Annotated in this window: 48 protein-coding genes and 2 pseudogenes (1 of these 50 only partly in view); 20 read left to right on the top strand and 30 right to left on the bottom strand. The window is 62.8% G+C overall.

Annotation, left to right across the window (positions count from 1 at the left end):
* The 4 genes from AB3X89_RS14715 to AB3X89_RS14700 form a co-directional block, all read left to right on the top strand.
* Window positions 1-344, top strand: a 344-nt coding sequence (locus AB3X89_RS14715) for a tyrosine-protein kinase family protein (RefSeq protein WP_368583947.1), incomplete at its 5' end; no start/stop codon positions are given.
* A gap of 69 nt (window positions 345-413) precedes the next feature.
* On the top strand, window positions 414-1,652 hold the full coding sequence (locus AB3X89_RS14710; RefSeq protein WP_368583946.1) for a lipopolysaccharide biosynthesis protein: 1,239 nt from the start codon (window positions 414-416) through the stop codon (window positions 1,650-1,652).
* A gap of 33 nt (window positions 1,653-1,685) precedes the next feature.
* Window positions 1,686-2,834, top strand: a complete 1,149-nt coding sequence (locus tag AB3X89_RS14705; protein WP_368583945.1) for a hypothetical protein — start codon at window positions 1,686-1,688, stop codon at window positions 2,832-2,834.
* Between the two features lie 383 nt (window positions 2,835-3,217).
* On the top strand, window positions 3,218-5,374 hold the full coding sequence (locus AB3X89_RS14700; RefSeq protein WP_368583944.1) for a TonB-dependent siderophore receptor: 2,157 nt from the start codon (window positions 3,218-3,220) through the stop codon (window positions 5,372-5,374).
* A 21-nt stretch (window positions 5,375-5,395) separates the two neighbouring features.
* On the opposite strand, the gene AB3X89_RS14695 is transcribed toward AB3X89_RS14700, so the two are convergent.
* The 5 genes from AB3X89_RS14695 to AB3X89_RS14675 all read right to left on the bottom strand — a co-directional run bounded on the left by AB3X89_RS14695 (window position 5,396) and on the right by AB3X89_RS14675 (window position 9,950).
* Window positions 5,396-6,223, bottom strand: a complete 828-nt coding sequence (locus AB3X89_RS14695; protein WP_368583943.1) for an ATP-binding cassette domain-containing protein — start codon at window positions 6,221-6,223, stop codon at window positions 5,396-5,398.
* Window positions 6,223-7,233, bottom strand: coding sequence for an ABC transporter permease (locus AB3X89_RS14690; protein WP_368583942.1), 1,011 nt, complete (start codon window positions 7,231-7,233; stop codon window positions 6,223-6,225). Before AB3X89_RS14690 ends, AB3X89_RS14695 begins: the two co-directional genes overlap by 1 nt.
* Window positions 7,233-8,342 (bottom strand): sugar ABC transporter substrate-binding protein, encoded by a 1,110-nt coding sequence (locus tag AB3X89_RS14685; protein ID WP_368583941.1) that lies wholly within the window; start codon window positions 8,340-8,342, stop codon window positions 7,233-7,235. Before AB3X89_RS14685 ends, AB3X89_RS14690 begins: the two co-directional genes overlap by 1 nt.
* Before the next feature lie 387 nt (window positions 8,343-8,729).
* Window positions 8,730-9,356, bottom strand: a complete 627-nt coding sequence (locus tag AB3X89_RS14680) for a uracil-DNA glycosylase family protein (protein ID WP_368583940.1) — start codon at window positions 9,354-9,356, stop codon at window positions 8,730-8,732.
* Window positions 9,357-9,401: 45 nt separating this feature from the next.
* Window positions 9,402-9,950, bottom strand: coding sequence for a DUF488 family protein (locus AB3X89_RS14675; protein WP_368583939.1), 549 nt, complete (start codon window positions 9,948-9,950; stop codon window positions 9,402-9,404).
* Between the two features lie 240 nt (window positions 9,951-10,190).
* Here AB3X89_RS14675 and AB3X89_RS14670 point away from each other — a divergent pair, with 240 nt between their 5' ends.
* Window positions 10,191-11,591, top strand: coding sequence for an MFS transporter (locus AB3X89_RS14670; RefSeq protein WP_368583938.1), 1,401 nt, complete (start codon window positions 10,191-10,193; stop codon window positions 11,589-11,591).
* Between the two features lie 33 nt (window positions 11,592-11,624).
* Here the strand turns inward: AB3X89_RS14670 and AB3X89_RS14665 are convergent, their stop codons facing one another.
* The gene (locus tag AB3X89_RS14665; RefSeq protein WP_368583937.1) at window positions 11,625-12,590 is read right to left on the bottom strand and encodes a sulfonate ABC transporter substrate-binding protein; all 966 of its coding nucleotides are present in this window, start codon (window positions 12,588-12,590) and stop codon (window positions 11,625-11,627) included.
* A 93-nt stretch (window positions 12,591-12,683) separates the two neighbouring features.
* On the bottom strand, window positions 12,684-13,511 hold the full coding sequence (locus tag AB3X89_RS14660; RefSeq protein ID WP_368583936.1) for a MetQ/NlpA family ABC transporter substrate-binding protein: 828 nt from the start codon (window positions 13,509-13,511) through the stop codon (window positions 12,684-12,686).
* Window positions 13,512-13,743: 232 nt separating this feature from the next.
* On the opposite strand from AB3X89_RS14660, the gene AB3X89_RS14655 reads away from it, so the two are divergent.
* The 3 genes and pseudogenes from AB3X89_RS14655 to AB3X89_RS14645 all read left to right on the top strand — a co-directional run bounded on the left by AB3X89_RS14655 (window position 13,744) and on the right by AB3X89_RS14645 (window position 16,006).
* Window positions 13,744-13,944, top strand: a complete 201-nt coding sequence (locus AB3X89_RS14655) for a hypothetical protein (RefSeq protein ID WP_368583935.1) — start codon at window positions 13,744-13,746, stop codon at window positions 13,942-13,944.
* Between the two features lie 155 nt (window positions 13,945-14,099).
* Window positions 14,100-15,390: pseudogene (gene soxC, locus AB3X89_RS14650) on the top strand (sulfite dehydrogenase).
* A complete protein-coding gene (locus AB3X89_RS14645; RefSeq protein WP_368583934.1) occupies window positions 15,383-16,006 on the top strand; it encodes a c-type cytochrome in 624 nt (207 codons plus the stop codon). Before soxC ends, AB3X89_RS14645 begins: the two are co-directional and overlap by 8 nt.
* A 40-nt stretch (window positions 16,007-16,046) precedes the next feature.
* On the opposite strand, the gene AB3X89_RS14640 is transcribed toward AB3X89_RS14645, so the two are convergent.
* From AB3X89_RS14640 to AB3X89_RS14615, 6 genes are all read right to left on the bottom strand, one after another.
* Window positions 16,047-16,487 carry a MarR family winged helix-turn-helix transcriptional regulator gene (locus tag AB3X89_RS14640; RefSeq protein WP_013094239.1) on the bottom strand — a complete coding sequence of 147 codons (441 nt, stop codon included), beginning with the start codon at window positions 16,485-16,487 and terminating at the stop codon, window positions 16,047-16,049.
* A gap of 27 nt (window positions 16,488-16,514) precedes the next feature.
* Window positions 16,515-18,410, bottom strand: a complete 1,896-nt coding sequence (locus AB3X89_RS14635) for an FAD-binding monooxygenase (protein WP_368583933.1) — start codon at window positions 18,408-18,410, stop codon at window positions 16,515-16,517.
* A gap of 128 nt (window positions 18,411-18,538) precedes the next feature.
* Entirely contained in the window at window positions 18,539-18,748 is a 210-nt protein-coding gene (locus AB3X89_RS14630; protein WP_368583932.1) for a hypothetical protein, read from the bottom strand.
* A 16-nt stretch (window positions 18,749-18,764) separates the two neighbouring features.
* Window positions 18,765-20,600, bottom strand: coding sequence for an extracellular solute-binding protein (locus AB3X89_RS14625; protein ID WP_368583952.1), 1,836 nt, complete (start codon window positions 20,598-20,600; stop codon window positions 18,765-18,767).
* A 330-nt stretch (window positions 20,601-20,930) separates the two neighbouring features.
* Window positions 20,931-22,256 carry an MFS transporter gene (locus AB3X89_RS14620; RefSeq protein ID WP_368583931.1) on the bottom strand — a complete coding sequence of 442 codons (1,326 nt, stop codon included), beginning with the start codon at window positions 22,254-22,256 and terminating at the stop codon, window positions 20,931-20,933.
* Window positions 22,257-22,381: 125 nt separating this feature from the next.
* Window positions 22,382-23,341 carry an MBL fold metallo-hydrolase gene (locus AB3X89_RS14615; RefSeq protein ID WP_368583930.1) on the bottom strand — a complete coding sequence of 320 codons (960 nt, stop codon included), beginning with the start codon at window positions 23,339-23,341 and terminating at the stop codon, window positions 22,382-22,384.
* A gap of 203 nt (window positions 23,342-23,544) precedes the next feature.
* Here AB3X89_RS14615 and AB3X89_RS14610 point away from each other — a divergent pair, with 203 nt between their 5' ends.
* Both AB3X89_RS14610 and AB3X89_RS14605 read left to right on the top strand, forming a co-directional pair.
* On the top strand, window positions 23,545-24,348 hold the full coding sequence (locus AB3X89_RS14610; protein ID WP_368583929.1) for an IclR family transcriptional regulator: 804 nt from the start codon (window positions 23,545-23,547) through the stop codon (window positions 24,346-24,348).
* A 5-nt stretch (window positions 24,349-24,353) separates the two neighbouring features.
* Window positions 24,354-25,208 (top strand): IclR family transcriptional regulator, encoded by an 855-nt coding sequence (locus tag AB3X89_RS14605; protein WP_368583928.1) that lies wholly within the window; start codon window positions 24,354-24,356, stop codon window positions 25,206-25,208.
* Window positions 25,209-25,215: 7 nt separating this feature from the next.
* Here the strand turns inward: AB3X89_RS14605 and AB3X89_RS14600 are convergent, their stop codons facing one another.
* From AB3X89_RS14600 to AB3X89_RS14590, 3 genes are all read right to left on the bottom strand, one after another.
* Entirely contained in the window at window positions 25,216-25,407 is a 192-nt protein-coding gene (locus AB3X89_RS14600) for a DUF2783 domain-containing protein (RefSeq protein WP_013094246.1), read from the bottom strand.
* Between the two features lie 5 nt (window positions 25,408-25,412).
* Entirely contained in the window at window positions 25,413-27,098 is a 1,686-nt protein-coding gene (locus tag AB3X89_RS14595; RefSeq protein ID WP_368583927.1) for an FAD-dependent oxidoreductase, read from the bottom strand.
* A gap of 461 nt (window positions 27,099-27,559) precedes the next feature.
* Window positions 27,560-27,919, bottom strand: a complete 360-nt coding sequence (locus AB3X89_RS14590; RefSeq protein ID WP_368583926.1) for a hypothetical protein — start codon at window positions 27,917-27,919, stop codon at window positions 27,560-27,562.
* A gap of 334 nt (window positions 27,920-28,253) precedes the next feature.
* Between AB3X89_RS14590 and AB3X89_RS14585 the strand changes: the two are divergent.
* Together AB3X89_RS14585 and AB3X89_RS14580 are read left to right on the top strand one after the other, a co-directional pair.
* Window positions 28,254-29,243 (top strand): annotated as a pseudogene (locus AB3X89_RS14585) (quinone oxidoreductase).
* Window positions 29,244-29,346: 103 nt separating this feature from the next.
* Window positions 29,347-30,468 carry a lyase gene (locus tag AB3X89_RS14580; RefSeq protein WP_368583925.1) on the top strand — a complete coding sequence of 374 codons (1,122 nt, stop codon included), beginning with the start codon at window positions 29,347-29,349 and terminating at the stop codon, window positions 30,466-30,468.
* 73 nt (window positions 30,469-30,541) lie between these two features.
* On the opposite strand, the gene AB3X89_RS14575 is transcribed toward AB3X89_RS14580, so the two are convergent.
* From AB3X89_RS14575 to AB3X89_RS14565, 3 genes are all read right to left on the bottom strand, one after another.
* Window positions 30,542-30,961: a DUF1810 domain-containing protein gene (locus AB3X89_RS14575; RefSeq protein ID WP_368583924.1), complete on the bottom strand. Its 420-nt coding sequence runs from the start codon at window positions 30,959-30,961 to the stop codon at window positions 30,542-30,544.
* Window positions 30,962-31,660: 699 nt separating this feature from the next.
* Window positions 31,661-32,404 carry an acetoacetyl-CoA reductase gene (gene phbB / locus AB3X89_RS14570; RefSeq protein ID WP_368583923.1) on the bottom strand — a complete coding sequence of 248 codons (744 nt, stop codon included), beginning with the start codon at window positions 32,402-32,404 and terminating at the stop codon, window positions 31,661-31,663.
* Window positions 32,405-33,287: 883 nt separating this feature from the next.
* Window positions 33,288-34,487, bottom strand: coding sequence for an NnrS family protein (locus AB3X89_RS14565; RefSeq protein ID WP_368583922.1), 1,200 nt, complete (start codon window positions 34,485-34,487; stop codon window positions 33,288-33,290).
* A gap of 281 nt (window positions 34,488-34,768) precedes the next feature.
* Between AB3X89_RS14565 and AB3X89_RS14560 the strand changes: the two genes are divergently transcribed.
* The 4 genes from AB3X89_RS14560 (at window position 34,769) to AB3X89_RS14545 (ending at window position 38,608) form a co-directional block, all read left to right on the top strand.
* The gene (locus AB3X89_RS14560) at window positions 34,769-35,239 is read left to right on the top strand and encodes a ribonuclease (protein ID WP_368583921.1); all 471 of its coding nucleotides are present in this window, start codon (window positions 34,769-34,771) and stop codon (window positions 35,237-35,239) included.
* 379 nt (window positions 35,240-35,618) lie between these two features.
* Complete coding sequence (locus AB3X89_RS14555) at window positions 35,619-36,968, top strand: NAD(P)/FAD-dependent oxidoreductase (protein WP_368583920.1); 1,350 nt, start codon at window positions 35,619-35,621, stop codon at window positions 36,966-36,968.
* A gap of 88 nt (window positions 36,969-37,056) precedes the next feature.
* Window positions 37,057-37,254, top strand: coding sequence for a hypothetical protein (locus tag AB3X89_RS14550; protein WP_368583919.1), 198 nt, complete (start codon window positions 37,057-37,059; stop codon window positions 37,252-37,254).
* Window positions 37,255-37,507: 253 nt separating this feature from the next.
* Window positions 37,508-38,608 (top strand): NADH:flavin oxidoreductase/NADH oxidase, encoded by a 1,101-nt coding sequence (locus AB3X89_RS14545; protein ID WP_368583918.1) that lies wholly within the window; start codon window positions 37,508-37,510, stop codon window positions 38,606-38,608.
* Window positions 38,609-38,673: 65 nt separating this feature from the next.
* Here AB3X89_RS14545 and AB3X89_RS14540 read toward each other — a convergent pair whose 3' ends face one another.
* Complete coding sequence (locus AB3X89_RS14540) at window positions 38,674-39,264, bottom strand: LysE family translocator (RefSeq protein ID WP_368583917.1); 591 nt, start codon at window positions 39,262-39,264, stop codon at window positions 38,674-38,676.
* A 101-nt stretch (window positions 39,265-39,365) separates the two neighbouring features.
* Between AB3X89_RS14540 and AB3X89_RS14535 the strand changes: the two genes are divergently transcribed.
* On the top strand, window positions 39,366-40,256 hold the full coding sequence (locus AB3X89_RS14535; RefSeq protein WP_368583915.1) for a LysR substrate-binding domain-containing protein: 891 nt from the start codon (window positions 39,366-39,368) through the stop codon (window positions 40,254-40,256).
* Between the two features lie 33 nt (window positions 40,257-40,289).
* Here AB3X89_RS14535 and AB3X89_RS14530 read toward each other — a convergent pair whose 3' ends face one another.
* Window positions 40,290-41,180 (bottom strand): LysR family transcriptional regulator, encoded by an 891-nt coding sequence (locus tag AB3X89_RS14530; RefSeq protein WP_368583914.1) that lies wholly within the window; start codon window positions 41,178-41,180, stop codon window positions 40,290-40,292.
* Window positions 41,181-41,299: 119 nt separating this feature from the next.
* On the opposite strand from AB3X89_RS14530, the gene AB3X89_RS14525 reads away from it, so the two are divergent.
* Both AB3X89_RS14525 and AB3X89_RS14520 read left to right on the top strand, forming a co-directional pair.
* Window positions 41,300-42,040, top strand: coding sequence for an SDR family NAD(P)-dependent oxidoreductase (locus AB3X89_RS14525; protein WP_368583951.1), 741 nt, complete (start codon window positions 41,300-41,302; stop codon window positions 42,038-42,040).
* Window positions 42,015-42,410 (top strand): NAD(P)-binding domain-containing protein, encoded by a 396-nt coding sequence (locus AB3X89_RS14520; RefSeq protein WP_368583913.1) that lies wholly within the window; start codon window positions 42,015-42,017, stop codon window positions 42,408-42,410. The genes AB3X89_RS14525 and AB3X89_RS14520 overlap by 26 nt, the downstream gene beginning before the upstream one ends.
* A gap of 26 nt (window positions 42,411-42,436) precedes the next feature.
* Here AB3X89_RS14520 and AB3X89_RS14515 read toward each other — a convergent pair whose 3' ends face one another.
* Window positions 42,437-43,186, bottom strand: a complete 750-nt coding sequence (locus AB3X89_RS14515; RefSeq protein WP_368583912.1) for an SDR family oxidoreductase — start codon at window positions 43,184-43,186, stop codon at window positions 42,437-42,439.
* A 99-nt stretch (window positions 43,187-43,285) separates the two neighbouring features.
* Between AB3X89_RS14515 and AB3X89_RS14510 the strand changes: the two genes are divergently transcribed.
* On the top strand, window positions 43,286-44,203 hold the full coding sequence (locus AB3X89_RS14510) for a cupin domain-containing protein (RefSeq protein ID WP_368583911.1): 918 nt from the start codon (window positions 43,286-43,288) through the stop codon (window positions 44,201-44,203).
* Between the two features lie 30 nt (window positions 44,204-44,233).
* Here the strand turns inward: AB3X89_RS14510 and AB3X89_RS14505 are convergent, their stop codons facing one another.
* From AB3X89_RS14505 to AB3X89_RS14470, 8 genes are all read right to left on the bottom strand, one after another.
* Window positions 44,234-45,877, bottom strand: a complete 1,644-nt coding sequence (locus tag AB3X89_RS14505; protein WP_368583910.1) for a Na/Pi cotransporter family protein — start codon at window positions 45,875-45,877, stop codon at window positions 44,234-44,236.
* A gap of 93 nt (window positions 45,878-45,970) precedes the next feature.
* Window positions 45,971-46,771 (bottom strand): ABC transporter permease subunit, encoded by an 801-nt coding sequence (locus AB3X89_RS14500; protein ID WP_368583909.1) that lies wholly within the window; start codon window positions 46,769-46,771, stop codon window positions 45,971-45,973.
* Complete coding sequence (locus AB3X89_RS14495; RefSeq protein ID WP_368583908.1) at window positions 46,755-47,639, bottom strand: 2-aminoethylphosphonate ABC transporter permease subunit; 885 nt, start codon at window positions 47,637-47,639, stop codon at window positions 46,755-46,757. The genes AB3X89_RS14500 and AB3X89_RS14495 overlap by 17 nt, the downstream gene beginning before the upstream one ends.
* Window positions 47,632-48,807, bottom strand: a complete 1,176-nt coding sequence (locus tag AB3X89_RS14490) for an ABC transporter ATP-binding protein (RefSeq protein WP_368583907.1) — start codon at window positions 48,805-48,807, stop codon at window positions 47,632-47,634. The genes AB3X89_RS14495 and AB3X89_RS14490 overlap by 8 nt, the downstream gene beginning before the upstream one ends.
* Window positions 48,808-48,829: 22 nt before the next feature.
* Window positions 48,830-49,861, bottom strand: a complete 1,032-nt coding sequence (locus AB3X89_RS14485) for a 2-aminoethylphosphonate ABC transporter substrate-binding protein (protein ID WP_368583906.1) — start codon at window positions 49,859-49,861, stop codon at window positions 48,830-48,832.
* 61 nt (window positions 49,862-49,922) lie between these two features.
* Entirely contained in the window at window positions 49,923-51,371 is a 1,449-nt protein-coding gene (gene phnY / locus AB3X89_RS14480) for a phosphonoacetaldehyde dehydrogenase (protein WP_368583905.1), read from the bottom strand.
* 80 nt (window positions 51,372-51,451) lie between these two features.
* Window positions 51,452-52,723, bottom strand: a complete 1,272-nt coding sequence (phnA, locus tag AB3X89_RS14475; RefSeq protein ID WP_368583904.1) for a phosphonoacetate hydrolase — start codon at window positions 52,721-52,723, stop codon at window positions 51,452-51,454.
* A gap of 11 nt (window positions 52,724-52,734) precedes the next feature.
* Window positions 52,735-53,783 carry the 3' portion of a 2-aminoethylphosphonate--pyruvate transaminase gene (locus AB3X89_RS14470; RefSeq protein WP_368583903.1) on the bottom strand. Its footprint extends 109 nt past the window's final position, so only the last 1,049 of its 1,158 coding nucleotides appear in the window; its start codon lies off the right edge, out of view — the gene reads right to left on this strand; the stop codon is at window positions 52,735-52,737.

Raw genomic sequence — 53,783 nt, 5'->3', positions numbered from 1 at the left:
AGCTGCTGGTGAGCGAGCGCATGCAGCAGTTCCTCGCGAAGACGAGCGACTACGACATCGTGCTGATCGACACACCGCCCGTGCTGGCCGTATCCGACGCGACCGCGCTCGCGGATAGCTGCGGCACTGTGTTGCTGGTGACGCGCTTCGAGACGACTTCCATTGCGCAGGTGCAGGAGGCGACCAAACAACTCAAGCAGGCGAATGCCCGGGTGAAGGGTGTGATCTTCAACGGGATCGATACGGACGTCTATCGTTACAGTCTGGGCGCGCGCGCCGGCCTCTATCGCAATGCTTCCTATCTCGACGCATTGCCGGCCAGCGGAAAGACGCAGAAAGGCTAGCTTTCAAGCGACCACCATCGTCGTGTAGAGCGAAGAAAAAATTCATCCGGACTTCGACGTAGATAAATTGTGAATATCAAACATTCGATCGTAAGTGTCGCTGGCGTGGTGCTGAGTCAGGCGCTCAATTTCGTTTCAATTCTATTGATCGGGAAGTTTTGCGGACCGACGGCTCTGGGGTACTTCAGCCAACTCATGGCAGGTGGTCTTTTTATCGGGTCGGTGATCGGCTTGCGTCTGGAGGTCGCATGCATGGCGGCGGACAAGGCGCAAGCCGTGCGCGCAATGACGAGTTCCAGCGCGGTCGCCATCATGATCGGCGTGGCACTGGTGGTGGCCACCGCAGCCGCCGGTCACACGGAATACATACCGGTTATCGGTTTGGCACTTGGCGTGTTCCTGCAACAGGCATTGTGCGGAGCGCTCACCACCGAACGAAAGTACACGCAGATCGCGACGATCCGATTCTTTCCCAATGCCGCGTTCGCCGTCTACTTTGTCGGCATGGTGATGTTTTCCAAAGGCGAGGTGAGCGGCACCACCGTATTCAACATCTATAGCTGGATTTTTCTGGCCTCGTCCGTTGTGCCGGCCGCGATCTGCCTTTATTCGGGCCGCCAGATGATCCCAGTGTCCTTCCTTAAGTTCTCCACGCTTCAGATCCAATATGCAAAATTCGGTATTCCGACCACTACGCTGAATTCATTCGTGATCTATGCGTCCGCGATCCTGATGCCGATGATCTTCGATCATCGTGACGCCGGCATCTTTGCGCTGGCGTATCGCGTGGGTTACTTCCCTGCATCTCTTTTGTCGCAAAGTCTGGGCGCCGTCTTCCGCCGCGATCTGATCGATTATTTCGACGGCCACAGAAAAGACGGAGTGAATCCGTCGAAGCAGTTCTTTACTATGCTGACGTTGATCAGCATTTCTCTGGTGGCGGCGTGCTATGCAGGCCTTAGCCTCATTATCCACGTGAAGATGGGCGACGAATGGGAACCGTCGATGTCGGTGTACCTGATCTTTATTCCCTATTTCATCACGATGGCGATCTATGGCTCGATGGCTCAGATATTCATTGTTGCGAACCGGTTGAAGATCGACATGGTGATTCAAATGGTCAACGCCGTATCGATTTTCCTGATCTTTGCGACGGCTCATTTCCTCGGCGTCGGTTTCATCGAATCGCTTGTTCTGCTCAGTGTCTGTGGAACGCTTGTGGCAAGCGTGGGTACTTACCAGGCGCTCAAGATCGGCAAGGGACCGGACGCCTATCTGAATCGACAACCTAGCTTTGAAGCGCCGTGACAGGCGAGTCGCTCAATCGTTCAGGGAAAGAGAATGCGCATTGTAAAACTCCCCGGCATCATCGGCAGGAATGCGAGTCCAGGCGTCTCGGCGGCGGTCTGGTTCATTCTATTCATCGCGCTGTATGCGATCTCCGCGTTTCACGATAGCACCTTGCCGGCGCGGTTTCTTTTTGACGAACTGGTGATCTTCGACCGGATGAAGACCGTCACGGCTTTCAAGGCGTTTGGCGACTCATTCGACAATCTCGCGTGGTTTTTCAACTTTTTCGGCCTCCAGAGTTTCTCTATTTCGTTGGTGGGCTTTCTCGCGTCGACTATCGGCATGTTTTTCGCCATCTGGAGGTCTGGTGTCACTTCGCTGAAGCCGACCGAGTTCTTTCTGGTCGCCTTCTGGCTCGTCAACCAGACTGTCTACATCGGCGTTCCGTCAAAAGAAGTGGTTATTTCGATTCTGGTTCTGTTGTTGCTGTTTTACAACTCATCGCGCGCGATATTGGCTTTGTTTGTAGTCCTGGCGACGCTGGTGGCCGTGTACTTCAGGTCGTACTGGGCTATTACACTGGTCGCGACCGTGTTTCTTTATTTGGCGCCAAACGGCTTCAGAAAGCCGATTTCATTGATCCTTTTCGCACTTGCTATGTTTGTGATTGTGGCGTTCGTGTTCCAGAAGGCCTATGGCGAATCACTGGATTTCGCGAGGCAGAATGCCAATGAGTGGCGGGATCCTGAGGAAGTGGGGTCGATGATCGTGCAGTTCATTCCGGGCAGCAGTATGTTCGTCGGCGTGGCAAACGTGGCCATCACACTGGCGACGTTCGTTTTGCCGGTGCGGTTGATCACGTCGGGTTCTCCGCTGCAAATGCTGGGCGGCATTGGCGTGTTTTTTACCTTTGCGGCCGTGTTCTTGCGATATCGCTCCGCCGCGACGCTATTTCCGGTGGGCCGATTCGAGACGCTGTGTTTTTGTTTTCTGGTTAGTTTCCTGTCAACGCAAGCTATCTTCGAGCCGGACTACGGATCATTCCTGCGACATCTTTCGCCGGTGTCGCCGTTGATCATGCTTCTCGTCCTGCGGCTCTCATTGGAAGGACACTTGACTGTATCGGCTGAGAGTGCCGCGCTAGTGAACGACGACATCCATCACCGGTCCGCATTGTCGAGGCATCGCAGCGCCTCCTGATTCGCTATGACGGGCCGCGTACAGCGTGGCCACGGAAGGCCAGCGCGCTCGATTACTAACCTCCGCGGATTCCGGCGGAACGCTCGCCGGACTCGTCGACTTCGATAGATTCCCAGAAAGAAACCCTCCCTTCTGTGGGGCTTCATCGGCCCACACCTGTTAGAGCCGTGCATCCCACGCGGGGCGGCACTTCTGTGGCGCCGTCACCACCGCAAGCGATTCGAATCCCACCGTAAAGCTTTCAAAAGGCAAAAGCCTTTGCTACCATCGCGTCTCATGAATGCGAATCAATCGCATTTACAACCGACAGAGGCGCTTGCTTGCTGGTAGACATGAAGAATCAAAAAACCACACGTCCAACAAGGCTCACACTCCATCGTCACATGCAGATTGCGGTTTGGCTGGCCTTTGCCGGCGCCGCGCAATCCGCTTTCGCGCAAAGCGCCTCCAGCGGGGAAGAAGCCGCGACGCCGGCCAGTAGCCCAACTGCCACGGCGACGGCCGCTAGCGGCGGCGATCAGGCGCTACCGGCCGTCAACGTCAGCGCGGCCGCCCAGACGGATTCGCCGATGCACTTGCGCACGCCCGTGTCGGTCGGTGCGCTGGGTACGCGCTCGCAGCTCGACACGCCGTTCTCGACCACGGTCGTGACCGGCGAGGAACTCGCCGACCGTCAGGCGAACAAGCTCGGCGACGTGTTCGCGGTCGACGCATCGGTCACCGACAGCACCAATGCTTACAGCGCGTGGGCCACGTACATCTCGATTCGCGGCCTGCCGATCGATTGGCAGAACGGCTTTCGCATCAACGGCAATCCGTTCATCTCGTACGGCATCACGATGCCTTATGAAAACCTCGAACGCGTCGAACTGCTGAAGGGCCTTGGCGGTTTCATGTACGGTTTCGTGCAGCCGGGCGGGGTCGTCAACTACGTGACGAAGAAGCCGGCGGATCAGCCGGTGACGAGCGTGTCGGCCGGCTACCGGATGGACAGCGTGTTCAGCCAGCACGTCGATCTCAGCCGGCGCTTCGGTCCGGACGACATGTTCGGCGCGCGCGTCAACTACACGCACGAGGCCGGCAAGACCTACAACGCGGGTGACATCAATCGCAATTCGCTGGCGGTGTCGCTCGACGGCCGCCTCACGCGCGACGTCGACGTCTACTTCGACGCGATCTATCAGCAAAGCCGCTCGAGCGGCCAGACCCCCGCGATCTACACGGGCAGCCTTACGGGCACGAGCCTGCCCGCGCCGGTCAGCGGCGGCACCAACCTGCTCGGCGGCACCGATCAGCATCTGAACACGAACCTGCAGTTGTACACGGCGGGCGTCAGGTATCAGATCGCGCCGAACTGGTCGTTCAACACGTCGGCGAGCTACAGCAAGTCGTCGCGCGACCGCAACGAAAGCACGCTGACGCTGCTGAACCAGGCGGGCGACTACACCGACAGCCGCTGGAACGGCGACGAAGGCCACCAGGACATCTACTGGCAGGGCGTATTCGAAGGCACGGTGAAGACCGGCCTCTTCACGCATCAACTGGCGCTCGGCGCGTCGTGGCAGTACCAGACGAACGACTACAGCGCCGTTTCGAATTACTTCACGCTGGGCAACGGCAACCTGTATCAGCCAAACCCGTGGCGCTTTTATTCGGGCGCCGGGCTCGACAAATATCGTGCGAACGAGATCACGCAGAAGGCGCTGTTCGCGAGCGACACGATCCAGCTGACGGATCGCTGGTCGCTGCTCGCGGGCCTGCGCTACACGAACTTCGATCAGCAGTCGTACCACATCAACGGTTCGCTGTCGTCTTCGTACGGGCAGAACGGCGTGCTGACGCCGACCGTCGCGCTGATGTACAAACTGGAGCCGCACACCACGCTCTACGCGAGCTACGTGGAGTCGCTCGAGCAGGGCGCGATGGTGGCCGACATCTACGCGAACGCCGGCGCGCTGCTGCGTCCACTGCGCTCGCGTCAGTACGAGGTCGGCATCAAGAGCGAGCATGAGCGCTGGGCGGCGACGGCCGCGCTGTTCCGCATCGAACGCGGAGCCGCGTACGCGAACAGCCAGAATGTCTACGTGCAGGACGGCAACTCAATCTACCAGGGTCTCGAAGCGGGCAGCAGTGTGCGCCTCGGCCGCAACTGGCAGGTGACCGGCAACCTGATGCTGCTCGACACCTGGTACGCGAAGGGACAGGCCTTCAACGGCAACCGGGTGGCCGGAGCGCCGCTGTTCGTCGCCGCCGGCCACGTGACCTACGACGTGCCCGCCGTGCCGGGCCTGCAGCTCGGCGCGGACGCGAAGTTCACCAGCAGCACGAAGGTGCGTCCAGCAGGCGCCCTGCAGACGAGCGGCTACATGATCGTGAACGTCGGAGCGAACTATTTGAGGCGAATCGGTGGGCACGACGTGACGCTGCGTGCGGCGATCGACAACATCACCAATCGCCGCTACTGGATGTTCCAGTACACGGACTACATCGCGCCGGGCGATCCGCGCATGGTCAGCGTGAACGCGAAGATCGATTTCTGATACTGACCAACTTCAACGGGCTCACTGCGCGCCGGCGCGCATGGCCCGGTATTCCCGCTGCACGATGTCCATCAGTTCCGCCACCGAAGTCAGCGCGCTCTGTTGCTCGTAGGTCACGCGGCCTCGCTGCATCAACATGATGCGATCCGCGATATCGAGCGTCTGCGCATAGTTGTGCATGATCATGATGATCGACAGGCCGCCTTTTTCCTTCAGGCGCATCAGCAGGTCGATGATGAGCCCCGCCTCGCGCGCGCCCATCGCGGCGAGCGGCTCGTCGAGCAACAGGATCTTCGCGTTCGAATGCACCGCGCGCGCCACGGCGATCGCCTGGCGCTGGCCGCCCGACAGACGCTCCACGGGCAAATCCACCGAAGGCACGTGCACGCCGATATCGTCGAGACATTGCGCCGCGCGCTCGCGCATCTGCTTGTGATCGAGCAGCCTGAACGGTCCGCGCCGCACGATTTCGCGGTTCAGGAACATGTTGTGGTAAATGCTCAGCGAATTCGCGAGCGCGAGATCCTGATACACGCATTCGATGCCGAGCGAACGCGCATGATCGACCGAGCGCAACAGCGTCTCCTCGCCGTCGATGTGGAGCGTGCCGCTCGTCTGCTGATGAAAGCCAGTGAGAATTTTCACGAGCGTGGACTTGCCCGCGCCGTTGTCGCCGAGGATGCCGAGGATCTCGCCCTTGCCGAGCGTGAGCGAGACGCCGTCGAGCGCCGTCACCGCGCCGAAGCGTTTGACGAGATTGTCGCCGCGCAGCGCGAGCGGCGTATTCGCCGCGCCGAGCGCAGCCGAGGTGGCATTCACCCCTGCAGAGGAGGTTTGCGATTGGTCCATCAGCGTCCACCCTTGCGGCGAATGCGCCCGACGTGGATGTTGAAGATCATCGCCGCCAGAATCGCGGCGCCAAGAATGATGTTGAACGTAAACGCGTTGATGCCGATCAGCGTAAAGCCGTCGTTGAGAATGCCGAGCACCGCTGCGCCGATGAGGCCGCCCACGATGGTGCCCGAGCCGCCCGTCAGCGGCGTGCCGCCGATCACGGCCGCGGCCACGGCAAGGAACATAATCTGGTTGCCGCCCGCCTGCGGGTCGATCGAGGTAATGCGAAAGGCTTCGAGCATGCCGGTGAAGCCCGCCAGCACCGCGGCGAGAATGAAGTTGCCGAGGCGCAGCCGCTTCACATGAATGCCGGCCTCGCTCGCGCCGAGCGGATTCGCACCCGCGGCCTGCGTGTGCAGGCCCCAGCGTGTATGCCGCAACAGCACGTGCATCGCGAACGCGATCACGAGGGTCCAGATGATCTCGCTGTAGCCCCACGCGCCCATGACCGCGGCGAACGCGGGCGAGCCCGGCGTGGGGGCGGGCGTGCCGCGCGAGATCGTGAGCGTGATGCCGTTGATCAGAAAGAGCGTACCGAGCGTCGTGACGAAAGAGGGCAGTCGCAGCCACACCGTCACCGCCCCGTTCACGAAGCCGACCATTCCCGCCGCCACGAGCCCCGCGATTACGGCGAGCCACATCGGCGCGCCCGCGTCATTCGCGAACACCATCATGAATGGCGCGAACGCGAACACCATGCCCGCCGACAGATCGATGTCGCCGCCGATCATCAACATGATTTCGCCGAACGCGATGATCGCCACTGGTGCGATGAACTGCGACAGGTTGACGAGGCTCGCGTTGGTGAGCAGGAAATCGTGGTTCGCGAATTCGAAGTAGGCGACCAGCAGCACGGCCACGAGCAGGATGCGCAGCTCTGCCGCCCATTGAGACGCGAATGAAACGCCCGCGCGCCGGGGCGCGCGGACTGCTTCGGTGTTGCTGGTTTCGTTCACTGTATTCATCAGGACTTGATTGCGCCGGACCGCGGGACGATTTGCTGCTTATCGGTCTTGCCTTCGAAGCGCGTCGAGGTATTGAGGTACGGCTCGACGTTCTCCTTAGTCACGAACTTCAGGCCGGTATTGATTTCGGCCGGCCCGACGAGGCCGCCCGAGCTGAGGAACACGAACGCCTGCATCACCGTATAGAAACCTTGAACGTACGGCTGCTGGTCGATGGTGAAGTCGAGGTAGCCTTCGTGGATCAGCTGGATCGTGGTCGGCAGCAGGTCGAAGCCGCCGCCGTGCACGCCCTTCGCGGGGAGGTTCGATTCCTTCATCACCTGCGCAACGCCCTGCGTGCTGCCCGCATCCACGGCGAACATGCCCTTCAGGTCCTGGTGTCCCAGATAGAACGCCTTGATCTTCGACAACTCCTCGTTGACGGTCGCACCCGTGGCCACGGTCTGAATGTCGATCTTCTTGCCGGACTTCTTGATCGCGTCGCTCGCCCCGTCCATACGCGGCTGGATGTTGAGCTGCCCCGGCGTCGCAATGAACAGCGCGACCATGCCGCTGTCGATGAGGCTCACGATGCGCTCGCCCATCTGGTAGCCGGACAGATACAGGTCCTGGCCGATATACGCGAGGCGCGGATTCTTCTTGCCGCGCGGCGCGTCGGCGTTATAGGCGAACACCGGAATGCCGGCGTCGAGCGCAGCCTGGATGGGCTTGTCGAAAGCGCTCGGATCGACGATCGGCACCGCGATGGCGTCGGCCTTCGCGGCGATCGCCGAATTCACGGCGCGGACCATTTCGCCGGCGTCGGAGGTGGCCGAGCCGGTCCACTGATAATCCATGTTGAGCAGCGAGCAGGCATCCTGAATGCCGTATTGCGTCGGCACGAAGAAGGGGTTGGTGGTGACGTGATTGACGAACACGATCTTCCACTTCTTGTGCGACGGAAACGCCGACTCCGCCGCTTGCGCGCTGCCGATCAGCCCGCCCGCGCCGCCTAGCGCTCCCATCAGCGAGAGCGCCGCGCCGAGTCCGGCGCCCTGCATCAGCCCGCGCCGCGTCGGATTGAAAGAGTTGTTGTCTTGTTGCTGGTTGTCATCCCGTTGCTGTGCCATCTCATCCTCCGATTCTTGTCTTCGTTGGTCGATGCGATCGACGTTGCGTCAATCGTGTGCAGATGCTGGAAGGCACCGGGAGTGCGCTGGGCGGCGCGAGACTTTGGCGTGGCGACGTGCAACCCCGATTCGAGGCGCTCGATACGCGCCGTGCGGTACCGCAAAAATGTTAGTGCAGTGCGGTTGCACCGCCTAATCCATGTATACCCGCACCATTCCGAAGAGTGGGACGGCGGGGTTACGAAGTTGTGGATAGTGGCGCCCGACGGGGTGCAATGGATGGTCTGCGCCGCTGTCGGCGGACTGGCGAAAGCTCGGCGCGGCACCGGGTGGCGCACTGCAGCACACAGGACGCGGACGCGGCCGCCGCTTCGTGGTGCGCGGCGCTCAAAGCGTTTCGCCCGCCAACACCGTCGCCACATGCGCACGCAACGTCGGCAACACTTCGCCTTCGAACCACGGATTGCGCTTGAACCACGCGACATTGCGCGGCGACGGATGCGGCAGCGGCATCAGATGCGGTCCAAACTGGGCCCACCTGACGAGCGTATCGGTCGAGGTCGGGCCAAACGCGTCGCCGAGGCCGAAGCGCTGCGCGTATTGTCCGATCAGCAGCGTCAATTTCACCGACCGCATCCGCGCGAGCAATTCGCGATGCCAGCGGCTCGCGCACTCGGGACGAGGCGGCAGATCGCCGCTCGCGCCGCGGCCCGGAAAACAGAAGCCCATCGGCACGATGGCGAATTTCGAAGCGTCGTAGAAGGTCGTGTCGTCGACGCCGAGCCATGTGCGCAGGCGCGCGCCGCTCGCGTCGCTCCACGGCACCCCGGACGCATGCACGCGCGCGCCCGGCGCTTGCCCGATGACCAGAATCCGTGCGCTGGCGGACGCCGCGAGCACGGGTCGGGGCGCGTGCGGCAGCATGGGTGCGCACAGCGTGCAGGCGCGGATATCGTGAAGCAGCGTGTCGAGCGAGGTGTCGTGTTTCGGCTTACGTTTGGTGGTAACGGCCATAAAGCGATGCGGGGTGACTGGCGTGCAGTCGTGTCGTGAGTCGGCTCAGTTCTGGGTCTGAGCCGGATAGATCAGCGTGCCGTCGGCCTGGGGCTCGGCGCCAGGCGTCATCGTGGCGGCGTTCGTGTGATGCGCGTCCATGATGTGCAGCACGGTTTCATCGTGCATCAGCAGATAGTCCGTAATGATACGCCGGTGGCAACGCCACCAGACCGCTTCCGAACACATGATCGCGCAGCGCTGCCGATGACCGAGCGTCCGCAGTTGCTTCAGTCCCTCGCGGAACGCGTCGCTCATTGCATAGTCGGCATAGTTGCGAAAGGCCGGATGCGTCCAGTACGCATTCGGCGACGGCGCGTCATCCTTGTGCCTGCTGCGGCGTCCGCCGAGCGCGGCGAGATGCACGTAGTCGATATGTTCCGCTGCGAGCGAGGCGGGCAGCGTGTCGCGATTGAACTGCGGGTTGGTCCGCGAACGCGGGATGCTGCGCACGTCGACGAGCAAGGCGATCTGTTCGCCTTTCAGTAAGTCGACGAATTCCTGCAGCGGACGCGTCGAGTGGCCGATCGTGTAAAAAGGGCGTTTCGTTTTCATGCGTGTCTCGCCGACGCTGATAGCGGCGACGATTCCTACACGTCTACAACCTTTGGCGCAGTAAGGTCAACTGCGTCCCGATTCAGGCGCCGCACGTGCCATGCCTGAGAAGCCGGGTAGCCATCATCCCGGCATCCGGTACAACCTTGCTCCCGCGAGTCAGAGTTGCAACAATGCACCCGCGACGGCAACAGCGCGGCACACCGTCGCCCGCGTATTTTCTTTCGACCCGCTTGCACCATGACCGACGGCCTGCCCAATCCCCAACGCGTGTTTGCGTACCTCGCGATCGCCATCGCGATGACGATGTCGGTGCTCGACACATCCATCGTCAACGTCGCGCTGCCCACCATCAGCAACGACCTGGCGGTATCGCCCGCCAATGCGATCTGGGTCGTCAACGCGTATCAGCTGGCGATCACGGTGTCCTTGCTGCCGCTCGCGGTGCTCGGCGACAGCCTCGGCTACAAGCGCGTCTACTGCTGCGGACTCGTGCTCTTCACGCTGGCGTCGTTCGCCTGCGCTAATGCGCACACGCTGCTGGTGCTGGCGGTCGCCCGCGTGTTCCAGGGCTTCGGTGCGGGCGGCATCATGAGCGTGAGTATCGCGCTGGTGCGCTTCGTTTTTCCGAAGGCGCGGCTGGGCGTCGGCGTCGGTTTATCGTCGCTGGTGGTGGCCGTTTCGTCGGCGGCGGGTCCGAGCATCGCGTCGGCGATTCTGTCGGTCGCGCACTGGCAGTGGCTGTTCCTCGTCAACGTGCCGCTCGGCGTCCTGGCGCTGTCGATCGGCGCGCGCACCTTGCCGGTGACACCAACCTCGGGCGCTCGCCTGAGCGGCCTGAGCGTCCTGCTCAACGCGCTCACCTTCGGCCTGCTGATCTCGGGTCTCGCGGCTTTCAACCAGCCGGGCGCGACGCAGCGCGGCGCCGTGATGGTTGCGCTCGCACTGGTGGCCGGCGTGCTGTTCGTGCGGCGCGAAAGCCGCCTCGCGAAGCCGATGCTGCCCATCGACCTGCTGCGCATGCCGGTGTTTTCATTGTCGATGGCGACGTCCATCTGCTCGTTCTCGGCACAGACGATGGCGTACATCGTGCTGCCGTTCTATTTCGAGCAGACGCTGAAGCTGTCGGAAACCCAAACCGGCTTTCTGATGACACCGTGGCCGCTCGTGACCGCATTGATCGCGCCGGTCGCGGGCCGGCTGTCCGACCGGTGGGCGCCGGGACGCATCAGCAGCGTCGGGCTCGTCGTGTTCGGCTGCGGACTCGCGATGCTCTGCCAGCTCGGCGACACGGCGACGCGTTTCGACATCGTGTGGCGGCTCGCGGTATGCGGCCTCGGCTTCGGCATCTTCCAGTCGCCGAACAATCGCGTGATCATCGGCAGTGCGCCGCGGCATCGCAGCGGCGGCGCATCCGGCCTGCAAGCGATGGGTCGTCTGCTCGGCCAGTCGAGCGGCGCGGTGGTGGTGTCGATCGTGTTCGGGCTCGTGCATGGCCGGCACCTGACGCTGATTGCCGGCATTGGCGCGGCGCTCGCGTTGGTCGCGGCCTGCGTGAGTTCGATGCGGCGCATGACGGAGTACAGCGACGCGCCGCAGGAACAACAGGCTCCGCCGAGGCGGCCGGTCTCCGAGCGTTGATGCAGGTGCGGCGTCGTTGCGCCACCGGTGCGCCTACGCGAGATTCGAAGGCGCCGCTTTCAGCACGTCGACGTGCTTCGGAATCAGGCCGAGATCGAGGAACGTATCGGCGATCTGTTGCTGCTCGCCGAGAATCGCGCGGGTAATCGGCTGCGTGCCGAACTGCTGACGCTGCACCGCCGCGTCCACGACCTGCTTCGGCAGACCCCATAGCTGCGCGAGTTCGCTCGCGAGCTGATCCTTGTTTTGCCTGCCCCACTGATCGACCTTGTCGAGTTCTTCGATCACGATGCGGATCACGTCGGGATTGTTCGCCGCATAACTCTGCGACGAGAAGTAGAACGCCCGATTGCCGACTACGCCGCTCGCATCGGCGATCACGCGAGCGCCGAGCGAATGCTCCGCCGCGGCGAAAAACGGATCCCAGATGACCCACGCGTCGATCGACGCGCGCTCGAACGCCGCGCGTGCATCGGCGGGCGCGAGGAACACGAGCTTTACGTCGCCGTATTGCAGGCCATGCTGACGCAGCAGCTTGACGAGAAAGTAGTGGACGTTGCTGCCTTTGTTAAGCGCGATCCGTTTGCCCTTCAGGTCCGCGACCGAGCGGATCGTCGATTGCGGCGGCACCAGCACCGCTTCCGACTGCGGCCGCTTGTCGGTCGCCGCCACATAGGCCAACGGTGCGCCGGCGGCCTGCGCGAAGATCGGCGGTGCTTCGCCGACGTCGCCGAAATCGATCGAGCCGACGTTCAGTGCTTCCAGTTGCACGGGGCCCGCCGCGAACTCGGTCCATGTCACCGATACGTTCAGCGGCGCGAGCCGCTTCTCGAGCGTACCCCGGCCCTTCAGCAGATTCAGATAACCCTTCTGGTTGCCGACGCGCAGCGTGCGCGCGTTGCCTTGCGCGAACGAAAGCGGCGCTGCCGCGGCCGCCGCGGCGCCGAGCGAAAGTTTCAGGAAGGTGCGGCGGTCGTGGGGCGTTTTGATAATGGACATGACGGGCGATACGATCAGGAGGGCAATGAAGAGGACTGAATGCGCGGCGGCCGAAGCGCCGCCGCTCGAGTCGTGCGTGATCCGCGTGTCGGGTCAGTGTTGCGGCGCGCCGTCCCATGCCGGCAGCGTGGCGCCGTGATAGACGGTCAGGATCGCCGAGGCGACGTTGGCCTGCTGGTAGCTGTCGACGATCGTCTTCACCCACGCAGCGTTCGCGTCTTTCGCGTTGACCGCGATGAAGTTGCGATACGGGTTGCCCGGCACCTTCTCCTGCGCGATGCGTTCCTGCGGAATCTTGATGCCCGCCTTGATCGCCCAGTCGGTATTGACGACGGCGGCGTCGAGGTCGCCGATCGCACGGCCGACGATGCCCGCGTCGAGCTCCTTGATCTGGATGTGCTTCGGATTGTCCGCGATGTCGCGCGCGGTCGGCAGCAGGCCGACGTCGGGGCGCAGCTTGATCAGCCCGTTCGCTTGCAGCAGAAGCAGCGCGCGGCCTTCGTTGCTCGGATCGTTCGGCACGCCGATCGTCGCATTCTGCGGCAGCGCCGCGACCGATTTCACCTTGCGCGAGTAGAGACCGATCGGCTGCACATAGGTATAGCCGACGGGCACGATCTGATAGTGGCGCGCGGCGATCTGCGCATCGAGATAGGGCTTGTGCTGGAACGAGTTCGCATCGAGGTCGTGTTCAGCGAGCGCTTCGTTCGGCTGCGTATAGTCGGAGAAGGTCGTGATCTTGACGGTGATGCCCTGCCTGGCCGCGTTGGCGGCGACCGCACGCCACACGTCTTCGTCCTCGCCGGACATGATGCCGACTCGCACCGTTTGTCCTGCCGCAAGCGCCGGTTGAGCACCGACGATGCCGCAAGTAACGAGAACGGAGAGAAGTGCGGCCCTGAGTGCTTTTGTCGTAGTCATGCTTGGAATGCGATCGAAGTGAAGGTCACCAGATCGTAGAGACGCGCTCGTTAGCGCACAAATAATATCGAGCGCTATCGTTATCGCGGTTGAGCGTAAGCGGACAACCCGTCGTGTCGGCACCGCCGGACCGACATTGCATGGGCGGCGCAAAGCATTGCACAAATGCTTGTTTGCACAAGCGCGCGCTGCTGACTAGATTCGATGTATGCCATCAGCAGGAGGGCGCACGATGTCATTGAATCTCGCATCGTTCTATCGGCGGGCCGTGTCCGGCTCCTTCGAAGCCGTGCGGCAGCGGGTCCATCGCGACCGGCCGCGCAACGATCCCGAGCGCCTTGAGCGCATTGCGACTTACGCGCGCGCGGGGTATTTCAATATGGGCTATACGCTCGAATCGTTTAGCGTGATCGCGGAAATCGCACCGGATTGACGGTGTCATCGGATGGCCGTGGCAATTTTTCTAATCCGCGCGCGGCATATCGCTCGCCGTCATAACCATAGTCGCAATCGGCTTTGATCGGGACGCGCGCACTACCTATACTCGTGCGCTTGTCGATCAACCCAGGCCGCCTCGCCGGCACGAGCATGTCGCGACATCCACGTATCACTAGCGACGCGCATGATGCGTCGAAACCCGCGTCGCCGCGTCGGCGCCTGTTGGGCGGTCTCGCGTTGTCCGCGTTGGCCGCGCCGAACCTGAAGGCGGCGACGCTGCTCAAGCCGCTGGGCGTCGATCCTTGGACACAAACACCCGGCGCGCCGATTCTCGAGCATCCGTACGGGCTGCCGTCGCCGCGCGAGTCGAACGTGATTCGCCGTGCCGCGCGGGCGTGGCCGATGCCGGGCGCCGCATCGTCGCTGACGCCGCTCGCGGATCTGCATGGCTCGATCACCCCCGAACGGGCTCGTCTATGAGCGGCATCATGCCGGGGTGCCCGATATAAATCCCGACGCGCACCGGCTCGTGATTCACGGTCTCGTGCGCGAGCCGAAGCTCTTCACGATGGACGATCTGCTGCGCCTGCCTTCGGAGTCGCGCATTCATTTTCTCGAGTGTTCGGGCAACACGGCGAGCGAATGGAAAGGACCGAGCGGGCTGCCCGTGCAGATCACGCATGGACTGCTGTCGTGCTGCGAGTGGACCGGCGTCAGGCTGTCGACGCTGCTCGAAGCCGTCGGCGGACGCACGCCGACCAGCGACGGCGCAACGCCGCAGTGGCTGCTCGCGGAAGGCGCAGACGCCGCCGCGATGACGCGCAGTTTGCCGCTCGAGCGGATTCTCGAGCGCGCGCTCGTCGTCTATGCGCAAAACGGCGAACGCCTGCGGCCGGAGAACGGCTATCCGCTGCGTCTGTTGGTGCCGGGCTTCGAGGGCAATACCAACGTGAAATGGCTGCGGCGGCTGAAAGTCGTCGATGCGCCGTTGCAAACCCGCGAAGAAACGTCCAAATACACGAGCATTCTGCCCGACGGCCGCGCGCGTCAATTCGTGTTCGAGATGGATGCGAAGTCGGTGATCACGCGGCCTTCCGCCGGACAGCGGCTGACCGCGCAGGGCTTCTATCCGATCGTCGGGCTCGCGTGGTCGGGGCGCGGAGCGATTCGCAAGGTCGAGGTATCGACCGACGGTGGAGCGACATGGCAGGCCGCGGTGCTCGACGAGCCGGCGCGCGATCGCGCGTTGACCCGCTTCCAGGCCGGCTTCGTGTGGAACGGTGCGCCGACCGCCATCCTGTCGCGCGCAACGGATTCGACCGGCTACGTTCAACCGACGCGCGAGGCGCTCGTCGCGGCCCGTGGACTGAACTCGAACTATCACTACAACGGCATTCAGCAATGGCGCATCGAAGCCGATGGGAGCGTTAAAAATGCGTGAGCCTATGCAGTTCGGTGCTTCGAAATCGAAAACGATGCGCGCTCTGCTGGCATGGGTCACGGCTAGCAGTCTGCTCGCTGGCTGTTCGTCTTCATTCGATGCAACCCGCGACGTGCAGTCCGCTGCCGCCGCGCAAGCGCGCTGGCGTTCATCCGTCGACGCGATCGGCAAGCCTGTCAGCGAATCCGCTCTGAGCGCATGGAATATCGATGTCGCGCCGAACGGCCAAGGCTTGCCCACCGGCAGCGGCGACGTCGCAACGGGTGGCCGCATTTTCGCGGCGAAATGCGCGGCCTGTCATGGCGCGAAAGGCGAGGGGCTGATCGGCGATCAACTGATCGGTGGAGCGGGCACGCTCGCGACCGCGAATCCGAAGCGCACCGTTGGCAGCTACTGGCCGTATGCGACGACGCTGTTCGACTATATAAACCGGGCGATGCCGTATAACGCGCCGCAGTCGCTGAGCGCGGATGAGGTGTATGCGCTCAGCGCGTGGATCTTGAACCGCAACGGTATCGTTCCGGACGATGCGCGTCTCGACGCGCATTCGCTCGCCGCTATCCGTATGCCCAACCGGGATGGCTTCGTGCCCGACCCTCGACCGGGCAAGCTTTGACAAGAATTCGACCGACGGGCTTATTGAAGCGGTAAGCCCATCAAGCCTGCGGCGGCAACAGCGCCGCAAGCAAGCGGCGCAACTGCGCCAATTCGCTTGCCGTCAGTCGTTCAGTGAGAATGCGCTCGACCTGCTCGACGCGCGGACGCAAGGCCGCAAGTTGCTTCTTGCCGGCAGCGGTGAGATACAACACATAACTGCGCTTGTCGACAGGATCGTCGGCGCGCTCGATCTGGCCATTGCGCACCATACGTGCAACGAGATCGGCGATCGTCGAACGATCCACATCGAGTTTGTCTCCGAGTTGCCGCTGACTGACGCCAGGTGTCTCGTGCAAGACCTCTAGCGCCGCGTACTGCACGCTCGTGATCTCAGCGGAGACCTCACTCAGCCAGACCGCTGCATGGCGCTGTTGGGCACGGCGCACCAGGCTGCCAGTAAATTTCGGGAGCGCGCCGGCGTCTTCAGGTTTGATCGGCAATTTCGGAGTGTCGGATTTAGTTATGGTTTAACGCGCGCGAAAGATGGGCCGGAAGAAGGCGTTCAACTCCGCGTATGCATTCAATGGAAGAACATGGGCCACGTATTGGTCGGGACGTACCACCACGAGTGCACCTTGTTCGCGATCGATGCCGCGCTCGTCGAAGATATCAGTCGTCGCGTCGCTCGTAAATGCCTTTTCGTAGTCGATCAGGCCGTGGCGACCCTTGCGCGGCAGCAGCAGAGCAGGGATGTCCTGGAGACGGACTTCGCGATGCGGCTGTTGCAATACCGCGCGCAGATCGAGAACGCTGTCCACGTCTGCATCCTTCGGCGTAAAGAGCCGCAAAACGGGTTCCGGCGACTTGTCGAGATACTCGCACAACGCATTCAGCGCACGACCCGATGCGTCCGCAAAAGCGTACAGACGCCAACGGCCGTCCGCTTGCGCGGCATGCCCGAGATGGAACGGCTTCGCGTCAGCGAGGCGAACCACAGGCGACGAGTGAAAGCGCGTGCCGATCGTAAAGCCTTTGGCGAGCGCCTGATGCGTCGCTTCACCGGTCAGGGTGGCCGGCCGGTAACGCGTCGCGACACCAGCCGTGTAGCGGCCCGCGCGAACGAAGTACGCCTGAAGCTCAGCGGGATCGACACCGCCTGCTTCGGGCCGGTTGGGGTCCTTCGGCGGAGCGGCCATCATTGCCGACCATTCCTTGTCGAAATCGATCAGCTCCTGCGCGATGGGTTGGCGCTCGTCCGAATACGTGCGCAGCAGATCGGCGTCGCTGCGGCCTTCCAGCACCGCGCCGAGCTTCCAGCCGAGATTGAAGCCGTCCTGCATCGACACGTTCATACCTTGGCCCGCTTTGGCGCTATGCGTATGGCAGGCGTCGCCCGCGATGAACACGCGCGGTTCGCGTGAAGTGCCGTCGGCGGCGATAGCGTCGTCGAAGCGGTCGGTGAGACGCTGACCGACCTCGTAGACCGAGAACCACGCCACTTCTTTAACGTCGAGCGTATAGGGATGGAGGATGCTCTGCGCCGTCTCGATGATGCGATCGACCGTGATCTGCTTGAGGTTGTCGCGATTCTCCGGCGTGACGTCGCCGAGGTCGACATAGAAGCGAACCAGATATCCGCCTTCACGCGGAATGATCAGCAGGTTGCCCTTGCTCGCGGATTGAATCGCCGCTTTCAGCCGGATGTCCGGGAAGTCGGTAACGGCCAGCGCATCCATCACGCCCCACGCATGGTTGGCCGCGTCACCGCGTAGCGTTTGTCCGATGGCGGTGCGTACCCGGCTGCGCGCGCCGTCGCAACCGACGACATAGCGCGCGCGCACGGTCACGGTCTCGTCGAGACGCGCGGGATCGGTGCGCCGCAGCGTGACCAGCACCGGGTATTCGTTCGTATCGTCGCGCTGGACGTCGACCAGTTCGAGGCCGTAGTCCGGCTCGATCCGGCGCGCGGAGCGACGCATCACGTCGAGCAGATACTCCTGGATACGCGCCTGATTGACGATGACGTGCGGAAATTCCGACAGTCCCGTTTCGGTATCCTGAACTCGGCCGGTACGACTGATCGCGCCGCGGTCAGTTGCATCGGGTCGCCAGAATACCGTTTCATTGACCCAATAGGCTTCTTGCAGCAGGCGATCTGCGAGGCCGAACGCATTGAACATCTCGACGGTACGGCACGCTACGCCATCGGCCTGTCCCATCTGCAACGGTCCGTCACGACGTTCGACGATGCGCGTGTTGATCGACGGGAATTGCGACAACTGCGCCGCCAGCACGACTCCGGCAGGGCCGCTGCCGACGATCAGCACGTCGACCTTCTCCGGCATCTGCGCAGCATGCGCGTTGCTGATGGCTGGCTCGATCGTCGGATCGCCGACCCGGAAACCGTTGAGATGAAATTGCATACCGTCCTCCTCCGTTCAGTAAATATCTGCTGAACGCGAATATACTCCGTACCCCAACCATTTTGAAGTACTTCGTGCGAGGATGGATGTTTACCCTGGTTTGGAAGAGCCCACCTGGATCGTCTGATTCAATGGCCGTGCCAATGGCCTCCATGGCCACCCCAGTAACCGCCAATGCCGATGCCCAGGCTCACGGCCGGCGGCGCGACGTAGTACCCGGGGGCATAGCCGTAGGCGGGTGCTGGCTCATATCCATAGCCATAGCTGGGCGGCGGCGGGGCGACGACGCACCCCGCGAGGCCGACCGATACGATGGTTGCAAAGAGTAGTCTGCTCATGATCGTTGTCCTCCAATCATGGAGGGCGTGCAAGTTTCGGTCCAGCCGCTTTGCGCCACCACGTCGACAGAACCCATTCGTCGGCGGAGAAGTAAAGCGGCAGCTTCGCCGGATAGGCGAGGCTATTCCGGTACGCGATGCGATGGACCGCGGAATACCAGTGCGGGATCACGTAATAGCCGTTCATCAACACCCGGTCGAGCGCGTGGGTCGCATCGACGAGCTGCTCGTCCGTTTGCGCGCCCAGCACCTTGCGCAGGATCGCGTCGATGGCCGGCGACTTCACACCGGCGAGATTGTCGGAGCCCGGCTCGTCCGCGTACTGGCTGCCGAAGCGCGATAGCTGCTCGGTGCCCGGCACCTGCACGTCAGGCACACGTACGGTCGTCATGTCGAAGTCGAACGCGTCGATGCGCTTTTGAATCAGTGCGAAATCGGCGGTGCGAAAGTTCATCGTGATGCCGAGCTTCTGCAGATTGCGGCCGAACGCCGCGGCGACCGGCTCCATCGACACGCCGCCACCCGTGTCGCCGAGCAGCTCGAAGACGAACGGCTGACCGTTCGCGTTACGCAGCGCGCCGTCGCGATACGTCCAGCCCGCCTGCGCGAGCAGCTCGCGCGCCTTGATCAGGTTGGCGCGCAGCGATCCGGGCGGATCGGTGTCGGGCTGTTGCGGCATCTCGCCGAACACGGCGGGATCGAGTTGATTGCGCAACGGCTCCAGAATCGCGAGTTCGCCGTCGCTGGGTTTGGCCTTGGCCTGCAGGTCCGTGTTGACGAAGAAGCTGTCGGTGCGCTTGTACTGATCGTAGAAAAGCTGCCGGTTGAGCCACTCGAAGTCGAACGCGAGATCGAGCGCCTCGCGCACGCGCACGTCCTGAAAGAGCGGCCGCCGCAGGTTGATGAAAAATCCCTGCATGCCCACGCCGTTGTGATGAGGAAACTCGCGCTTGATCAGCTCGCCACTGTCGAAGCGCTTGCCGATATCGCGCCGCACCCAGCTCTGTGCGGTGTGTTCGACGAGCACGTCATACTCGCCCGCCTTGAACGCTTCGAGTTGAGCGACCGCGTCCGCATACAGCTTGTAGTCGATGCGCGCGAAGTTGTGCGTGCCGACGCGGACGGGCAGCGACGCGCCCCAGTAGTTCGGGTTGCGCTCGTAGCTGATGGTTCGGCCGTTGTCGTATCGGTCGATCAGATAGTCGCCGCTTGCGATCGGCTTCTCGAACGCGAGCTGATCGAAAGGAATGCGCGTGCCGTCCGGCCGCATGCCCCACTTGTGCGAAAACACCGGAATTCCGCCCGCGAGCAGCGGCATCTCGCGTGTCGCGACCTTGAAATCGAAGCGAATCGTGAGCCGGTCGATTACCACCGCCCGCGCGATCTGCCCGAAGTACACCGCGAACTGCGGCAGCGCCTGCGGACTTTTCAGGGTGTCGAACGAGAACTTGACGTCCGCTGCGGTGACGGGGTCGCCGTTCGAGAAGCGCGCTTTCGGGTTGATGTGGAAGGTTGTCGACAGGCCGTCCCTGGCGATATCGATGTCGTCGGCGAGCAGGCAGTACGCGCTCGCCACTTCGTCGGCGCTGCCGGTCGTCAGGCTTTCGAACATCAGTCCCAGTCCCGGTGCGGGGTTGCCTCGCAGCGTAAATGGGTTGAATTTGTCGAAGCTGGTCAGCCGGTTTGGATTCGCGAGAACGAGCGCGCCGTCGCGTGGGGCGTCGGGATTGACGTAGTCGAAGTGCTTGAAATCAGCGGGATATTTGGGCTCGCCGTATTGCGCGATCGCGTAGACCGCGCAGGCGGGATCGGCACTCCACATCGCCGATCCGCTCAGCACGAGCGCGACCATCAAGCGCCATCTGTTGGAGGAGCGGATCGTTGGACCAGTCAAAACTGCGTCCCGGTATCCGCACCGGTGCATCCACACGGCAGACGATCGCGCGGCGCGCATCAGCCGCTCGCGCCCGTCACGACATCCCGATCCGACGGATGTCCGGCTGGATGTCTGATGGCGGGTGGCATGGTGGACATGGCTTTTCCTTTCGATGCTGGAGCCGGTGCCATCGTGATCCGCATTAACCGTGCCTGAAGGATCGTCTATCCCGATTGCGGCGCGAACACTCGTTTCGCGGCGCGCAACCTGACTCTGCGACGCCAGCGACAACCAGTCAATCACGCATCACCGTCGCATCACATCGCCTTTGACGCCCGCCATCAACGCGCCCCCGCTAAGCACAAGCAGCCCAGCCAGAATATAAACGGCGAGATCCATACTGCCCGTCGCCGTGCGTATCTGCCCGATCACCCACGGGCTGACGATGCCGCTGGTGATGCCAATGCTGCTAATGAACGCAATGCCAGACGCAGCCGCCTTGCCAGACAGATAGCTGGTAGGAACGGCCCAGAAGATCGGCAGCGCCGCGAAGATCAACACAGAGGCCAGCGACAAAATTGCCAGCATCGCGGCAAAGCTGTTCAGGTGCAGTGTAAGCGCCGCAAGCGCGAGACCACCGACCACGGTGCAGAAAGCGAAATGTTTCCGCCGTTCCCCTGTTCGATCCGAGCGGCGCGCAATCAGAATCAGACCCACCGCGCCGATCGCATTCGGCACCACCGTATAAAGACTCACGGCGACCACATCCTGAACGCCGAAATCACGGATCATCAACGGCATCCAGAAGTTGAGCGTCAGCGATGCACAGGTCAGCGAAAAATAGATGAACGCGAACAGATAGACGCGCGGATTGAGCAACGCCGCAGCGAAGCTGCGACCGTCATGCCCACTGTGTTTCCCCTGGCCTTGCGCGCACAGAGCGACGAGCCGATCCTTTTCAGCCTGCGTGAGCCAGCTCGCGTCGTGCGGCTTGTCGAGCAGAAAGCGCCACGACAGGAGTCCGAGAATTACAGCCGGTGCGCCTTCGATCGCAAACATCCATTGCCATCCGAACAGGTTCAGCACGCTGCTCATGTCGCGCATGATCCAGCCGGAGAAAAGTCCGCCGAGCACGCCCGCGACCGCCACGCCCGCGAAAAACACCGAAATCACGGCGGCGCGCCGGCTGGCCGGAAACCAGTACGTCAAGTACAGCACGATGCCGGGGAAAAAGCCCGCCTCGAACACGCCCAGCATGAAGCGCAGTACGTAGAAGTGCGCGGGCTTCGACACGAACATCATGCACATCGACGTGATGCCCCACAGCAGCATGATCCGCATGAAGGTTTTACGCGCGCCGTATTTGGCCAACAGAATATTGCTCGGCACCTCGCACAGAACGTACCCGACATAGAACACGGCTGCGCCGAGTCCGTACATCGCGTCGCTGAAGCCGAGATCATGCTTCATCTGCAATTGCGCGAAGCCGATGTTGATCCGGTCCAGAAACGACACGACGTAGCAAAGAAACAGAAACGGCACGATGCGCCACGCGACCTTTCTGAACATCGAATCGTCGCTCGCGACCGACGCGGCGTGGCCAATGACGTTGCCATCGAGGGAATGCTGCATGTCTCGCTCCAGGTGCGGAGCGCGCCTGTGCGAAGACGAGCGCGCCCGAGGCGTCTAGCGCGCCCTCATGGTTTGAACGGGGATAAGGAAAGACCGGACGGTCTTTCCCGGAGTGCGTGGGGCGATCAGCTCTGCAGCGCGTCCCACATTTCCTTGTCGCGCTGCGCGGTCCAGATGCGCGGATGGCTGATACCGCTTGCTTCGTCGTAGGCTCGCGACACGTCGAACGGCAGGCAATGCTCGTAGATGAAGACGTTGCCGAACTTCGGGTCCATCGCCTTGCGCGTGAGCGCCATCGCGCCCTTCAGATCGAGCTTGTCCCTGAATGCATCGCGGCCCGCCTGCAACAGCGTGGTCACGAAGTCTTTGGTGTAGTCGAGGCCCTTGTTTACCTCCGCCGGCGACAGCAGTGCGGGGCCGCGACCCGGCACCAGCTTCTGCGCATTCAGCGCGCGCAATGCTTCGAGCGTTGCCGGCCATTGTTCGAGTTGCGCGTCGCCGCAATAACAGGCCGCGTCGTACTCGACCAGGTCGCCGGAGAACAACACCTTCTGCGACGGCAGCCAGACGATCGTGTCGCCCTTCGTGTGGCCCGAGCCGAGATGCGCGATGCGCACTTCGAGCTTGCCGAGAAAGAGCGTCATTTCCTTTTCGAACACCAGCGTCGGCCACGTCAGGCCGGGCACCGTTTCGACGCCTGCAAAAAGGCGCGGGAAGCGTTCGATCTCCGACTTCATATCCGCTTCGCCGCGCTCGACGATCATTTCGTAGGTGCCGCGGCTGGCGATCACCTGCTGCGCGCCTTCCTTGAAGTACGCCGACGCACCCAGCACGCGCACCGCGTGATAGTGCGACAGCACGACGTATTTGATCGGCTTGTCGGTGACGCTGCGGATCTTCGCGATCAGGTCTTGCGCCATGGCCGGCGTGGCGGTGGTGTCGACGATCAGCACGCCGTCGTCGCCGATGATCACGCCCGAGTTAGGGTCGCCCTCGGCCGTGTACGCATACGCGTTTTCCGACAATTGGGTCCACGTGATCTTCTTTTCTTCCAGGTCGGCCTGGGATGCGAAAGCCTTCGCCATGTCTGTCTCCGTCACGACTCGTTGGGGGATGACTAATAGTCGTCGTCGCGTGGATATTTGTCAATGACAAAATACCTTGTCATTGACTAAGCTAGGGTAAACTCCGTTGGTTGGTCGGCACGGTCCGATCGGATACCATCTAGGCCTTCCACGGGCGACACCGAACGGGCCGAAACTCTTGTAGGGCAAGGTCGGACAACACGATGGCTGATACGACAAGCGAAAAGAAACAGCGGGGCATTCAAAGCGTCGAGGTCGGCGGACGGCTGCTGCAGGCGCTGGCGCGACAGCGCGAACCGCTCGGGCTGACCGAACTGGCCGGCGAGGCGCAACTTTCGTCGGCGCAGGCGCATACGTATCTGGTGAGCCTGACGCGCCTCGGCCTCGTCAAACGCGACGCGCTGACCGGAAACTACGAGCCGGGCCCGCTATCGTTGCGGCTTGGCCTGATGCATATCGAACAGCAGCCCGTCTATCGCATCGCGGCGCCCCACGCGGCTGCGCTCGCCGAGCGGATCGGTCTTTGCGTGGCGATCTGCGTGGCGGGCGTGCAGGGACCGACCATCGTGCGATACGAGCGCAGCGGTGCGCCACTGCATGTCAATCTGCACATCGGCACGGTGATGTCGCTCGAAGCGACCTCGACGGGCCGCGTCTTCTGCGCGTTCTGCGCGCCCGAGCAGGTCGCGGAAATGGCGCGAAGCCAGGCGCAAGCGGCGGAGCCTGCACCGGCGCGCAGCCGCGGCGCCAAAGGGCCGGCTAGCGCCGAATGGCGCAAGCGCTTCGATGAGATCCGCGCGCGCGGCATCGAGCGCGGCATCGATGCGCCGAGCCCGGGCATCAGCAGTCTGAGCGTGCCGGTGTTCGATGGCGACCAACGGATGCAACTCGCGTTGACGGCGATCGGCTCGTCGGGCTCGATCGACGTCGCGTGGGATGGCGCAGTCGCACGTCAGCTGCTCGACACTTCCCGACGCATCACCGAAGCGCTGGTCACACCCACCTGAGAATCATGCAGATAGAAACCCCGGACGCATCCGACGCGAACACGCCCCCACTCAGCGATACGAAAGCTCAGCGCGGCATCAGCGCGCTCGACAACACCGGTGATCTCCTGCTGGCGCTCGTTGCCGCCGGCCGTCCGCTGTCGCTGCGCGATCTGGCCGCCGCCGCCGATATGCCCGCTGCCAAGGCGTTTCCGCATCTGGTGAGTCTGCTCAAGGTGGGCTTGCTGAGCCGCGACGACGCGGGTCTTTTCAGCGCGGGACCGCTCGGCATGGAACTCGGCCTGATCGCGTTGCAGCGCATGTCGCCGATTCGCGATGCCGAACCGGAGATCGTGACGCTCGCGGCGGAGTCCGGCATGAGCGTCGCGGTAGCGATTCTCGGACCTTTGGGACCTACCGTTATCCGCTTCGAAGAATCGGCGCGACCGCAGCATGTGAGCCTGCGCGTAGGCACGGTGATGTCGCTCGTCAACACGGCGATAGGGCGCGTGTTCGCCGCGCATCTCGCGGACGACGTGTTGGCCGGGCTGTTGTCGCAGGAATCGATCAGACTTGCTGGCGCGCCGGCCGCGGAGGTGTTCGTGTCGTCGAAAAAGGGCGCGCCGTCATTGGTCCCGGCCTATCTGGCACGCCGCGCGAAGGTGCGGGAGGATGGTATCGATGACGCACTCGATGCGCCGGTGCCGGGCATCGGCGCGTTGGCCGCGCCCGTGTTCGATCACACGGGCAGCGTCAGTCTGGTGGTCGCGGTGATCGGTCCGTCGGGCGGCTCCGACTTCAGCATGGGCGGCGCGACCGCGCAGACGCTGCTCGCCACGACACGACGGCTGTCGTGGCGGTTCGGCTGGATCGGGCGCTGAACCTCATTCAGTCCGCGCGCGCCAGCGCGAGCGCTTCGAGCAGCACGTCGGCATCGCCGATGTGGTTCGCGAGCAGCAGCACGAGCTTCGCGTTCATGAAGTGGCTTTGCTCGTCGGTCAGTCCGTTGTGCGCGTCGATGAGTTTTTCATAGAACGCATCGGGATCGGCCATGTTCGTTTCGATGTTCAGCTTGGTCATGATGGTTATCCGTTGCAGGTTGCGCGATCCACGGCCTTGGTGACCGATGCGGTGTCGAGAGCGCGCCAGCGCGCGCAGACGTGCTGGTCCGGACGCCGCAGATAAAACGTGCCAGGCCGCGCATCGAAGCGATGCGTGACGATGCCTTCTACGTCCTCGATCACCGTGACGTGAGGCATGTCCGGCAGAGCGGTCACGGCCGCTCCACGCGGCACGACTATCAACGAGCGGACCGGCACCGCCAGAGATGCGAGCGCGCGAAGCTGTTCGGCGCATTTCGTCGGGTCGTCTCCCTGGCCGCAGAAGTGCACACCCGTGAAGCCGCCATGTCCGGTCTGATTCAGAAACCAGGCGTCTTCGCCAGCGAGCTTGACGGGCGCGTCGGTGCTAGCTGCGCCGGGCACCATCGCGCCGGTGAACGCGTCGGCGTCGGGTGTGTTCAGCGGCGAGTCACGCAGAATCGCCGGCACCGACAGACGGCCGCTGTTGACCATGCGCCGCGCGAACGGGCACTCCTTCGCGAGCTTGAGCGTGGCGTCGCGGAACATCCGCGAGACCGCGCTTTTCGGCGTGATGAAGTCGGTGGCGCGCGATGAGTTCAGGATGTTTTCGTCCGCCGCATATTCGCGCTCCGATGCATAGGTATCGAGCAGCGTTGGCGGCGCGTCGCCGTTGACGACGAGGCGCAGCTTCCAGGCGAGATTGTCGGCGTCCTGCACGCCGCTATTCGCGCCGCGCGCGCCGAACGGTGATACGCCATGCGCCGAATCGCCCGCGAACAGCACGCGGCCATGCCGGAAGCTGTCCATCCGCAAACACGAAAACGTGTAGACGCTGACCCATTCGAGCTCGAACTCGGCATCGTCGCCGAGCAGCGCTTTGACGCGCGGAATCACTTTTTCAGGCTGTTTCTCCGCGACCGGATCGGCGTCCCAGCCGAGCTGGAAATCGATGCGCCAGACGTTGTCGGGTTGCCTGTGCAGCAGTACCGATTGATTGCGATGGAAGGGCGGATCGAACCAGAACCAGCGTTCGGTCGGAAACGGCGCCTTCATTTTCACATCCGCGATCAGGAAGCGGTCCTTGAAGGTGCGACCGTGGCTGTCGAGACCGAGCGTCTTGCGCACCGCGCTGCGCGCGCCGTCGGCGGCGACCACGTATTGCGCGCGCATCGGATAAATGCCGTCCGGCGTTTCGACCTGCAACTCGACATGGTCGTCTTGCTGGGTCACACCGATCACATTGCTTTTCCAGCGCATCTGCAGATTCGCGGTCTGCTTCGCCTGATCTGCCAGATAGCCTTCGACGTAGTACTGCTGCAGGTTGATGAACGCAGGTCGCGCGTGGCCTGTTTCTGGCAGCAGATTGAACGTATAGATCAACTCGTCCTGCAGGAACACCTTGCCGACGTTCCAGCTCACGCCTTTGTCGACCATCTGCTTGCCGCAGCCAAGCCTGTCGAAAATCTCCAGCGTGCGCTTCGCAAAACAGATTGCGCGCGAACCGCTCGACAGCGTGTCGTCGTTGTCGAGCAGCACGGTGCGAACGCCCTGCTGGGCCAGATCGATGGCCGCGGACAAGCCGACCGGGCCAGCGCCGATCACGACGACCGGATAGGTGAGCGGGGCACCGGCATCGTGGTCGGCGGCTCGCTCGTAGTCGAACCGCATCGTTTGGTAGTCGATCTGCATGGCGTCTCCGGTTCTGCGGGATATCTTCGATTAATCTATAGCAAGCATTATTGCTCCTTGCTAATGTTGCTCATTCTATAAAGCTTTGGGAGCGCTCGAATCTGTATTTACCCTGGTGCGGTTTGCATTCCGCGTGCGCAGGCGGTCAATCAGATGGACAAAACTACGGAGCGCAACGCAGCGCTCTTCGAGTAAAACGCCGCGGCGGTGGGGAGCTTGAGGAAGCGGGCGGCAAACCTCGTTGACTGCGTCGCACAGTTCAGGTTTTGAGTGAGGTGGCCGGCCGGCATGCTATGGTGAAGTTGCTAAAACGGCCATATAAAAAAATGCGGAGCCACTCGCACATCTGAGGGCTCCGCTGGTAGGAAGGACCGGGTATCGACTGATCATCTTTGATTGGATTGTTCTCCGCTGAGGACCGTCGCCCGCTCTTCCTGAACAAACCCCGTAGCGTTTATGACTCATTGGGTGGTATGCGCCGCGCCGGCCTGAGTCGTGCCAGGTTGTGCCGATTCAGCCAAGGCCGCGCGTGCGCGGTCGCGGGAGTCGCTCGCCGCCTGGTTGCGTTCTTGCCGGGCGTCGCGAGCTTCAGCCCTGAATGCCTTTCTGGCTTCCGCGGTCCGGGCGCGTTGTTCGCGGTTGGCCTCGCGAATCTCGTTTCGCTTCTGAACGATAGGGTCATTGTGGGTAGTCGCCGGTACGGTAGCAACCTCTGCGACCGGGGGCGCGGTCGCGGTTGGCTGCTGCGCGATAGCTGCGCCCGAAGTCATCAGGCCGAGCACGACGAGCGTTGTGGCGATTCGGTTGGTAAGGCGGCTCATGATTTACTCTCCGTTCAATTGAGGTCTACTGAATAATGACGACTGCCTTCTGAAGTGATGTGAGGTTGTCAGCCGACTGCGGTTGCCTCCGGTACAGCGAGGCGCTGATGGACTCTTTCGGATTTGTCTCAGCACAGGACTCATTCTAACGAAGGCCACCTTCATTTCAAATAGCTTTCAGCGGAATTTGCCAGGGTAAACCCTCTATTGGCAGAGCCGGATTTGGTGCCTGACCTGGCGGTGTCACCGCTGATTGCCCTTCCGGCGGACCTCCGCGTGTTGATTTACGCAGTTGTGCAGACGATCGTTCAACGAAACCAATGGAGACGGGTTTATGCGAGCGATCCAGATTCATGAATATGGCGGTCCCGAGGTGCTGCGCCGCGTCGAGCTCGACATACCGAAGCCGGGTTCCGGCGAGGTGCTGGTGCGGGGGGGCCGCTGCAGGCGTCAACTTCATGGACATCCGCACGCGGTAAGGCAAGTATCGCGATTCGCGCACCTATCCTGTCAGGGTTCCCTGCACGCTGGGCATGGAAGGGGCGGGCGAGGTCGTCGAAACCGGAGCAGGTGTGACGTCGCTTTGCGCGGGCGATCGCGTGGCATGGTGCATATCGTGGGGCGCATACGCCGACTTTGCGATCGTGCCCGCCGCCCGGCTCGCGCGCCTGCCCCACGATATCCGCTACGACATTGCGGCTGCATCGATCTTTCAGGGGGTTCGACGGCGCACTACCTGATCGAAGACGTGGCCAAGCTCGAAGCGGGCATGACCTGTCTCGTGCATGCGGCGTCGGGAGGCATCGGACAGTTGCTCGTGCAGCTTGCGAGGCGTCAAGCGCGGAAATGTTCGCGACGACGAGTACGCCGCAAAAGGCTGCTATCGCGCGAGCGGGCGGCGCGGATCACGTGATGCTCTATGAAAACGGAGCCTTCGCTGATCGGATTCGCGGGTTGACCCTTGGAAGGGGCGTCGATGTGGTATTCGATGCGGTCGGCAAGACCACCTTGCGCGATAGCTTTCGCGCCGTCCGCGTGCGCGGCCTTCATCAACTATGGTTTGGTCACGGGGCCGATGCGCGACCTCGATCCCTACGAACTGGGCGAGGCGGGCTCGCTGTTTCTCACGCGTCCGCGGCTCGCCGATCATCTCGCCGATGCGGCCACGGTGCAGCGTCGCGCGGACGATGTGTTCGCCGCCATCCGGCAAGGTGCGCTCAATGTCGAGATCAATGGTCGCTATACGCTAGACAACGTCGACGAAGCGCATGTGGCGCTGGAGGAGCGTCGGCAGGCAAGGAAGGCGGTGATCGAGATCGGCTGAAAGCAGACGCGTAGAGCGCTGCCAAGCACTGAAGCGTGGGGTTGAGCTCGGCAAGTGGCATTCGTGATACGTTAGCTGACACAGACAGCGACGGAGACCGCCGATGCTGATTCCTCTGCTGCTACTCGCTGGGCTTCTTTGGTGGATGTTCGCATTCCTTCTGCGGCATGCGGCGCTCGAACGACTTCGTGCAACGAAGTTTGCCCTGCGATCGACCGCCCGGTTTGTGATTGCCTTGGCGATCTGCGCCATTGCTTGCGCGATGAGTACGGGCAACCTTGGCCTCGCGTATGCGCAAGCACAGCGGCCGTCATCGTTCGAAAGTTTCGCCTTGCCGGCCGGCAGCGCACCGCATGACGTCGCACCGGCGCATGACGGCACCGTGTGGTACACCGCGCAGGCACGGGGAGCGGCCGGGCGCCTGGACCCGCGCAGCGGCAAAATCGACACGATTGCGCTCGGCACCGGATCGGCGCCACATGGCGTGGTCGTCGGCCCCGATGGTGCAGCGTGGGTCACTGACGGCGGGCAGAACGCAATCGTGCGCGTCGATCCGAAGACGCTCGCCGTCACGCGTTTTCCGCTGCCCAAGGACCGGTCCGACGCCAATCTGAATACCGCCGTGTTCGACAAGCAGGGGCATCTGTGGTTTACCGGGCAAAGTGGTATCTACGGCGAGCTCGATCCGCAAAGCGCGCGCATGCGCGTCTTCGATGCTCCACGCGGCGCCGGGCCCTACGGTATCTGCGTGACGCGCACTGGGGATCTGTATTTCGCTTCGCTGGCGGGAAGTTACCTCGGTCGGATCGACCGGACGACGGGCGCGGCACAGGTCATCGAGCCGCCAACCGCGAATCAGGGCGCGCGCCGCGTCTGGGCCGATTCCAGCGGGCGCGTCTGGGTCAGCGAGTGGAACGCCGGAAAAGTCGGTGTATTCGATCCCGCGACGCATCAATGGCGAGAATGGCGACTGCCCGGCAACGGTCCGCACCCGTACGCAATATTCGTCGACGACCAGGACATCGTCTGGCTCAGTGAATGGAGCGCTAATGCGCTGGTGCGCTTCGATCCGCGTACCGAGCGGTTCGACGTCTTGCCACTGCCGCGTGACCACGCGAACGTGCGCCAGATGATGGGCCGTCCAGGCGAGGTCTGGCTGTCGGAATCCGCGAATGATCATCTGCTGCTTTACCGGTCCCGTGCAGCCGATGTCGGCCGGCAGTGACGCCACACTGCACCGAGACCGGAATGCGCAGTCCGTCGCGGCCCACGTGCGCGGGCCCGTTACTAAAAATGGCCTAGAGCAGCTCGAGGGTTCGCGGATCGGCTTCGCCGCCGAAATATTTGCGCAAAGCTTCGACAAATACATCGTTGTCGTTCGAGGCACGCGAGAACAGCGTCACCGACGAGCGAAACTTGAGGTGATCCGGATACCCGAAAATCTCCTCGATGGAGCGGTCTTTGACGAGGTTGACCAGTTGTGTCGCTTCGCGCAGCCGTGGGCCGAGTATCGGGTGGCGCAGGTATGCTTGCGCTTCGGCCAGCGACGAAAGTGCGAATCGCTGAGCCATTGCGCTCATGCCGAGCCCCTCGATTTGAGGAAACACGAACCACATCCAGTGGCTTCGCTTACGTCCATGCTTCAGTTCATCGCATGCCTGGGCGTAGACCGGGTCCTGTGCATCGAGGAAGCGTTGAAGGTCGTAGGGATCGTCCATTTCGTACTCCGCTGCAACCGTGAAAACCTATCGTTGAATCATGATTCTCGCGCGCATGACGGTACAGGTCTACGATCGATCTTCGCCCCGTCCCGGCAATGCAAGCGACTTGAGTAGTCTCACGAGCCTTGCTCGCTGCAATGGAGTCAGCCCTCGTGTAGCGCTCAGTTGCTGAACCCGCGCGCGCCAGTAGACGCCGGTGAACAGAGATTGCGCGGCACCCGCCGACAGGACCCGTTCGAGATGGGAAATCGCATCCTCGGCAGTCTGCGGCGAATAGGGGCTCGCTCTGTCTCCAGAAAGTTTTCTGCTTGTAGTTTTCATCCACTTCTCTCAATGTGGTGACCGACTGAATCCGGTCTGTACGTCAGGCGTCAGTTGAGCCTGCTTCTTTCAGCAATCGTTTGCGCTTGTGGATATCGATGTTCGGCGGTGCAATCACTTTCGCGCGCGCGTTTGATGCCACGGATCGTGACGATTCAGTTCCCGCAGCATTCGTGCCCGCATTCGCTCGCGGCGATAGTGGCTAGCGACCATGAACATTGCGACACCGAGCGCCGTGCCTCCGATAACCAGGCCTATCGAGGTTTCACTCATGACGCGTTCCTCTCAGCGATGCATAGGTGTGTTGCGTATGCGGTTCGGGCCGGCTCGTGCGGTGTCTCTGCATGAACCGGCTGGCGCGGGGGCGCGCGACTGTTACTGCATGTGCTGGCCGCCGTTGATCGCAACATTGGCGCCGGTCACAAAGCCGGCGTCGTCCGAGCAGAGGTAAAGCACGAGCGCCGCCACTTCCTCGGGCTTGCCCAGACGCCCCATGGGAACGTGCGGGAGGATCTTCGTATCGAGGATCTCCTGAGGTATCGCCGTGACCATCTTCGTGGCCAGGTAACCCGGCGAGACCGTGTTGACGGTAACGCCCTTACGCGCTACTTCCAGCGCCAGCGATTTCGTGAAGCCGTGCATGCCGGCCTTGGCTGCCGCGTAGTTGGTTTGGCCGATCGACCCTTTCGAGCCATTGACGGACGAAACGTTGACGATGCGTCCCCAACCCCGCGCGACCATCTCCTCGCAAAGTGGCTTCGTCATGTTGAACACCGAATCCAGGTTGGTGCGGATGACTGCGTCCCAGTTGACCTTGTTCATCTTCCGGAGCGTCATGTCCTCGGTGATTCCGGCGTTATTCACCAGAATGTCGACCGGGCCGACTTCATACTGAATTTTGGCTGCGCAGTGCTGGCATGAATCGTAGTCGGCCACATCGACCGGATACGCGCGAAAGTTCCTGCCTTGAGCTTCCATGTTCGCGAGCCATGCCGCCGCGCCGGTGTTGTTCGGCGAGTACGTGACTACCACCGCATAACCTGCATCGTGCAGTCTCGTACTGATCGCTTCTCCTAGACCACCCATACCGCCAGTCACTACAGCAATTCGTTTCGTCATTCTTTCCATCCGTGATCGTCATATCTGCGAGGAACGTGAATAACCCAATGGCCGTCTCGCACAACCCGCCATTGCTTTGGCACAACGTATTGGCGCGACCTGGATCGCGTCGGGTCGTCCGGCGGAAATGAGTCGGTTCTGTGTCTCTGTTGCGGACAAATAGCACGGTCTGCCTTGCCGGTTGGGCACCATTCGTCTGCTGATCAGGCGGGACGAGAACTCCGCTTCTGATAAATGTTATTTGCATGACTAATTAATCAGATGAAACTGCGAAAGCAGGTTCGACGTAGACCTGATTCAACAAGAAGACGCGCCTCGCGTGCGCTTACCGTGTCTTTATGTTACCGGTAACAATCAAGGATACAGACAAGCCATTCGCTGTCCTTCGATTGCGATAGGCGCACCGTGTCGGCTAGGTATCGCAACGGCCGAAGATTCGACCCACGAGGCGATAGTAGTAGAAAAACTACATATTTGCAATGAAGGAAATGTAGTTTTTGTACATTGTTGGCCTACTGACTATTGCCCCCAAGTGTTCTTCCAGCTAGTGCGAACGATCGTTCGTGCGCACGGGCGTTCGACGACAAAACCGGATGGTTCATATCGACGACGCGGCCCCGCACTCGGTCATCGAGACCGTCGGCGTCGATGCTTGCCGCGTGAGAAGGAGACTCTGTTTCGACGGGTTCGATGGCAACGCCGCGAGCGCGAGCGCACGACGAATAATCAGTAACGCCTGACGCACTCACCTATGCCGGATGAATCGCGACTTGCTGTCTGGACATGACGCATATCATGACTGTCGGCGTCGGGGCGAAGTGAAGGCGTTCGAAGCGGCAACGACGGATCTCACTTGCTAGCCGCTTCGAGGAGGACCCGGTCTTCAACCCGGCTTGCCATCGGCACGGGCGAGGACAAGCCACGCGGCGTAGCGGACGCAATAGAGAACCAGCGCGGCCACCCACCACAGACCGGATGCGTATATCCAGGCCATCGTGAACTGCGGCGCGAGCCAGGGGCCGAGTACCCGAACCAAAGTTGCCAGAACGAATAGACCGTAGCAGGCGATCTCGACCTTACCGGCCACGAGTTCGCGTCCGGTGTGTCCGCGCGCGGTGCGCGTGATCATCGCGATGATCGCCGTTCCAATGACTCCCACCGTGAAGGTATGAATCGCGAGCGAATGCGGAGCGACGCCGAGCGCGCCGAGTGCCAGCATCACGAAGCCCAATGGAATTCCCGCGTAGGCGATATGGAGGATCAGGAGGATAGGGCGATAGCCTACGCGCCACGAACGCCATCCGCTGAGCCGGAGCCCGTGGAGCGCCGCCGCTGCGGCGGACGCAGCAACGATTGCCGCCCACGGCGCACCCAGCGAGTCCAGCAGAAACGCGAGCAGCGTCGCCGGAATGACGGTCGCTTCGACGAATCGCCAGCGTTTCGCGCTAAAGCCCGGAACCGCATTGGCAGTAAATGACGGAATGATGCGCCCGCCGATCACCGTCACGAACAGAACGAGCATGCCGACCGCGAGCCACGCACTGCGCAGCGCCCAGTCGCCGTGCCCATGGCTCGCCCACACATGGAAGAGGACGTTGAGAAGCGCGAGCAGTCCGAGCGCGACCGGCAGAAAGACGTTGTGCCGATTCTTCGCCCTCAGCAGCACGCGCAACAGAACGAGCGCAACCACCGGCAGAAACGCCACGTCCACGACGACGCCAACCGGACCCGAAGCGCTCCACATCATGATCCGGCCTGCAAGCCAAAGAAGCAGCAGCGCCGCGAGGTTCGCGCCATGCGCGGGATTCGTGCTGGTCCACGCGCGAACCGCTGTCAGCAGAGATCCGGTGACGATTGCGGCGCCAAATCCAAAGATCATTTCGTGAACGTGCCACAGCGTTCCCGACATGTAGGACGTGGAGTCCAGCAACGGCCAGCCTGCCAGCGCGCCGAGCCAGAGCAGCATCGCAAGACAGCCGAACAGAGCGCCGACCAGATAGAAAGGCCTGAATCCGAGCGCCCACAGAGCGATGCGGGGCGGTGTGTCGACTTGACCTGATGCGATCCTGATGGTCCGCTTCATGACTGCTCCAAACGGCGACTAGGCGGTGATTCATCTTATACACGCAGGACCTTTTCGCCACATGCGACGAATGTTCGCGCCAGCGTAGCCGTCTGCCCTCTCCATGGCGTCCCGCAGACGGAGCCTTACCAACGGCACCGTTACGCGCGGTGGAACACATCGGCCTGGTTGTCATGGAAAAGTGCCAATTTCCGACCGAACGTTGATTCGCCCCGTCATTAGCGATACCTTTACATCTATCCTGGTCGTCGGGCGCTGGTCAACGAAGGGAGAACCGTTCCGTGAAGAGAGCGTCAGCTTTCTCCTGCATCGTCGCATTGAGCGTGATCTTCGGCGGATGCGGCAAGCAGGGACCGCAAAACGCCACTGAGGCATCGGGCTCATCCGCGAGCTCGGCGCCGGTTCAACCTGCACCAGGCGCGAGCGAAGCGGCCGCCGCCTCAGGCGCGCAAGGCACGGTGGCGCTGGTCACCGTCACCAAGGCGCAGCTGCCGGCCGAGGCTGCCGAAACGCTGCGGCTGATCAAAGCAGGCGGTCCCTTCCCGTTTAGCGATGATGGCGTCCTGTTTCGTAACACCGCGGGTTTGCTGCCGAAACATCCGCGCGGTTACTACCACACCTATACGGTACGCACACCTGGTGCGACGGATCGCGGGCAGCGCCGGATCGTCTGTGGCGGGCCGCGCAAGCAGCTCGGCGAGTGCTATTACACCGACGATTACTACGCCAGCTTTAAGCGCATTGCAGAATAAAGACGGAATCACCTGCACGAGCGCCGCACGTTTGACGAAAGCATTAACCCCGCGCTCCTGACTGTGCGCTAGCGATCAATCCCGATCGCGCCAGCGATGATGCGCTCGTCGCATTTGAGCAATGGATAACTCTATGGCGGCGGCCACCGCGTCCCATTGGCGCTGACCGAAGTTCTCCGATAGGTCCGCGTTGACAACGATCCGTATCTCCCAGCAGACGATCTCAAGCGGTTTTCAGACGGTGCGATCAGTCGATCAGAAAACCTGAAGGCAGCCATCAGAACTATGAGATTTTCCCGCCGCCGGGCATCTGCGATAGTGGTTCTCAACCGTTGTGTTGGATTTCCGTACCGCGCGTCGTCGACCAGGGAGAATCTGCATGCATCGTTTTGTGATCGTGGGAGGAGGGGCGGGTGGCATCGAACTCGCAACGAGGCTAGGCGATCGTTATGGCGGTCGACGAAGAGGCGGGGCGCAACGTGCGTCAATTACCTTGATCGACCGCAACCCGACGCATATCTGGAAGCCTCTGTTGCACGAGGTCGCAGCGGGAAGTCTCGATCCCTTCGCACAGGAACTGGCGTATGCCGCGCAAGCACAGTGGCACGGCTTCCAGTTCATCCAGGGCGAACTCGTCGGACTGGATCGTGGCTCGAGACACGTTCTTCTTTTGCCACTGCTCGACGACGACGGAACCGAACTGATACCGCCGCGCCGAATCGAGTACGACTCGTTGATTCTGGCCATCGGTAGCACAACGCACTACTTCGGCGTGCCGGGCGCGGCGGAAAACTCGGTCGCGCTTGACAACGTCGCTCAAGCGGAACGCTTCAGAAAGCGTCTGATTGCTGCCTGCATTCGCGCCGAACAAGCACAAGACGCGAGTGAGCGGGATGCGGGTGGAGTGCCTGGCGAACGCGCGCCTCGTGTTCAGGTCGCGATCGTTGGTGGTGGCGCTACCGGCGTGGAATTGTCCGCTGAATTGCGCAATACCGCGAAGGTACTGTCATCGTATGGCTTGCATCGGCTCGACCCCACACACGACGTCGGCATCGTGCTCATTGAAGCAGGGCCGCGGATTCTGCCCGCGTTGAAAGAGCGCGTGTCCACCGCGGCCGCAAGATTGCTGGGCAAACTCAATGTCAAGTTGATGGTCAACGAGCGGGTCGCGGAAGTTACGCCCGGACTTATCCGCACGAAAAACGGCAAGACGATACGGGCGGATCTCACTGTGTGGGCCGCGGGCATCAAGGCGCCCGCGGTGCTTTCAACGCTCGATGGTCTGACAGTCAATCATCTGGGACAACTCAGTGTGCGTCGCACGCTTCAAACCGAGCTGGACGACCATATCTTTGCATTCGGCGATTGCGCGGCGTGTCCCTGGTTGGGCTTCGAGCGCAATGTGCCCCCGCGCGCCCAGGCGGCTCATCAGCAGGCATCGTTTCTGGTCAAGGCACTCGGGCGACGCGTCGAGGGGCAAAAGCTTCCGGAGTTTGCCTATCGCGATCTCGGCTCGCTCGTGTCGCTCGGGCATGCGAATGCGGTGGGGAGTCTGATGGGAGGGCTTATCGGCGGCAGCATGCTCGTGGACGGACTGCTTGCTCGCTTCATGTACCTGTCGCTGTATCGGATGCACGTTGCCGCGCTGCATGGCTACGCACGCATGATCGTCAATACCCTCGCGCATCGGCTCCGTCGAAGCACGGCGCCGCACGTCAAACTGCACTGAGCAACAGTTCGTTGTAAATGGCCAGAAGGGTCTGGCCGTGACAAATAAATCGACCGATTCCAAACAACAGCAAGACGGAGAGAACACCATGAACAGCTTCGACCAATCGCCTTTCAGCGTCGACTCGAACAGTGGCGCCACGCGCGCTCGCAACGGCAAGGATGGCTCTGAAAATCGGGCGCGCTCCGTGTACCGATCGTTTCTTGCATCGACGGCATCGACGATCGCCTCGAATGTACCTGAGAGGCCGGACGTGTCGTCTGCCGCTGTGCTCGGCTACAACTGATGCGCTTCGGTTCATAAAACGGCCAATTCACCGATCGCGCCGGACCCCACGGCTATTCTCGTCGGGAATTGGCCTTATGAAGAATCTGCGAATTATCACTCCTTTAGCTTGCCACTACGATCTGGCTGTCATCCATCACCAGACAGCAGATCTCCATGTCCACTCTCGCAGGCAATAGCGCCGTCATTAGCCGAGGTCATCAGAATTCGCGGAGTCAGCCAGGTTTGCGGTGGCGTTGAGTCAAGGGGTCGATATGAGCCAGCCAACGCTATTCACGCCGATACGAGTCGGCAACCTCGAATTAGCCAACCGGATCGTGATCGCCCCGATGGCCCAGTACTCCGCCGAAGATGGCCAGATGAACGATTGGCACCTGATTCACCTCGGCCAACTGGCGCTTTCAGGTGCGGCGGCACTCACGATCGAGGGCACCGCGGTCACCCCCGACGGACGCACCAGCTATGGTGACGTCGGGCTCTATTCGGACGACTGCGAAGCCTCCATGGCACGAGTGCTGCGCGGCATTCGGCGGTGGTCTGACACGTCGATTGGAATCCAGCTCAACCATGCTGGCCGAAAAGGGTCTCGGCAGAAACTATGGGACGGCGGCGCACAGATTCCCTATGATCACGCGAATGGTTGGCACACCTACGGCCCATCCCCGGTCGCTTTTGCCGCCGGTGAGATACCACCCACCGCCTTGGACCGCGATGGCCTGGCCGCCATTCGCGACGCGTTCTCTGCCGCAGCGCAGCGTGCCTCCCGGCTCGGGTTGAATTTCATTCAGATCCTTGGTGGGCACGGCTATCTACTCCACCAATTCCTCTCGCCTCTGTCAAATCACAGGGACGACGAATACGGCGGTTCATTGGAAAACCGGATGCGTTTTCCACTCGAAGTTTTCGAAGCCGTGCGAGAAGCGTTTCCGCATGATCGCCCTGTGACGATGCGGGTATCCGCTACCGACTGGGTGGAGGGCGGGTGGTCCGTGCAGGACGCGATCGCCTTTGTCCACGCGCTGGAGGCGAGAGGCTGTGCCGCAATCAATGTCTCAAGTGGCGGTTCGAACCCAGCCGCGCAAATTCCGCTCGGGCCTGGCTATCAGGTTCCTTTCGCGCGGGCCGTGAAGCAGGCGACCACGCTCCCAGTCATCGCCGTCGGCATGATCACCGAATTCGAACAGGCCGAATCAATTCTCAGCACCGGAGACGCCGATCTGATCGCGCTTGCTCGGGCCGTGCTCTTTGACCCTCGCTGGCCCTGGCATGCTGCCGCTCACTTTGGGACTCAAGTCAGGGCGCCGAAGCAGTATCTCCGCTCTCAGCCCAGTCGGCTGCGAAAGGTGTTCGTTTGAGTCGGTTTCGCCGGCAATGGGGCGGCGACCAATGATTCGACATATCGACGAACGCCGCTTCAGGCTTATCGCCAGGTCGGGATGACGGATGCGGCGAGCAGCACGCCCATCGCGAGATTGAGAACGCGCCAGTGGTGTGGGGTCCGAAAGAGCCGCGCGAGTAGCACGCCGAGCGCGCACCACAGCGCGAGAGAAGCGCACGCAGCCACTCCGAATGCTGCACCGAGCAGCATCGCGAGGCGGTTCGGGTTGTTTGCGAGCAGCGCGAACGACGCCGCCGCGCCAACCGTCATCGCCCAGCCTTTCGGGTTGAGCCAGAGCAGCAGGAAACCGTTGACGAGCGTAACCGGACGCGCGGGGCCGTCGCCCGCGTTTGGCGGCCCGCTGCGCGCGATGCGCCACGCGAGCCATAGCAGATAGGCCGAGCCGAGTGCCTTCACCGCCGTTTGCAGCGACGGCAGCGCCAGAAGCAGACCGCCCAGCCCGAGCGCGGCGAGCGCAGCGAGCAGCGCGAGGCCCAGAGCGATGCCGAGCATCAGCGGTATCGAGCGTACGAAACCGAAGCGTGCGCCCGAGGCGGTGGCGAGCGTGGTCGCGCCACCGGGCGTCGCGGTGGCGACGGCGACGAAGAGCAGAAGCGGCAGTATCGAGGTCATCGGTGCAGATTGCAAATCAAAGAACTTGCACTGTACGGATCGTCAAAGCATCGTGAAAGCTAATAATATTGATGCGGTACATTACGCGACATAATGCATAGATGAACCGAAACCTCGACCTCGATCTGATCCGCACCTTCGTTGCCGTCGCCGATAGCGGCAGCATGACGGTCGCTGCGAATCTGCTGCACATGACGCAAGGCGCCGTCAGCCAGCAGGTGAAGCGCCTCGAAGATGTGCTGGATTGCCTTCTGTTCGTTCGCAAGACGCGCCGGCTGGAACTGTCGCGCGAGGGCGAGCAGTTTCTCGTGAAGGCGCGCAAGCTGCTTCAGCTGAACGATGAAATCTGGGCCGACATGACCGCGCAGCCGTTGCGCGGCGCCTTGCGTGTGGGCGTGCCCCACGATCTCGTGACGCGGCTCGCTCCCGCGATGAAGGCATTCGCCGACGCCCATCCGCACGTCGAAATAACGTTGATGTGCGCGGCGTCGCCGGAACTGAGCGAGGCGGTGAATAGCGGTCGCGTGGACGTGTCCTTGGTCGAATATGTCGCGAGCGAAGCCGAAGGTGAAGTGGTCTGCATCGAGCCTTTGGTCTGGGTCAACGGGCGCGGCAGTGAGGCGTGGCAGAAGCGGCCGTTGCCGCTGTCGATGGTAGACGAGCGTTGCGCTTTCCGTTCGGTGGTGCTCGGCGCGCTCGCGGACGAGGGCATCGCGTGGCGCACGGTGTTCGAGAGCGGAAACATCGAGGCGACCGCCGCAACGGTGCGCGCGGGCCTCGCGGTCACGAGCTGGCTCGCCTCCACGGTGCCGGCCGATCTGGAGACGCTCACACCTCGCGTAAGCGGCTTGCCTGCACTGCCTCCGTTCGCGATCTGTCTGCGCTTGCCCGCGACGGTTCAACCAGCGGCGCAGGAATTCGCGCGCCATGTACGCGAGTCGATGTCGAGCGACGCAGGCACGCGACGCGCGCCGCTAGCGAACATTGCGTGACGTATTGCGTCTGAGGTGCGCTCCGGAGCATTCCTACAAGCGCTGCGGCAGCGCAGCCGCGAAAAAATCAGTGACCCGGCGCACGCGCGCAGGCACGAAACGTCGCCGCGGCCAGATGATGCTCACATCACGCGCGTCCCGAATGAAATCGTCTAGCACGGTCACGATATCCGGATGCTTGAGTTCGTCGGCCAGCGAGAGCTTTGCGAAGAGGCCGATTCCCACGCCCGCGAGCACGGCCGAGCGGATCGTCTCGACGCTATTCGACGACAGGTTGCCTCGCACCGGCACGCTGAACCGGCCACGTGGCCCATGAAACGGCCAGTTCGCCGACTCCAGTAGACCACCGTAGAGCAGGCAATTGTGATTGGCGAGTTCCGTAGGTTCCTTCGGTACACCGTATTGCTCGAAATAGCGACGTGATCCGACGCAGACCAGCGGAGTGCTGGCAATCCGCTTCACGACCGAATCCGGATCGTTGACGGAGCCCACTCGAATCGCGAGATCGATTCGATCCTCCACCATATCGCGCACGAAATCCGACAACACCAGATCGACCCGAAGACCGGGATGGCGCGACAGCAGTTCGGGAATCAGCGGAAGAACGTGCAGGCGGCCGAACGTAGAAGCGCAGGCGATCCGCACAAGGCCCGAGACATCTAGCGTACTGCTGGATAGTTCGCTGTCGGCCACCTCGATCTCGTCGAGCAACGGCTTGGTCCGCTCGTAGTATTTCTGCCCCTGATCGGTCAAGGTCACGCTGCGTGTGTTGCGGTTGAATAGCAGTACGCCGAGGCGCTTTTCCAGCGCGCCGATCGACTTGCTGATGGCGGACTGTGACTCGCCGGTTCTGCGCGCCGCGGCGGAAAAGCCGCCCGCTTCGACAACGGCGAAGAAAGCGTTCAATTCGTGAAACCGATCCATTGCATTTCTCTCGTGGGCCTATTCTCTCGGTGAATGGACCTTATGATAAATCCGCCGATTATCATTCGTCGGGGCCGCAATTACGATGGGACTTCCTTTACCAACAGACGGAAGTTTCAATGAATACTCTCGCAGGCAAGATCGCTGTCATTAGCGGCGGAACGACGGGTATCGGGCTGGCGATCGCCCAGCGGTTCGTCGCCGAAGGCGCTCACGTCTTTATCTTCGGCCGTCGGCAAGCCCAGCTCGACAAGGCCGTCAAACTGATCGGACGCAACGTTACCGCTATTCGGGCCGACGCCGCGAATCTCGATGACCTCGATGATGTCGCTGCGGCAGTCAGGGACGAAAAAGGTGTCGTCGATATCATCGTGTCGAACGCGGGCTTTACCGAGCAGGCTTCGATCGACACCATCACGCCTGAGCATTTCGACAAGGCATTCAACCTGATGGCGCGCGGCCCCGTATTTCTGGTGAAAAAGCTGCTGCCGATGATGACGGGTGGCGGATCGATCATCCTGGTTTCGTCGGCCATGCACGTGATGGGCATCCCAGGGCACACCGCCTACGCGGCGACGAAGGCCGCGTTGCGTTCCTATGCTCGCACCTGGGCCGCCGAATTCAAGGATCGCGGCATTCGCGTCAATATGCTGAGCCCTGGTGTCACCGACACACCGATACTCGATTCCCAGTCGGCGACACGCGAGGATCTGGTGAGCATGTACAAGAGCATGGTCCCGATCGGCCGACTCGCCCGCGCCGAGGAGATGGCGAGCGCGGCGCTCTTTCTCGCCTCAGAACAGAGTTCCTATATGACGGGTGCCGATTTGATGAATGACGGCGGCATCGGCCAGGTTTGAGGGTTGCGCGCAGACTCGAGTCCGACATCGGAAGGGATGCACCATGACGTATTCAACTATCGATCCAGGCAAACTCGCAGCGGCGCTTGGCCGCGAGCTCGCCGGCAGTGGCATGGCTATTGGAGTCGTCAACGCGCAATGCGCTGAGTCGATCGAGTCAATGGCAAAGCAACTCGGTGCGCAGGTTACGGCCATGAGTTTGCAAGCTGCGCCCAGCACGGAGGTCATGATCCTCGCCGTGCCGTTTCGTGCCCACACCGTCACTGGCGATCAGCTGTCCAGGCGGGACCAGAAGGTCGTTGTCGATGCGATCGACAACGACAGCATCTCGCCAGATGAGCTGATGGGTCTGCTTAATGCCGCGAGGTGAAGACCGCGACGATGTTTGCCGGCGCGCTACTTGGTGCTCGCCTGGTACCACTCGACAGCGTCCTCGCCGGCGGGGATGTTGAACGGGCTCGATGAATCGGTCGCGGCGAGCCAAACCGCTTCGGCGACATCCGATGCATGCGTGACGGCCGTTTCTTTCTCCCACCTCGCGAAAACCTGCTGCGCGAGCGCGTCGTACGGCTCGGGAAATCCGTCTTTCATGCGTGCCCGCGCGTTGTCGCCGAAGCGGGTGGACGGTGCGCGTCCCGGCAACACGACCTGCACGCGCACATTGAACTGCTCCAGTTCGAGCGCGAGCGATTCGCTGAACGCGTTGACCGCGGACTTGCTCGCGGTGTAGACCGACAGCAGATGCAGCGGTCTGCACGTGACGGTCGACGTCACATTGACGATCACCCCTTCGCGGCGCTCGCGCAACTGCGGCAACACGGCCTGCGCCATCGCGATGGTGCCGAGCGTATTGGTCTCGAAGATATCGCGCACGGTGTCCATCGGCGTGCCTTCGAGCGCATTCAGAAAGCCGATACCCGCATTGTTGACGAGCACGTCGATCCGACCTGCTGCATCGATGACCGCGCGAATGCTTTGCGGGTCCGTCACATCGAGGGCGAGAATCGAAAGACGATCGGAGCGCGGCAACACGTCTTCACGCGGCGTGCGCATCGTGGCGATCACGCGCCAGTCGCGATCCAGAAAATAACGCGCGATTTCGAGGCCAAAGCCGGACGAGCAGCCGGTAATCAAGACGGTCTTCATGTCGAATCCTGTGGTTGGTGACAGTCCCGACACAATAAGTCCTGACCGCGAGGACTCGCTACAATCGAGCGTCCAGGTTTCATTCGAAATCGTCCGATCATGATCGACCCGCTCGCCGAAATCGTCACACTGCTCAAGCCGACGCCCACGTTCTCGAAAGTGCTCAGCGGCGCCGGGCGCTGGCGCGCGAGCCGTACGGAAGTCGGCCAGCCGTTCTACTGCGTGGTGCTAGAAGGATCGCTGCGGCTATCCGTCAATGGTTGCGAGCCGCTGGTTCTTCAGGCCGATGACTTCGTGCTCGTGCCCGAAGTTTTCAGTTTCACGATGACGAGCAGCGATCCGCCCGACGATGACGACGTCTCCAGTAGCGCGCCCGCGGCGCTGCCCGACGGCAGTTTTCGTTTCGGCGATGCATCGGGCGCGCCAGAAGCCCAATGGCTTGCGGGCCTCTGCGCGTTCGGTTCGCCGGACGCGGCCTTGCTCGTCTCGCTGTTGCCCAAGCTCGTGCACGTGCGCGGTGAACGCAGGCTCGCGACACTCGTGAAGCTCGTGAGGGAAGAATCGCGCGCGCAGCGGCCCGCGCGCGAGGTCGTGCTGGCGCGACTGCTCGAGGTGCTGTTCATCGAAGCGTTGCGAGCCACTGGAACCGGGGCATCGCCCGGACTCGTCCGCGGCCTCGCCGATCCCCGCCTCGCGCTCGCGATCCGTCATATGCACGAAAGCCCGCACCAGCCCTGGACGATCGCACAACTCGCAAAGGCCGCCGCGCTTTCACGGTCCTCTTTCTTCGATCGATTCAGCCGCGCAGTCGGCGTCGCACCGATGGAGTATCTGTTGTCGTGGCGCATGGCTATCGCCAAGAACCTGCTGCGCCAGAGCGAAGTCAGCATCGCGGCGGTGGCGGAACGTGTCGGCTACAGCTCGGCGAGCGCATTCAGCGTCGCGTTCACGCGTCATGTCGGACTGCCGCCGACGCAGTATGCGCGAGACGCAGCGAATGTCGTCGCCGCTCGATGAAGTTCCGCAGCGCAAGCACCGTATCTCGCCTCACGCGACCTGCGCATCGCCATCGTTAGCTGCCTCGCGTTCGAGCAGCGGATAGGCGAGCGCGCAGATGTGCGACTGAATCCGCACGAGATCGCGCAGCACGTCGAGATGCAATGAGCTCGACGCGATGCTGTCGGGCTTGCCCTCGCGCAGCCGGTCCAGATGAGCATCCCGCGCGGCGCGTTCAAGACGCCGCAGCGCCTGCTTGTCTTCGAGCAGCTGCGCCGCGGTCTGCGTCCTTCCCGACACGAGCAGCGCCTGAGCCCGGTGAAAACTGTCGATCACCAACTGGTGCAGCGCGCGCAAGTCCTCGGCGCCTTCGGCCGAAAAGCTCACCTGTGCCTTGATCTTTTTCTGCGCCAGCTCCATCAGATTCTTGTCGACGATATCGCCGATATGTTCGAGGTTGATCACGGAAGTCATGATCGCGTTGGCCCAGCGCCGGTCTTCGTCGTCGAGCAACTCGCGCGTCACCTCGGTCACGTAGCTTTTGATCGCATCGTGCAGCATATCCACCGCATCGTCGCGGGCCGCGATCTCGTGCACCGCGCGCCGGTCGTTCGCAATCAGCACCGGCACGCTCGCACACAGCATCGCTTCGACGATATCGCCCATCCGGATCAATTCGCGGGTCGCGCATGCGAGCGCCTGGGAGGGCACCCGCAGCGCGGCCTCGTCGAGGTAGCGCGGCGCGTCGCCGTTCTCGGCGGCGCCCGGCGCTGGCAGCAGCCGTTCGAGAAGGCGCGCGACAGGGGCGAGCAGCCCCATGAAGACCACCGCGATCGCCACGTTCACGCCCGTGTGGAAGTCGGCGATTGCACGGGCGGGGCTGCCGTAGACCTGCTGCAGCAACGTTGCGAGCGGCGAGCACGCGGCGAGCATCAGCAGGCACACGCCGCCGCGCAGCACGAGGTTGCCGGCCGGCAGGCGCCGGCGGCTGCGATCGGCGCCCTTCGCGGCCTCGAAGTAAGGGTTGAGCGCGCTGCCGATGTTCGCGCCGAGCACCATCGCGAGCGCCGTGTCCATCGGCACCGTATGCAGGTTGGCGAGCGACATCACGAACAGTACGACCGGAATGCTCGAATGCGCGGCCCACGTGAGCAAACACGCGAGCGCCGCATTCAGCACCGGCTCGCCTGCCAGCGCGCCGAGCACCGTGCGCAGGGCAGGGGCGGTCTCGGCGGGCTGCACGGTCGAGACGAGCAGCGTGAGCGCAAGCAACATCAGGCCGAGCCCGATCGACGCGCGGCCGAGATCACGATTGCGCGAGCCTTTGCCCTTCTCGAAGAGCGTCATGCCGACCAGCAGACACACCGGCGAAATCCAGCTCAGATCGAGCGAGAACGCCTGCACGATCAGCGTCGAGCCGACGTTGGCGCCCAGCATGATCGCGAGTCCGGTAACAGGCCGCATCAAACCGCGGGCCGCGAACGACGACGCGATCATCCCAGTCGCCGTGCTGCTTTGCAGCGCGCCGGTGATTGCGAGCCCGGCGCAGAACGCGTTCAGCCGGTTGCCGAGACTCTTCGCCATGAAGCGCTTGAGCGAGGCGCCGAACGCGCGCATCAGGCCGGACTCGACCATATGCAGGCCCCACGTCAGCAGCGCGACGCCACCCGCGAGATGAAGCACGATCATGATCATCTGGCACCTCCCCTTATGTTTTTGTTGTGCGCATCTTTCAGGCCCGCTCTGCGCCCGCCGCGATTGCCTCGTCGAGTATCCGCAGGGACACCGTCATCCACGCACCATCGCACGGTTCGAGATGCGCGAGAGCCCCATCAACACCGCGAGCGTGCCGATACCGAGAATCATCGTGAGCGTCGCAGCGTCGAAGATCGCTCCACGGTCGGACAGCGCGAAGATGCCCACCGGCAGCGTGACCCAGCCCGGCGGATAGATCATCAGCGTCGCACCGAGCTCGCCCATCGACAGCGCGAAGCTCAGGCTGAACGATGCGAGCAGGTACGGCGCGACGAGCGGCAGCGTCACGCGCGAGAGCTGGTAGAGCGGCCGGGCGCCGAGACTCTGGGCCACCTCGCCGTATTCGGGCGCGACCCGCGCGAGCCCTGCCGCCACGTTGCCGTAGGTGAACGCCGAGATCAGCAGGAAGTGCGCGATGAAGACGATCGTCGCCGTGCCGTTGAGCAGCACGGGCGGCCGGCTGAACGCGACCAGCAAGCCGAGCCCGATCGACACCGACGGCACCGCGCTCGGCACGAAGAAGATCACGTCCAGCACGCGGCGCGGCAGGCCTTTGATGCGACGCAGCGCGAGTGCGGCCCACGTGCCGCTGACGAGCGCCGCGACGCTCGCGACCACGCCGGTCAGCACGCTCACGCGCAGCTGGCTCGCCGAATCGGTATGCAGCACCCGCGCGTAGTGCTCGAGTGTCAGGTGGCTCGGCAGGATGCCGTTCCACTGTCCGCTGATGCTGGCGAGCGCGATCATCGCGACCGGCAGCCCATAGACCGCGCAGAACAGCAACGCCGTGCCGCCCCACGTCAGCCATTTACCCCATTTAGCCGAGAGCAGCACGGCGACCTCCGCAAAGTGACACGACGGCCCGGTAGCAGGCATAAAGCCCGAGCGACAGCGCGATATTGACGACGGCGATCACGCATGCGGTGGTGTAGTCGAATTCCTGGATCGCTTTGTCGTAGATCAGCAGCGGCAACGTGATCACGTCTTTCGCGCCGATGAAGAGCACGATGCCGAACTCGTTGACGGTCAACAGCAGACACAGGCTGCCGCCCGCCAGCAGCGCCGGCAACGCGGCGGGCAGGATGATCTGCCGGATGATGCGCAGCGGCCGCGCGCCGAGGCTGCCCGCCATTTCGATCTGCGCACTGTCGATCTGCGAGAAGCACGCGAGCAGCGGACGCATGATGAACGGCGTATAGACCGTGATCTCCGACAGCACGACACCCCATTGCGTGTACAGGAAGTTGAGCGGCGGCAGCGGCAGATGGAACATCTGCATCAGCGACTGGTTCAGCAGTCCGGCCGAACCGTACACGAACGTGAACGCAAGCGCGACGAGAAAGGTGGGCAGCGCGATGAACGTATCGATGAGCCGGCCCACGAAACGCGCGCCCGGAAACGGCACGAACGCGATCACCAGCGAGAACACGAAGCCGAGCACGAGGCATCCCGCCGACGCCGATACTGCGATCGCGATCGTGTGATAAAGCCCGCTCAGGAACTGGCGCGAGCGCAGCACGTGCTCGAAGTTCGCGAACGACAGCACATGCTGGTCGCCGCCCAACGCCTGCACGACGATCAGCCCGAACGGATAGAAGAACAGCGCGGCGAGCACCGCGAGCGGCGGCGCGACCCACAGGCCGCCTGGCCCCGCGGCCGGCGCTCGCGCGCGGGCCGGCGGCGCGATGACGATATCAGCCATGACGTTCAGCCTCCGGTACGAGAGTGACATCCGCGGGATCGAAACGTACGCTGAGTGCAGTGCCCGGCTCTGGCGGCTCCGCGAGCGGCGCGCAGGTGAGCCGCAGCAGCTCGCCTTCGACATCGAGCACGATGCTGTGCATTTCGCCGAGCCACTGCACGCTGACGACGGACCCCGTCATCTGGTTCATGCGTTGCCCATCGGCGCCTCGCGCAACACCGCCCGCAACAGATTGCAGATGGTGTGGCCGCACGCATACGAAGCAGGCGGCGCCGGCCGCGAGTCCGTGATGGTTGCAGCCTTCGAGCAGCTGGCCGTGAAAGCGCACGCGCGCGCGCCCGTCGGCCAGCGGTTCGAGCTGCTGCGCCGGCAGCACGTTGGCACGGCCGAGGAACTCGGCGGCGAAGCGGTTCGGCGGATGACGATAGAGCCCTTGCGCGTCGCCGTAAGCGACCAGGTGGCCGTCGCGCATGATGCCGATGTGGTTCGCGAGGGTCAGCGCTTCGGTCTGGTCGTGCGTCACGTACAGCACCGTGAGCGAAGGCAGCGTGCGGTGCAGCTTCGCGAGTTCGTCGAGCATCGAGCGGCGGATCTGCGCGTCGAGCGCCGAGAGCGGCTCGTCGAGCAGCAGCACCTGTGGACGGATCGCGAGCGCGCGGGCGATCGCCACGCGCTGCTGCTGGCCGCCCGACAGCTCGCGCGGATAGCGCTTCGCGTACTTCGCCATGCCGACGAGCCCGAGACACTCGGGCACCCGTTCGCGTATCACCTCGGCGTCCGTGCCACGGGCACGCAGCCCGAAGGCGACGTTGTCCTCGACGCGCATATGCGGAAACAGCGCGTAGTTCTGCACCACCATGCCGATATTGCGAGCGTACGGCGGCAGCCGCGTCACGTCGCGATCGCCGATGGTGATGCGCCCGGCGCTCGGCTGCACGAAGCCGGCGACGGCGCGCAACGCGGTCGTCTTGCCGGAGCCGGACGGGCCGATCAGCGCGACGATCTCGCCGGGCTTCACGGTCAGCGTCAGAGACTCCAGAATGGTCTGGCTGCCGTAAGCCACCGACACGCCTTCGAAACCGATGCCGCTCGCTCCGTGCGCGATGACGGTCGGCGCTGCGGAGGCGCGCCGCTGCGGCCCCCGTTCCATGGTCATGGTGTTTGCCATTAGTCGCTCGTCGGTAGCTGGGTTAGTCGATGGAAATTGCCTGGTTGTAGGCGGCCACGTCGGGACGCAGCTCCTGGAGCACCTGGTTCCAATCGGGTTGCCAGATGTCGACGCCCTTCAGCAACGTGTTCAACGCCTGGAAGTTGCTGTCCGACGGATGCACATCGGTGCGCACCGGGAAGCCGTACGCGACCTTGCTGACCTCCTGCTGCGCCGGCGCGCTCAACAGGAAATCGATCAGCCTTTTGCCGTTGCCGGCATGCGGCGCGTTCGCCACGAGGCCGACGTAGTAGGGCAACGCAAAGGTCGTGCGGCGGCCGTCTGGACCGGCCGGGAAAAACATCGCGACGTTCGGGTTGTCGTGCATCTGCGCGAGGTTCATCTGCATATCGCCGTTGGCCACGAAGAGCTCGCCTTTGTTGACGAGCGCCGTGAGCTTGCCGGTCGATGCGGACGGCCCGAGGTTGTTGGTCTGCAGCTTGCGCAAATAGTCGAAGCCGGCCGGCTTGCCGCCGAACGCGTGGAAGGTCTGCAGCATCAGCGCAGTGCCGTCGCCGGCCTGACCCGGCGTCGAGTACTGGATCTTCTGCTTGAACTGCGGCGCGAGCAGGTCCGCGTAGGTCTTGGGCGGGCTCTTGAGCACCGCCGAGTTGTAGATGAAGCTGGGATAGTTTCCGACCATCGCGTAGTACAGGCCTTTCGGGTCCTTGTCGCGCGTCTCGATCTTGTCGGCGCCCGCCGGCGAGTAGGACTGCAACAGGCCGTCAGCCGCGGCTTTCTGCATGAAGGGCGGCAGTGTCACCAGCACGTCCGCCTGAGTGTTCGACTTCTCCTTGCTCAGCCGGTCCACCACGCCGCTCGAGCCGGCCTCGATGTACTGCACCTTGATGCCGGTCGCCTTCGTGAAGGCTTCGAACTGATTGCCGAACCAGCTCGGCGAACCGTCGTGCAAACCGTCCGCGGCATAGATGGTCACGACGTCGGACTGTGCGTAGAGGGGGGGCGTTGCCATGGCGAGCGCGCAGGCGGCCAGGGCGATCAGACGAGTTTTCATATCCATCCTTCCTTGCGTTGAGTTCGGATGAGGTCAGCATTTCACTTGGTCGCGCGGCCGGTCACTCCCAGGGCATCGACCAGGTCCGCACATTCGAGTAGCTCTTCATTGCCTCGACCATGCCCTCCTTGTAACCATTGCCTGAATCCTTGATGCCCCCGAACGGCGACATCTCCGTGCGATAGCCGGGCACTTCCCACACGTTCACGGTGCCGACTTCCAGCTCCCTGACGAAGCGCGTGATGTAGTCGAGCCGGTTCGTGCAGACGCCCGACGACAGGCCATACGCGGTCGAGTTCGAAACCCGGATCACTTCATCGAGCGCATCGGGCACGCGGATGATCGGAATCACCGGGCCAAAGGTCTCTTCGCGCACGAGCTCGCAGTCGTACGGCACGTGATCGACGACGGTCGGATGGAACAGCGCGCCCTCGCGCGGCGCGCCGTAAAGCACCCTGGCGCCGTGGGCCTGCGCATCGGCCACGCGCCGCTCGAACAGTTGCGCCGACGCCTCGTTGATGACGGTGCCCACGTCGACCGACGGGTCCATCGGGTCGCCGCACTTGAGCTTTTTCGCATGCACGAGCACTCGCTCGACAAACGCGTCGGCCACGCTTTGCACGACGAGAATCCGCTTGACCGCCGTGCAGCGCTGCCCCGAATTTTTCGTCGCACCGGTTACCGCGAGCTGCGCGGCCTTGTCGAGATCGGCGTCCTCCATCACGATCAGCGGATCGTTGCCGCCGAGTTCCAGCACCGTGCGGCGATAGCCCGCGTGCTGCGCGATGTACTTGCCGACTCGCACGGAGCCTGTGAACGTGACGAGATCACAGTGCGGGTCGGTGATCATCGCGTCGCCCATCGTGCGCGGATTGCCGGTGACGACACTCAGCATTTCCGGCGGCAGGCCCGCTTCATAGAGCACGTCGGCAAGCGCGAGCGCCGTCAGCGGCGTGAGCTCGGTGGGCTTCAGCACCACGCGGTTGTTGGTCGCGATCGCGGGCGCCAGCTTGTGGCTCACCATGTTCAGCGGATGATTGAACGGCGTGATCGCCGAGATCACGCCGAGCAGCGGCAGCCGCGTCGTGAAAATCTTGCGGTTCTTACCGTTCGGGCTGATATCGCAGGAATAGACCTCGCCGTCGTCCTTGATCGTGAGCTGCGCGGCAAACGACCATACATCGTAGGCGCGGCTCGCCTCGTACAGCCCATCCTTCCAGCACAGCCCCGACTCCGCGGTGATCAGGCGTGCGAAGTCTTCCTTGCGCTCGCTCAGGATCTCGGCCGTGCGCTGCAGGATGCGCTGACGCTCGTAGCGCGTGAGCCGCGGCTTGAATGCGTGCGCTTTTGCGAACGCCTGTTGCACGTGTTCGGGACGACCCGCGGGCACGGTGCCGACGACCTCGTTCGTGTACGGGTTGAAGACTTCGATCAGCTCGTCGGTGCTTGTGTGCTGGCCGGCGATGCGCATCGATTCCTGCCTGAAGGCGGGTTTGGTCATGACGTTCATCGAATACCTCGTTCAATGATCCGGTGGAGCCCGCAGGCCGTCGCGAGAAGCGGGGCGCGCGGGTTGTTGTGATCGACGCGTTACGCCGCGGCGCCCTGCAATACGTGGTTCATCGCGACATCGAAGATGTCGAAGTTGCGCAATGCGCGGTCTGCCGGCCAATCGGTCTTGCGGTTGACGATCAGCGGCACGTTCTCTTCCGATAGCCCGCCATGCGAACGCAACGGCTCGGTCAGGCCCGACAGGTCGTGACGCGCGGCGCTCGTGCCGAACACCTTGGCGCGTGTGCCGACCACGACGACGTCGCCGATACGGTCGGGCGGCAGCTCGAAGCGCTCGCAGGCCTCGGCACTCGTCAGCGCGAGCTGGATGCCTTCGGTCCGGCGCAGCCGTTCGAGCAGCGCCGCTGCTTCAGCCGCTGCGATCCCCTCGGGCAGGTAGATGGTGGCGAAAGAGCCCAGCGCCCCGTGATGCGCGACGTACGGATCGGTGATGGGCAGGATCACGCGCGAGCGGCCTTTGCCGGTCCATTCGTCGAACAGGTCTTGCAGGTACAGCACGTCGGGCGCGCCATCCGCGCGATGTTTGCCGTTCATGCCGTGGTCAGCGGTGATCGCCAGCACGCAGCCAGCCGCATCGAGCGCGCCGACGTAGCGGTCGAACATCGCGTAGAACTCGTTGGCTTTGGGCGACCCGGGCGCCGCCTTGTGCTGCACGTAGTCGGTCGTCGACAGGTACATCAGGTCGGGGCGGAAAGTGTCGAGCAGTTTCACGCCCGCCGCGAACACGAACTCGGACAGGTCCGCCGAATACACATCCGGCAGCGGCTTGCCGACGTAGGCGAGCACGTCGCCGAGGCCGTTCTGTGCGCGGGTAGCCTCGTTGGCCTTTTCAGCCGAAAAGGCGATCGCGCGGCCGCTCGTGAAGTCGAGCCCGTTGCCGAGCAGCGTCCGGAGCTTGTCCTTCGCGGTGACGACGGCGACCTTCGCGCCGGCGTCGTGGAACGCGGCGAAGATCGTCGGTGCGCGCAGGAAGCGGGCGTCGTTCATCATCACTTCTTCGCCGCTCGCGCGGTCGTAGAAGTAGTTGCCCGCGATGCCGTGCACCTTCGGCGGACGGCCCGTCACGATCGACAGATTGTTCGGGTTCGTGAAGCTCGGAATCACGCATTGGGCGATGCGGCTCGTGCCCGTGCGCAGCAGCTTCGCGAGATGCGGCGCGTGCCCGGCCTTCGCGGCTTCCTCGATATAGGCGGGCTCCGAACCGTCGAGGCAGATTACGACGACCGGCTCCGATGGGAAGCGGTAGTCGCGGCCGTTGATGCTCAGCACGGTGTCTTGCAGCGTACTCATGATGTCCCCCTTCAAGCCGTTTTCGCGACCGGCGCGTTCATGCCCATTTCATCGAGCACCTCGCTGATCGCACTGAGCGCGGCGCGCATTTCGCGCTCACCGAGCCGGCCGATGCAGCCGATCCGGAACGAGTCCGCAACCGTCAGCTTGCCCGGATAGATCACATAGCCGCGCGCCTTCAGGCTGTCGTAGAAGCGCTGGAATTCGAAGCGCGGATCCTCGGGCATATGGAAGGTGACGATGATCGGAGCCTGCAGCGCTTCAGCCAGCAGCGGCTTGAAGCCGAGCGCGCGCATGCCTTCGACGAGAATCCGGCAGTTGTTGCGATAGCGCGCGCCGCGCCCAGCGACGCCGCCTTCGGCATCGAATTCCTCCAGCGCCTGATGGAACGCGACGATCACGTGCGTGGGCGGCGTGAAGCGGTACTGGCTGGTCTTTTCGAGGTTGGTCCACTGCTCGTGCAGATCGAGCACGAGGGTGGTCGCGTTGCCTTGCGTGCGGGCCAGCGCCTCACGGCGGCAGATCACGAAGCCGAGACCGGGCACGCCTTCGATGCACTTGTTCGACGATGCGGCGACCGCATCGATATGCATCGTCTGCACGTCGAGCGGCAACGCGCCGAACGCGCTCATCGAATCGACCAGATAGCCCTTGCGGTAGCGGGCCGCGAGCGCGCCGATCTGCGCGATCGGATTCAGGATGCCCGCAGTGGTCTCGCAGTGGACCGCGAACACATGCGTGATCGACGGCGAGGCGGCCAGCAGCTTGTCGATCTCGGCGAGATCGGGCGGCGTGTCCTCGGCCGTTTCGTGCACGACGGTCTTGCGGCCGGCGATTTCAAGGATGCGCTTCGCGCGCTTGCCATACGCGCCGTTGATCAGCACCAGCACCTCGCCGCCTGGCGGCACGAAGGTGGTGAGCATCGCCTCCACGGCGAAGGTGCCCGAGCCCTGCATCGGTACCGTCACCCAGTCGCGCGCGCCATTGGCGATCGCGGCAAGGCGCGCGAGAACCGAGCGATTGATCTCGATGAAGTTGGCGTCGCGGGAGCCCCAGTCGT

Source organism: Paraburkholderia sp. BR14320 (genome assembly GCF_040948665.1).
GTDB lineage: Bacteria > Pseudomonadota > Gammaproteobacteria > Burkholderiales > Burkholderiaceae > Paraburkholderia > Paraburkholderia youngii.
Note: the sequence above shows the minus strand (reverse complement) of the source record. Positions and strands in the feature narration are given on the sequence as shown.

Coding starts and splice junctions, on each gene's coding strand:
- AB3X89_RS14620 (WP_368583931.1), bottom strand. CDS start 22,256: ATGCAGCATTCCCTCGATGGCAACGTCATTGGCCACGCCGCGTCGGTC.
- AB3X89_RS14675 (WP_368583939.1), bottom strand. CDS start 9,950: ATGAAAACGAAACGCCCTTTTTACACGATCGGCCACTCGACGCGTCCG.
- AB3X89_RS14485 (WP_368583906.1), bottom strand. CDS start 49,861: ATGAAAACTCGTCTGATCGCCCTGGCCGCCTGCGCGCTCGCCATGGCA.
- AB3X89_RS14695 (WP_368583943.1), bottom strand. CDS start 6,223: ATGGACCAATCGCAAACCTCCTCTGCAGGGGTGAATGCCACCTCGGCT.
- AB3X89_RS14670 (WP_368583938.1), top strand. CDS start 10,191: ATGACCGACGGCCTGCCCAATCCCCAACGCGTGTTTGCGTACCTCGCG.
- phnA (WP_368583904.1), bottom strand. CDS start 52,723: ATGAGTACGCTGCAAGACACCGTGCTGAGCATCAACGGCCGCGACTAC.
- AB3X89_RS14545 (WP_368583918.1), top strand. CDS start 37,508: ATGAGCCAGCCAACGCTATTCACGCCGATACGAGTCGGCAACCTCGAA.
- AB3X89_RS14680 (WP_368583940.1), bottom strand. CDS start 9,356: ATGGCCGTTACCACCAAACGTAAGCCGAAACACGACACCTCGCTCGAC.
- AB3X89_RS14625 (WP_368583952.1), bottom strand. CDS start 20,600: ATGGTCGCGCTCGTGCTGAGCGGATCGGCGATGTGGAGTGCCGATCCC.
- AB3X89_RS14540 (WP_368583917.1), bottom strand. CDS start 39,264: ATGACCTCGATACTGCCGCTTCTGCTCTTCGTCGCCGTCGCCACCGCG.
- AB3X89_RS14580 (WP_368583925.1), top strand. CDS start 29,347: ATGCTGATTCCTCTGCTGCTACTCGCTGGGCTTCTTTGGTGGATGTTC.
- AB3X89_RS14615 (WP_368583930.1), bottom strand. CDS start 23,341: ATGGCGAAGGCTTTCGCATCCCAGGCCGACCTGGAAGAAAAGAAGATC.
- AB3X89_RS14595 (WP_368583927.1), bottom strand. CDS start 27,098: ATGCAGATCGACTACCAAACGATGCGGTTCGACTACGAGCGAGCCGCC.
- AB3X89_RS14590 (WP_368583926.1), bottom strand. CDS start 27,919: ATGAGCCGCCTTACCAACCGAATCGCCACAACGCTCGTCGTGCTCGGC.
- AB3X89_RS14605 (WP_368583928.1), top strand. CDS start 24,354: ATGCAGATAGAAACCCCGGACGCATCCGACGCGAACACGCCCCCACTC.
- AB3X89_RS14655 (WP_368583935.1), top strand. CDS start 13,744: ATGTCATTGAATCTCGCATCGTTCTATCGGCGGGCCGTGTCCGGCTCC.
- AB3X89_RS14520 (WP_368583913.1), top strand. CDS start 42,015: ATGACGGCGGCATCGGCCAGGTTTGAGGGTTGCGCGCAGACTCGAGTC.
- AB3X89_RS14510 (WP_368583911.1), top strand. CDS start 43,286: ATGATCGACCCGCTCGCCGAAATCGTCACACTGCTCAAGCCGACGCCC.
- AB3X89_RS14535 (WP_368583915.1), top strand. CDS start 39,366: ATGAACCGAAACCTCGACCTCGATCTGATCCGCACCTTCGTTGCCGTC.
- AB3X89_RS14490 (WP_368583907.1), bottom strand. CDS start 48,807: ATGGCAAACACCATGACCATGGAACGGGGGCCGCAGCGGCGCGCCTCC.
- AB3X89_RS14660 (WP_368583936.1), bottom strand. CDS start 13,511: ATGACTACGACAAAAGCACTCAGGGCCGCACTTCTCTCCGTTCTCGTT.
- AB3X89_RS14555 (WP_368583920.1), top strand. CDS start 35,619: ATGCATCGTTTTGTGATCGTGGGAGGAGGGGCGGGTGGCATCGAACTC.
- AB3X89_RS14600 (WP_013094246.1), bottom strand. CDS start 25,407: ATGACCAAGCTGAACATCGAAACGAACATGGCCGATCCCGATGCGTTC.
- AB3X89_RS14565 (WP_368583922.1), bottom strand. CDS start 34,487: ATGAAGCGGACCATCAGGATCGCATCAGGTCAAGTCGACACACCGCCC.
- AB3X89_RS14665 (WP_368583937.1), bottom strand. CDS start 12,590: ATGTCCATTATCAAAACGCCCCACGACCGCCGCACCTTCCTGAAACTT.
- AB3X89_RS14530 (WP_368583914.1), bottom strand. CDS start 41,180: ATGGATCGGTTTCACGAATTGAACGCTTTCTTCGCCGTTGTCGAAGCG.
- AB3X89_RS14495 (WP_368583908.1), bottom strand. CDS start 47,639: ATGGCTGATATCGTCATCGCGCCGCCGGCCCGCGCGCGAGCGCCGGCC.
- AB3X89_RS14550 (WP_368583919.1), top strand. CDS start 37,057: ATGAACAGCTTCGACCAATCGCCTTTCAGCGTCGACTCGAACAGTGGC.
- AB3X89_RS14505 (WP_368583910.1), bottom strand. CDS start 45,877: ATGATCATGATCGTGCTTCATCTCGCGGGTGGCGTCGCGCTGCTGACG.
- AB3X89_RS14610 (WP_368583929.1), top strand. CDS start 23,545: ATGGCTGATACGACAAGCGAAAAGAAACAGCGGGGCATTCAAAGCGTC.
- AB3X89_RS14635 (WP_368583933.1), bottom strand. CDS start 18,410: ATGCAATTTCATCTCAACGGTTTCCGGGTCGGCGATCCGACGATCGAG.
- phnY (WP_368583905.1), bottom strand. CDS start 51,371: ATGAACGTCATGACCAAACCCGCCTTCAGGCAGGAATCGATGCGCATC.
- AB3X89_RS14685 (WP_368583941.1), bottom strand. CDS start 8,342: ATGGCACAGCAACGGGATGACAACCAGCAACAAGACAACAACTCTTTC.
- AB3X89_RS14645 (WP_368583934.1), top strand. CDS start 15,383: ATGCGTGAGCCTATGCAGTTCGGTGCTTCGAAATCGAAAACGATGCGC.
- AB3X89_RS14515 (WP_368583912.1), bottom strand. CDS start 43,186: ATGAAGACCGTCTTGATTACCGGCTGCTCGTCCGGCTTTGGCCTCGAA.
- AB3X89_RS14705 (WP_368583945.1), top strand. CDS start 1,686: ATGCGCATTGTAAAACTCCCCGGCATCATCGGCAGGAATGCGAGTCCA.
- AB3X89_RS14690 (WP_368583942.1), bottom strand. CDS start 7,233: ATGAATACAGTGAACGAAACCAGCAACACCGAAGCAGTCCGCGCGCCC.
- AB3X89_RS14630 (WP_368583932.1), bottom strand. CDS start 18,748: ATGAGCAGACTACTCTTTGCAACCATCGTATCGGTCGGCCTCGCGGGG.
- AB3X89_RS14525 (WP_368583951.1), top strand. CDS start 41,300: ATGAATACTCTCGCAGGCAAGATCGCTGTCATTAGCGGCGGAACGACG.
- AB3X89_RS14575 (WP_368583924.1), bottom strand. CDS start 30,961: ATGGACGATCCCTACGACCTTCAACGCTTCCTCGATGCACAGGACCCG.
- AB3X89_RS14700 (WP_368583944.1), top strand. CDS start 3,218: ATGCAGATTGCGGTTTGGCTGGCCTTTGCCGGCGCCGCGCAATCCGCT.
- phbB (WP_368583923.1), bottom strand. CDS start 32,404: ATGACGAAACGAATTGCTGTAGTGACTGGCGGTATGGGTGGTCTAGGA.